The organism is Boudabousia marimammalium (assembly GCF_001936115.1).
GTDB lineage: Bacteria > Actinomycetota > Actinomycetes > Actinomycetales > Actinomycetaceae > Boudabousia > Boudabousia marimammalium.
In genome coordinates this window covers 1-57,169 of record NZ_MPDM01000010.1, presented here as the reverse complement: position 1 = coordinate 57,169, position 57,169 = coordinate 1, and the positions used below count along the sequence as shown (strand labels likewise).

At 56.6% G+C, this 57,169-nt stretch carries 61 protein-coding genes (1 of these 61 cut by a window edge); 5 read left to right on the top strand and 56 right to left on the bottom strand.

Features of this window, described 5'->3' with window-relative positions; all coding sequences use genetic code 11:
• The 8 genes from BM477_RS07890 to BM477_RS07855 form a co-directional block, all read right to left on the bottom strand.
• Positions 1-339: the 5' end (the start) of a succinate dehydrogenase/fumarate reductase iron-sulfur subunit gene (locus BM477_RS07890; protein ID WP_075362124.1), read on the bottom strand. The gene continues 423 nt to the left of window position 1, outside the view; the window shows 339 of its 762 coding nt (coding positions 1-339); it begins with the start codon at positions 337-339; its stop codon lies off the left edge, out of view.
• Entirely contained in the window at positions 336-2,309 is a 1,974-nt protein-coding gene (locus BM477_RS07885) for a fumarate reductase/succinate dehydrogenase flavoprotein subunit (protein ID WP_075362123.1), read from the bottom strand. The genes BM477_RS07890 and BM477_RS07885 overlap by 4 nt, the downstream gene beginning before the upstream one ends.
• Positions 2,309-3,037, bottom strand: a complete 729-nt coding sequence (locus tag BM477_RS07880) for a succinate dehydrogenase cytochrome b subunit (RefSeq protein WP_075362122.1) — start codon at positions 3,035-3,037, stop codon at positions 2,309-2,311. The genes BM477_RS07885 and BM477_RS07880 overlap by 1 nt, the downstream gene beginning before the upstream one ends.
• A gap of 222 nt (positions 3,038-3,259) precedes the next feature.
• On the bottom strand, positions 3,260-3,769 hold the full coding sequence (gene rimI, locus BM477_RS07875) for a ribosomal protein S18-alanine N-acetyltransferase (RefSeq protein WP_084543811.1): 510 nt from the start codon (positions 3,767-3,769) through the stop codon (positions 3,260-3,262).
• Positions 3,770-3,789: 20 nt separating this feature from the next.
• Entirely contained in the window at positions 3,790-4,467 is a 678-nt protein-coding gene (tsaB, locus tag BM477_RS07870) for a tRNA (adenosine(37)-N6)-threonylcarbamoyltransferase complex dimerization subunit type 1 TsaB (protein ID WP_075362121.1), read from the bottom strand.
• Positions 4,464-4,994 (bottom strand): tRNA (adenosine(37)-N6)-threonylcarbamoyltransferase complex ATPase subunit type 1 TsaE, encoded by a 531-nt coding sequence (gene tsaE / locus BM477_RS07865; RefSeq protein ID WP_075362129.1) that lies wholly within the window; start codon positions 4,992-4,994, stop codon positions 4,464-4,466. Before tsaE ends, tsaB begins: the two co-directional genes overlap by 4 nt.
• A gap of 50 nt (positions 4,995-5,044) precedes the next feature.
• On the bottom strand, positions 5,045-6,265 hold the full coding sequence (gene alr, locus BM477_RS07860) for an alanine racemase (RefSeq protein ID WP_075362120.1): 1,221 nt from the start codon (positions 6,263-6,265) through the stop codon (positions 5,045-5,047).
• 5 nt (positions 6,266-6,270) lie between these two features.
• Complete coding sequence (locus BM477_RS07855; RefSeq protein WP_075362119.1) at positions 6,271-7,830, bottom strand: bifunctional ADP-dependent NAD(P)H-hydrate dehydratase/NAD(P)H-hydrate epimerase; 1,560 nt, start codon at positions 7,828-7,830, stop codon at positions 6,271-6,273.
• Positions 7,831-7,907: 77 nt separating this feature from the next.
• Here BM477_RS07855 and coaA point away from each other — a divergent pair, with 77 nt between their 5' ends.
• Positions 7,908-8,924: a type I pantothenate kinase gene (coaA, locus tag BM477_RS07850; RefSeq protein ID WP_084543810.1), complete on the top strand. Its 1,017-nt coding sequence runs from the start codon at positions 7,908-7,910 to the stop codon at positions 8,922-8,924.
• Between the two features lie 82 nt (positions 8,925-9,006).
• Here coaA and BM477_RS07845 read toward each other — a convergent pair whose 3' ends face one another.
• The 43 genes from BM477_RS07845 to pepN all read right to left on the bottom strand — a co-directional run bounded on the left by BM477_RS07845 (position 9,007) and on the right by pepN (position 40,737).
• Complete coding sequence (locus BM477_RS07845; RefSeq protein WP_084543809.1) at positions 9,007-9,777, bottom strand: DedA family protein; 771 nt, start codon at positions 9,775-9,777, stop codon at positions 9,007-9,009.
• A 111-nt stretch (positions 9,778-9,888) separates the two neighbouring features.
• The gene (locus BM477_RS07840) at positions 9,889-10,482 is read right to left on the bottom strand and encodes a DedA family protein (protein ID WP_075362117.1); all 594 of its coding nucleotides are present in this window, start codon (positions 10,480-10,482) and stop codon (positions 9,889-9,891) included.
• 21 nt (positions 10,483-10,503) lie between these two features.
• A complete protein-coding gene (gene glmM, locus BM477_RS07835) occupies positions 10,504-11,868 on the bottom strand; it encodes a phosphoglucosamine mutase (RefSeq protein ID WP_075362116.1) in 1,365 nt (454 codons plus the stop codon).
• 270 nt (positions 11,869-12,138) lie between these two features.
• A complete protein-coding gene (rpsI, locus tag BM477_RS07830; RefSeq protein WP_075362115.1) occupies positions 12,139-12,633 on the bottom strand; it encodes a 30S ribosomal protein S9 in 495 nt (164 codons plus the stop codon).
• Positions 12,634-12,668: 35 nt separating this feature from the next.
• The gene (gene rplM / locus BM477_RS07825) at positions 12,669-13,115 is read right to left on the bottom strand and encodes a 50S ribosomal protein L13 (RefSeq protein ID WP_075362114.1); all 447 of its coding nucleotides are present in this window, start codon (positions 13,113-13,115) and stop codon (positions 12,669-12,671) included.
• A gap of 222 nt (positions 13,116-13,337) precedes the next feature.
• Entirely contained in the window at positions 13,338-14,237 is a 900-nt protein-coding gene (truA, locus tag BM477_RS07820; RefSeq protein WP_084543808.1) for a tRNA pseudouridine(38-40) synthase TruA, read from the bottom strand.
• A gap of 129 nt (positions 14,238-14,366) precedes the next feature.
• Positions 14,367-14,891 carry a 50S ribosomal protein L17 gene (gene rplQ / locus BM477_RS07815; protein WP_075362112.1) on the bottom strand — a complete coding sequence of 175 codons (525 nt, stop codon included), beginning with the start codon at positions 14,889-14,891 and terminating at the stop codon, positions 14,367-14,369.
• A gap of 29 nt (positions 14,892-14,920) precedes the next feature.
• Positions 14,921-15,922: a DNA-directed RNA polymerase subunit alpha gene (locus tag BM477_RS07810; RefSeq protein WP_075362111.1), complete on the bottom strand. Its 1,002-nt coding sequence runs from the start codon at positions 15,920-15,922 to the stop codon at positions 14,921-14,923.
• A 167-nt stretch (positions 15,923-16,089) separates the two neighbouring features.
• A complete protein-coding gene (gene rpsK / locus BM477_RS07805; protein ID WP_075362110.1) occupies positions 16,090-16,494 on the bottom strand; it encodes a 30S ribosomal protein S11 in 405 nt (134 codons plus the stop codon).
• A 17-nt stretch (positions 16,495-16,511) separates the two neighbouring features.
• On the bottom strand, positions 16,512-16,880 hold the full coding sequence (rpsM, locus tag BM477_RS07800) for a 30S ribosomal protein S13 (RefSeq protein ID WP_075362109.1): 369 nt from the start codon (positions 16,878-16,880) through the stop codon (positions 16,512-16,514).
• A gap of 149 nt (positions 16,881-17,029) precedes the next feature.
• Entirely contained in the window at positions 17,030-17,143 is a 114-nt protein-coding gene (gene rpmJ, locus BM477_RS07795; protein WP_075362108.1) for a 50S ribosomal protein L36, read from the bottom strand.
• Between the two features lie 42 nt (positions 17,144-17,185).
• Entirely contained in the window at positions 17,186-17,407 is a 222-nt protein-coding gene (gene infA / locus BM477_RS07790) for a translation initiation factor IF-1 (RefSeq protein WP_075362107.1), read from the bottom strand.
• A 145-nt stretch (positions 17,408-17,552) separates the two neighbouring features.
• Entirely contained in the window at positions 17,553-18,410 is an 858-nt protein-coding gene (map, locus tag BM477_RS07785) for a type I methionyl aminopeptidase (RefSeq protein WP_075362106.1), read from the bottom strand.
• Between the two features lie 64 nt (positions 18,411-18,474).
• Positions 18,475-19,044 carry an adenylate kinase gene (locus BM477_RS07780; protein WP_075362105.1) on the bottom strand — a complete coding sequence of 190 codons (570 nt, stop codon included), beginning with the start codon at positions 19,042-19,044 and terminating at the stop codon, positions 18,475-18,477.
• Positions 19,041-20,339, bottom strand: a complete 1,299-nt coding sequence (gene secY, locus BM477_RS07775) for a preprotein translocase subunit SecY (protein WP_075362104.1) — start codon at positions 20,337-20,339, stop codon at positions 19,041-19,043. The genes BM477_RS07780 and secY overlap by 4 nt, the downstream gene beginning before the upstream one ends.
• 181 nt (positions 20,340-20,520) lie before the next feature.
• Positions 20,521-21,009 (bottom strand): 50S ribosomal protein L15, encoded by a 489-nt coding sequence (gene rplO, locus BM477_RS07770; RefSeq protein WP_075362103.1) that lies wholly within the window; start codon positions 21,007-21,009, stop codon positions 20,521-20,523.
• 2 nt (positions 21,010-21,011) lie between these two features.
• Complete coding sequence (rpmD, locus tag BM477_RS07765) at positions 21,012-21,194, bottom strand: 50S ribosomal protein L30 (RefSeq protein WP_075362102.1); 183 nt, start codon at positions 21,192-21,194, stop codon at positions 21,012-21,014.
• Positions 21,194-21,883, bottom strand: a complete 690-nt coding sequence (gene rpsE, locus BM477_RS07760; protein ID WP_075362101.1) for a 30S ribosomal protein S5 — start codon at positions 21,881-21,883, stop codon at positions 21,194-21,196. Before rpsE ends, rpmD begins: the two co-directional genes overlap by 1 nt.
• Positions 21,884-21,911: 28 nt before the next feature.
• On the bottom strand, positions 21,912-22,277 hold the full coding sequence (gene rplR, locus BM477_RS07755; protein ID WP_075362100.1) for a 50S ribosomal protein L18: 366 nt from the start codon (positions 22,275-22,277) through the stop codon (positions 21,912-21,914).
• Between the two features lie 2 nt (positions 22,278-22,279).
• Complete coding sequence (gene rplF, locus BM477_RS07750) at positions 22,280-22,816, bottom strand: 50S ribosomal protein L6 (RefSeq protein WP_075362099.1); 537 nt, start codon at positions 22,814-22,816, stop codon at positions 22,280-22,282.
• 17 nt (positions 22,817-22,833) lie between these two features.
• Positions 22,834-23,232, bottom strand: a complete 399-nt coding sequence (gene rpsH / locus BM477_RS07745; RefSeq protein ID WP_075362098.1) for a 30S ribosomal protein S8 — start codon at positions 23,230-23,232, stop codon at positions 22,834-22,836.
• Between the two features lie 69 nt (positions 23,233-23,301).
• A complete protein-coding gene (locus tag BM477_RS07740; RefSeq protein ID WP_075362097.1) occupies positions 23,302-23,487 on the bottom strand; it encodes a type Z 30S ribosomal protein S14 in 186 nt (61 codons plus the stop codon).
• A 4-nt stretch (positions 23,488-23,491) separates the two neighbouring features.
• Entirely contained in the window at positions 23,492-24,046 is a 555-nt protein-coding gene (gene rplE, locus BM477_RS07735) for a 50S ribosomal protein L5 (protein WP_075362096.1), read from the bottom strand.
• Positions 24,047-24,048: 2 nt separating this feature from the next.
• Positions 24,049-24,477 carry a 50S ribosomal protein L24 gene (gene rplX / locus BM477_RS07730; RefSeq protein ID WP_075362095.1) on the bottom strand — a complete coding sequence of 143 codons (429 nt, stop codon included), beginning with the start codon at positions 24,475-24,477 and terminating at the stop codon, positions 24,049-24,051.
• The gene (gene rplN, locus BM477_RS07725) at positions 24,477-24,845 is read right to left on the bottom strand and encodes a 50S ribosomal protein L14 (protein WP_075362094.1); all 369 of its coding nucleotides are present in this window, start codon (positions 24,843-24,845) and stop codon (positions 24,477-24,479) included. The genes rplX and rplN overlap by 1 nt, the downstream gene beginning before the upstream one ends.
• Positions 24,846-24,925: 80 nt before the next feature.
• Positions 24,926-25,198, bottom strand: a complete 273-nt coding sequence (rpsQ, locus tag BM477_RS07720; protein ID WP_075362093.1) for a 30S ribosomal protein S17 — start codon at positions 25,196-25,198, stop codon at positions 24,926-24,928.
• Positions 25,199-25,206: 8 nt separating this feature from the next.
• Positions 25,207-25,446 (bottom strand): 50S ribosomal protein L29, encoded by a 240-nt coding sequence (gene rpmC, locus BM477_RS07715; RefSeq protein ID WP_425425758.1) that lies wholly within the window; start codon positions 25,444-25,446, stop codon positions 25,207-25,209.
• The gene (gene rplP, locus BM477_RS07710; protein ID WP_075362091.1) at positions 25,443-25,862 is read right to left on the bottom strand and encodes a 50S ribosomal protein L16; all 420 of its coding nucleotides are present in this window, start codon (positions 25,860-25,862) and stop codon (positions 25,443-25,445) included. Before rplP ends, rpmC begins: the two co-directional genes overlap by 4 nt.
• Positions 25,863-25,865: 3 nt before the next feature.
• Entirely contained in the window at positions 25,866-26,657 is a 792-nt protein-coding gene (gene rpsC, locus BM477_RS07705; RefSeq protein WP_075362090.1) for a 30S ribosomal protein S3, read from the bottom strand.
• A complete protein-coding gene (gene rplV, locus BM477_RS07700) occupies positions 26,657-27,028 on the bottom strand; it encodes a 50S ribosomal protein L22 (RefSeq protein WP_075362089.1) in 372 nt (123 codons plus the stop codon). The genes rpsC and rplV overlap by 1 nt, the downstream gene beginning before the upstream one ends.
• A 32-nt stretch (positions 27,029-27,060) precedes the next feature.
• A complete protein-coding gene (gene rpsS / locus BM477_RS07695) occupies positions 27,061-27,342 on the bottom strand; it encodes a 30S ribosomal protein S19 (protein WP_071163696.1) in 282 nt (93 codons plus the stop codon).
• 11 nt (positions 27,343-27,353) lie between these two features.
• Positions 27,354-28,190 (bottom strand): 50S ribosomal protein L2, encoded by an 837-nt coding sequence (gene rplB / locus BM477_RS07690; protein ID WP_075362088.1) that lies wholly within the window; start codon positions 28,188-28,190, stop codon positions 27,354-27,356.
• Between the two features lie 27 nt (positions 28,191-28,217).
• Entirely contained in the window at positions 28,218-28,520 is a 303-nt protein-coding gene (gene rplW, locus BM477_RS07685) for a 50S ribosomal protein L23 (RefSeq protein ID WP_075362087.1), read from the bottom strand.
• Positions 28,517-29,161 (bottom strand): 50S ribosomal protein L4, encoded by a 645-nt coding sequence (gene rplD, locus BM477_RS07680; RefSeq protein WP_075362086.1) that lies wholly within the window; start codon positions 29,159-29,161, stop codon positions 28,517-28,519. The genes rplW and rplD overlap by 4 nt, the downstream gene beginning before the upstream one ends.
• Before the next feature lie 2 nt (positions 29,162-29,163).
• On the bottom strand, positions 29,164-29,829 hold the full coding sequence (gene rplC, locus BM477_RS07675) for a 50S ribosomal protein L3 (protein ID WP_075362085.1): 666 nt from the start codon (positions 29,827-29,829) through the stop codon (positions 29,164-29,166).
• A gap of 10 nt (positions 29,830-29,839) precedes the next feature.
• Positions 29,840-30,148, bottom strand: a complete 309-nt coding sequence (gene rpsJ / locus BM477_RS07670; RefSeq protein WP_075362084.1) for a 30S ribosomal protein S10 — start codon at positions 30,146-30,148, stop codon at positions 29,840-29,842.
• Between the two features lie 365 nt (positions 30,149-30,513).
• Complete coding sequence (tuf, locus tag BM477_RS07665) at positions 30,514-31,704, bottom strand: elongation factor Tu (protein ID WP_075362083.1); 1,191 nt, start codon at positions 31,702-31,704, stop codon at positions 30,514-30,516.
• Positions 31,705-31,846: 142 nt separating this feature from the next.
• Positions 31,847-33,964, bottom strand: a complete 2,118-nt coding sequence (gene fusA, locus BM477_RS07660) for an elongation factor G (RefSeq protein ID WP_075362082.1) — start codon at positions 33,962-33,964, stop codon at positions 31,847-31,849.
• A gap of 24 nt (positions 33,965-33,988) precedes the next feature.
• A complete protein-coding gene (rpsG, locus tag BM477_RS07655; RefSeq protein WP_075362081.1) occupies positions 33,989-34,459 on the bottom strand; it encodes a 30S ribosomal protein S7 in 471 nt (156 codons plus the stop codon).
• Complete coding sequence (rpsL, locus tag BM477_RS07650; protein WP_075362080.1) at positions 34,459-34,833, bottom strand: 30S ribosomal protein S12; 375 nt, start codon at positions 34,831-34,833, stop codon at positions 34,459-34,461. Before rpsL ends, rpsG begins: the two co-directional genes overlap by 1 nt.
• A gap of 291 nt (positions 34,834-35,124) precedes the next feature.
• Positions 35,125-36,756, bottom strand: coding sequence for a DUF885 domain-containing protein (locus tag BM477_RS07645; protein WP_075362079.1), 1,632 nt, complete (start codon positions 36,754-36,756; stop codon positions 35,125-35,127).
• A gap of 17 nt (positions 36,757-36,773) precedes the next feature.
• Positions 36,774-38,081: a CapA family protein gene (locus tag BM477_RS07640; RefSeq protein ID WP_143230257.1), complete on the bottom strand. Its 1,308-nt coding sequence runs from the start codon at positions 38,079-38,081 to the stop codon at positions 36,774-36,776.
• A 97-nt stretch (positions 38,082-38,178) separates the two neighbouring features.
• Entirely contained in the window at positions 38,179-40,737 is a 2,559-nt protein-coding gene (gene pepN / locus BM477_RS07635; RefSeq protein ID WP_075362077.1) for an aminopeptidase N, read from the bottom strand.
• 106 nt (positions 40,738-40,843) lie between these two features.
• Between pepN and BM477_RS07630 the strand changes: the two genes are divergently transcribed.
• Both BM477_RS07630 and BM477_RS07625 read left to right on the top strand, forming a co-directional pair.
• A complete protein-coding gene (locus BM477_RS07630) occupies positions 40,844-41,896 on the top strand; it encodes a DNA adenine methylase (protein ID WP_075362076.1) in 1,053 nt (350 codons plus the stop codon).
• Between the two features lie 762 nt (positions 41,897-42,658).
• On the top strand, positions 42,659-42,913 hold the full coding sequence (locus BM477_RS07625; RefSeq protein ID WP_075362075.1) for a hypothetical protein: 255 nt from the start codon (positions 42,659-42,661) through the stop codon (positions 42,911-42,913).
• Positions 42,914-43,094: 181 nt separating this feature from the next.
• Here the strand turns inward: BM477_RS07625 and BM477_RS07620 are convergent, their stop codons facing one another.
• Both BM477_RS07620 and rpoB read right to left on the bottom strand, forming a co-directional pair.
• On the bottom strand, positions 43,095-46,994 hold the full coding sequence (locus BM477_RS07620; protein WP_075362074.1) for a DNA-directed RNA polymerase subunit beta': 3,900 nt from the start codon (positions 46,992-46,994) through the stop codon (positions 43,095-43,097).
• Positions 46,995-47,113: 119 nt separating this feature from the next.
• Complete coding sequence (gene rpoB / locus BM477_RS07615; protein ID WP_075362073.1) at positions 47,114-50,599, bottom strand: DNA-directed RNA polymerase subunit beta; 3,486 nt, start codon at positions 50,597-50,599, stop codon at positions 47,114-47,116.
• 346 nt (positions 50,600-50,945) lie between these two features.
• Between rpoB and BM477_RS07610 the strand changes: the two genes are divergently transcribed.
• Positions 50,946-52,682, top strand: coding sequence for an ABC transporter ATP-binding protein/permease (locus BM477_RS07610; RefSeq protein ID WP_075362072.1), 1,737 nt, complete (start codon positions 50,946-50,948; stop codon positions 52,680-52,682).
• Complete coding sequence (locus BM477_RS07605; protein ID WP_075362071.1) at positions 52,679-54,451, top strand: amino acid ABC transporter ATP-binding/permease protein; 1,773 nt, start codon at positions 52,679-52,681, stop codon at positions 54,449-54,451. Before BM477_RS07610 ends, BM477_RS07605 begins: the two co-directional genes overlap by 4 nt.
• Before the next feature lie 108 nt (positions 54,452-54,559).
• On the opposite strand, the gene BM477_RS07600 is transcribed toward BM477_RS07605, so the two are convergent.
• The 3 genes from BM477_RS07600 to rplJ form a co-directional block, all read right to left on the bottom strand.
• Positions 54,560-55,579, bottom strand: a complete 1,020-nt coding sequence (locus BM477_RS07600) for a hypothetical protein (protein ID WP_075362070.1) — start codon at positions 55,577-55,579, stop codon at positions 54,560-54,562.
• A 196-nt stretch (positions 55,580-55,775) separates the two neighbouring features.
• Entirely contained in the window at positions 55,776-56,159 is a 384-nt protein-coding gene (gene rplL / locus BM477_RS07595) for a 50S ribosomal protein L7/L12 (protein ID WP_075362069.1), read from the bottom strand.
• Positions 56,160-56,228: 69 nt separating this feature from the next.
• Positions 56,229-56,750, bottom strand: a complete 522-nt coding sequence (gene rplJ / locus BM477_RS07590) for a 50S ribosomal protein L10 (protein WP_075362068.1) — start codon at positions 56,748-56,750, stop codon at positions 56,229-56,231.
• Positions 56,751-57,169 lie beyond the last annotated feature (419 nt).

Sequence of the window (57,169 nt, the reverse complement as noted above, 5' to 3'; positions counted from 1 at the left end):
GGGGAATGCGGTTGAACGCCAAGGTTCAATCGTAATGGTGTCCCCGTCATTAAAGTGACGCATATGCACCTGGCAGGTGGTGGTGTTATCTTCCGCGCCGGAGCCTTCGTTGCCGTGTGCGATGCCGTTAATCACCAGACCACACTGACCACAGATGCCTTCGCGGCAGTCAGAGTCAAATGCGATTGGTTCTTCACCGCGGGCGAAGAGCTCTTCATTCAGCACATCAAGCATTTCGAGGAACGAAGAGTCCTCCGAGATACCGGTGAGCGTGTAATCGTGTAGTGCGCCTTGGTCTTCTGGTCCGTTTTGGCGCCAGACTCGCAGTGTGATGTTCACTTGTAGCTACGCTCCTTCAACTCGATGTTCTGGTAAACCAGATCTTCCTTATGCAAGATGGGCGGCTGGTCTTCTCCACCAAACTCCCATGCGGCTACATAAGTGAACTCTGCGTCGTTACGCTTCGCTTCGCCTTCCGGAGTCTGTGATTCCTCACGGAAGTGACCACCACAGGACTCACTCCGGTGAAGCGCGTCAACACACATGAGTTCTCCCAGTTCCATGAAGTCGGCAACGCGGCCGGCCTTTTCCAGAGACTGGTTGAGCTCGCCAATGGACTTACCAGGAACGCGAACGTTCTGCCAGAAGTCCTTGCGGAGTTCACGGATTAGCTTGATGGCGTGACGCAACCCCTCTTCATTACGGGACATACCACAGTATTCCCACATGATGGAGCCCAGTTCCTTGTGGAAGGAATCCACGGAACGAGTGCCGTTCACTGACATGAGGCGGTCAATGCGGTCCTGAGCTTCCTGTAGAGCAGTGACCACTTCGGGGGCATCCTCGGACAGCTTGTCGAAGGGGCCACCAGCGAGGTAATCGTTAATGGTGTTCGGCAAGACGAAGTAGCCATCGGAGAGGCCCTGCATCAGAGCGGAAGCACCCAGGCGGTTAGCGCCGTGATCAGAGAAGTTAGCTTCACCGGTCACGTACAGGCCCGGAATGGAAGACTGCAGGTCGTAGTCAACCCAGAGGCCACCCATGGTGTAGTGCACTGCCGGGTAGATACGCATCGGTACTTCGTACGGATCGTCATCGGTAATGCGCTGGTACATGTCGAAAAGGTTGCCGTACTTAGCGGAGACCACGTCCTTGCCCATACGCTCAATCGCGTCAGCAAAGTCGAGGTAAACACCGCGGGCAACACCGTCGATCTTGGGGCCTACGCCGCGGCCTTCGTCGCAAACGTTCTTGGCGTTACGAGAAGCCACGTCACGGGGAACCAGGTTGCCGAAGGAGGGGTAAATCCGCTCCAAGTAGTAATCGCGGTCCTCTTCCGGAATGTCCCGGGGGTCCTTCTCGCAGTCTTCAGCCTTCTTGGGAACCCAGATACGGCCGTCGTTACGGAGGGACTCAGACATTAGCGTCAGCTTCGACTGCTGGTCACCGTGTTGTGGGATACAGGTCGGGTGAATCTGCGTGTAGCAGGGGTTGCCGAAGTATGCACCCTTGCGGTGTGCACGCCAAATGGCGGTGCCGTTACAGCCCATCGCGTTGGTGGAAAGGAAGAAGACGTTACCGTAACCGCCAGTCGCCAAAACGACTGCGTCAGCGGTGAAGGTCTTCAGCTCACCAGTGGACATATCGCGGGCGACGATGCCGCGTGCGCGACCATCGTGAACGATCAGCTCAACCATTTCATGGCGGGCGTATTCCTTCACGGTACCGGCGTTGACCTGGCGTTCCAGAGCCTGGTAGGCACCGATCAGCAGCTGCTGACCCGTCTGACCACGAGCGTAGAAAGTACGGGAGACCTGCACGCCACCGAAGGAACGGTTGTCGAGGAGGCCACCGTATTCACGAGCAAACGGAACACCCTGAGCGACACACTGGTCGATGATGGAGGCGGAAACCTCAGCCAAACGGTAGACGTTGGACTCACGGGAACGGTAGTCGCCACCCTTTACCGTGTCGTAGAACAGACGGTACACAGAGTCGTTATCGTTGCGGTAGTTCTTCGCCGCGTTAATACCACCCTGCGCCGCAATAGAGTGCGCACGACGAGCGGAATCTTGGTAGAAAAAGCAGTGTACGTTGTAGCCCATTTCGCCCAGTGAGGCGGCGGCAGCACCACCGGCCAGACCAGAACCGACAATGATGACTGAGAGCTTACGGCGGTTAGCCGGGTTCACCAGTTTGGCGTTGAACTTACGCTGTTCCCACACCTGAGCCAAAGGCACATCGGTAGGAGCCTTGGTATCTGCAATCTTCTCACCCTCAAAGTAGAGGTCCTGAATCAGTTCAGACATTAGTGAACACCTCCGGTGAACAACAGGTAGGTAGGCGGCGCCATGAAGACGACGAATACCAGCAGGCCAACGAGGCCAGAAATGATGACGACCACGGCCTTGGTGTTCTTCCGCAACCAGCCGAAGGACTGCAGGGCAGACCAAATGCCGTGAGAAATGTGCATGCACAGGGCAGCTACACCGATGGCGTAAACCAGGACCATGTACCAGTGAGCAAAGGTAGTCTGCATCATCAGGTAGGGAGCCTGGGAAACGCCGTCGATCTCACCGGCGGCGTACGCATTGGGGTCGCCAACCTGGATGGTCTTGGTCGTGAAGTGAAGTAGGTGGAAAATGATGAAGATCAGCAAGATAACGCCGCCCCAGCGCATGGTGCGTGCAGCATAGGCGTCAGCTGCGTTGCGCTTCATCATGTATCGGGAACCGCGGGCCCGCTTGGAGCGTTTCCAAGTGACAGCAGCCGCGTAGAGGTGAACCGCTAGGAACACGATCAATCCAACACGCAGGATCCAAAGCAGGCCTTCATAGGGCAGAATCGGCATAAACATGGTGCGCAGGTGATGCGCGTACTCGTTGTATGCTTCCGGCCCACCGAAAATCTTCAGGTTTCCATACGAGTGGAACAAAATAAACACAACGAAGAACAAGCCGGACACTGCCATGGCCTGCTTGAGGAATACCGTAGTGTTCCAGCTTCGCCGTTTCTGAGAAATGTTTTTCTTAACCACACTTATACGCTACCCCAGCTTTGCTGACACATGTGTGGTCAAATCTGTTAAAACTCTAGGAGAAACTCAGAAAACTGTCATTAAGCCGCTAAAATCCGCGATTTTTGCGACCCAAGTCCTGATTAATTTGCCCTTCAGACACGACGCTTTTCTGACACTCAAACAGGCAAATAAGTAAGTTTTACGAAACACCGTGATTTCTAAAAGACGTTTGTCCCAATTCTAGGAAGCGCAATCTGTTTCCAGGCGCATGATAATCGCATCCTCGGTGGGGTTGTGATAATAGCGCGGACGCCGGTCGATTTCGACAAATCCCAGTTTCCGATAGAGAGCCTGAGCCAGGTTGGAGGATTCCCGCACTTCCAAGAAAATCTCCGGACAATCAGATTCCCGTGCAGATTCAATCAAGGTGCGAGTCAGTGCCTCACCCAGTCCCAGTCCGCGCGCATGCGCTTCCACGCCCACGGTCATAATCTCTACCGCATCTCCCATTCGCATGGCACCGCCGTAACCGACGAGGGTGTCGTCAGGATCAAATACCCCCACATAGAAGCGGTAGGGTCCAGTCAGCTCTTCTCTGAGCATTTCAGAGCTCCACGCCTCGGTCGGGAAGACCGCCCGCTCAACCGCGATCACATCCATGAGATGGTCTTCCGTTAAAGGCACCAGCCGGTACCCTTCCGGAAGCGCGATTCCGTAGCCGGACGGCAAATCAGGCTGAGTGTCAGACATAGGGGCTCCTCAAGTTCAAATTATTTTTGCCCGGCCTTGGGCATATGTACGTCAGGTCGACGCAAATACAGGGGCTCTGTTCCCAACTCCAATTCCGGGTTGGCTACCAAGCGAGCAGAGACAATCCGGGCAGCCGCCGCCACATCAAGCTGGACTTCTCCCAGCCGATGCGAAAAAGCCTCCGCATAAAGGTCGGCTCCCGGACCGGCGGCGGGCACGCCCGCTTCCTCGGCGACAGCAGCCACCTCTGTAGCCGGGGCCACCAGATAGTCTCCCAGCAAACGAATATCATCCTCACCTACGGCGGTAAGGTGAGCGGCGTAGACCTCTTTACGCCGGGCATCCGAGCACGCCATAACTTCACCCGAGGAAACGTGGCCGAGGGCGCTGCGCCCCAAAATCTCCAGTGAAGATAAACCATACAGGGCCGCTCCCGTTGCTTTCGCAAGCACGCGAGCAGTAATCAAGCCAGCCCGCAACCCAGTGTAGGGGGCGGGGCCGCGTCCAACGACAACTACATTAAAGCGTCCCAGCAGCGGGCCGTTGTCGTTGACGCCGCAGACTTTCCGGATCATGCCGGCGAGGTGCTCCGCGTGAGCGCGCGGGTCAGCTGAATAGTCGCGAGCGAGAACTTCACCGTCTTCCACTAGGGCGACCGCTGAGCCAGCCGAAGTGTCAATACATAAAAATTTAGTCATGCTTTGTCCTCCTCGGCAATAGCCTCCGCGAGCGCTCGCAGCTCTCCCTCGTCCCAGCGGTCAGAGCAAGGCGTGAAGACGAGGGTGCGTTTCCCGTCATCCATCAGTTCCACGTTAATCGGCTCAGCGCCGGTAGTTTGCGCAGCATCGGTACCGTGGGCGCGAACCACTTGAACTTCCAAGCGATCTGGGCTGAGGCCTTCGGTTTTTCCTTCACCCCATTCGATCACGGTGACAGCCTCGGAGAGGGTCGAATCCAGATCGAGGGTTTCCAAATCGTCTAGGTCAGTGATGCGGTAGGCGTCCGCATGAATCAAGACGGGTCCGTTCGGGTTGGGGTGTTCGCGGGCAATGATGAAGGTCGGGGATGATACGCGTCCCCGCACGCCCATGCCTTCACCCAGCCCTTGCGTGAAAGTAGTCTTCCCGGCACCTAAATCGCCTGAAAGCATGATTAAATCACCGGGTCGCACCAGTTTCGCTAGTGCTTGACCAATCGCCCGAGTCTCATCCGCATCAGCGGTCATGATTTCAACCGGCACAAAGCCTCCACAAGGTCTTTCCAACGTAATGCCTTCTATTGTACGCCCGCAGGCTCTAAGACGCGGGGGATGCGCGCGCCCAGCCGGGTCATCACCTCATAGTTGATGGTGTCGCACCAGGCAGCCCAATCATCGGCGGTGGGCACGCTAACTTCCGCTTGCGGGTCAGGGGCGCCCAGTAGCGTCACCCAGTCGCCGCGGCGCGCGGTAGTAACCTCACCGAGGTCAATCATGAACTGGTCCATGCAAACCCTACCGACGAGGGGGACCCGCTGATCGCCGGTCTGCGTGTGCACCACAACTTCGGCCCGGTTGGAGGCCGCCCGCGGAATTCCATCCCCGTAGCCGAGGGGCACCAACCCAATCCACCTGTCGGTGGGGGCAACCCAGGTGGCGTTATAGGAAACCGCTGCGCCGGCTTTAATCCGCTTCACTGACAGGAGCGGGGCCTCTAAGGTCATGACCGGTTGCAAGGACAAACCATTGGTGGCGTCAGGGCGCTGCGGGTTCGGACTGTACCCGTACATGCCGATGCCCCAGCGGATCATGTCGTAGTGGCTTTCGGGATGCCATAGGCCGCCCGGGGTGGCGCTCAGGTGGCGGATCACGTCAGTGAAGCCGGCTTCTGCCGCCAAAGCGACTGCAGCTTCGAAGCGCCCAATCTGCTGTTTGGTTTGCTGCATTCCGATTGGTGAAGGATCATCCGCACAGGAAAGGTGCGACCAGATACCCGCCACTTGTAAGAGTCCCTGCTGCTGGTATGCGCGGGCTGCCGCCACTCCCTCGGGCCAAAGCGCAGCGGTGAAGCCGGCGCGAGAATGCCCCACATCGATTTTCAGGTGCACGCGGGGGCTCTGCCCGACACGCTTTCCGGCGTTGACGAGGGCGTCCAGCTCGGCCAGATTGGAAGCAGAAAGATCGATCTGCGCCGCCACCGCGCGATCCAAGATGGCGGTGGACAGTGGAGAAACAATCCAGCTAAAGATCCTGACCTTGTCACGTAACTGCGCGGCGACTAGATAGTCATGGAGGCTGAGGGCTTCCCCAACTTGGGCCTGCCCCAGCCAGTTAGCTCCCGCCGCAATAGCGGCCTGCGCGACGAGGGAGGCACCGTGCCCATAAGCGTCAGCTTTGATGATTGCCATCATCTGCCCGGTGGGGGCATGCTGCCTGAGAGTGCGTAGATTAGCGGCAATAGCTGCCCCGTTGATGCGCAGGCGGGAAGGATATTCAGCCTCGGTAACTAGATGACTCATGGATATTAGTTTCCCACGTTTACCGACTCAGAGTGCAATATAGTTGCCGCCATCGCACTGAGCGCCAAGGACTCATCAGCTGCGGCAATCCCGCAGCTACCCCGAATTGCGAGGATTGCACCCAGTATTCCGCTCAGGATATCTCCGGAGCCAGCCCGCGCCAGCAGCGGCGAACCCGGCGGCGCCGTATATGCCTGCCCGGCCGGGGTTAAAGCTACCGATTGATGCCCCTTCACCAACACCACAACGCCAGCCAGCTGGGCGATGCGCGCGCCCAGTTTAACCGGATTAGGCTCCCCGACTAGGCCGAGGGCGTCACCGATTCGGCGTAGTTCTCCCAGGTGTGGAGTAATCATAGTCGGGGCTGCCGCCATCGTTGCGGGGCTATCTTGGTAGAGGCGGGCGAAGAGGTCTAATGCGGAGGCGTCTAGGACCACTGCGACGCCCTCGGTCTGAGCGAACTTTAGGATCTCTCGCAGCTGGGAATAGCGCCCCTCCCCCACCCAGCCGGGCCCGCAGACCACGGCATCTGATTTCAGTAAGGCGGCGGAAAGATCCGCGGAAACCACGGTGCGCGGATAGCTGGCCACGACCAGTTGCTGCAGCGCCGGCGGGCCCACGTAACGGACCATGCCCGGGTGGACGGCAGTTAGGGCTGCCGCCCGCAGATCTGCAGAAAACGCCGTCTGCCCGTGCGCTCCCGAGGCGGCCAGCAGGGCTGCGCCCGGATAGTTTTCGCTGCCAGCTAGGATGGTTACCACTCCTCGGTTGTATTTATGCGACCAGGCGTCCGCTGGTGGCAGCAGATCCGGTAGGTCTTCCCTCCCCACTACAATGGTGCGGGCGGGCTGACCCAAGAGGTCAAAACCGAGGTCAAGTTCTTCGACTGTGCCGCACTGTAAACTGGCGGGCGGCAGCCACAGGGGGCTGCTGGCCCCGCCCATTGCGACTGTCACGTCAGCGGGGATTATCTCGGCGGGGAGCGCTCCCCAGGTGGTCTCTGTTTCGCTGACTACCGGAATGCCGGAGGGGATATCTACAGCGATGACCGTGGGCGGCTTGGGACTGGATTCGGCTTCTTCCCGCAGCAGTTTGATGACTTGCTGGAGCCGAGGGCGAAGCTGCCCCGTTAAACCAATCCCAGTGAGCGCATCAATCCAGATACCGGCGGAGCGGGCCAGGCTCAACAACCGCGCAGTCTCCGTCTCCGTGAGCGGCCGAGCGGAATCATCCTCGGCCCCGAAAAAGTGGATTCTCACCCCGGCAGCTTGCGCCGCAGCTAAAGCCCCGGCAGGGGGCCGAGGATGTAGCACCAGCGCTTGGGCGACGGCCCCACGGCGGGCGAGATACGCCAAAGCGTAGAGCCCGTCCGCACCGTTATTGCCGCCCCCAATCAGCCCAGCAATCACTGAGCCGGGCACGAAAAAACCGTCAGCTTTCAGATCGGCAATCGCAACCGCGGCGACTTTCCGGGCTGCCTGTTTCAGCAAAGCGTCGGGAGCGCAGTTAGCTAGCGCGCGCTGCTCGGCCGCCCGTAAGGTGGCGTAGTCGTAACCAAATCTCATGTTTTCATCATGCCATGTGATGCTTCAGATAGGAAGAAAATCAGCAATCTCTAATTGCGGTATGCAATAATCTCCCTATGACTTCTAGAACAGAACTCACCGAAGCTCTCCGCGCGCTGGGAGACGCGGAATCTCAACTCTTAGAAAGCCCCGGGGAGCATTCTCCCTATGAGTCGATTCCACGGGAAACCTGGTCCGCTCTGGCTTCTGAGACGCCACTGCCGCTCACCGCTAGTGAGGTTCAGCGTCTGGCCAGTTTGGGCGACCCGATTGATCTGTCTGAAGTGGATGCAATCTACCGTCCACTTTCGCGTCTGATTGAGCTTTCAGTGGAGCAGCAGCGGGTTTTGGCACAGTCACGCAGGGACTTCCTGCATCAGCCGGCGCAGCCCCAGCCGCCCTTCATTATTGGGATTGCTGGTTCCGTCGCGGTCGGTAAGTCTTCTATCGCCCGCGTGTTGCAGAACCTACTTTCACGTTTCCCAGATACCCCGAAGGTGGATCTGGTGACCACTGACGGTTTCTTGTACCCCACCGCAGAGTTGCAGCGCCGCGGACTGATGACTCGCAAGGGTTTCCCGGAGTCTTATGATCGGGAGGCTTTGATTAGTTTCTTGGCGCGGGTTAAATCCGGTGAACCGAGGGTGGAAGCCCCCGTCTATTCTCACGTGATTTACGATATTGTCCCCGATGAGAAAATCGTGGTGGAGCGTCCCGATATTTTGATTATTGAGGGCATTAACGTGCTGCAACCGCCCCGGGTTTCCTCTGAGGTGTATCATCCGGCGGTTTCAGTTTCTGACTACTTCGATTTCTCCATTTTCATTGACGCTAACCATGCGGATGTGGAGCAGTGGTATGTGGATCGTTTCTTGAAGCTGCGTGAGACCGCTTTCTCCGATCCGACCTCATACTTTAAGGATTATGCGAAGCTCTCCGATGAGGAGGCCATCGCGATCGCCCGCGAAATTTGGGTCAGCATTAACCTGGTAAACTTTGTGCAAAATATTCGCCCGACCCGCACCCGCGCGGACCTGATTATTTCGAAGGCCTCCGACCATCGGGTGACGGAAGTTCTGCTCCGTAAACTCTAAGCCCTTAAAGTAGGTGCCCAAGCAAATAAACTGCCCAAGCAAGCCTCCCGTTCCGGGTCTTGCTTGGGCAGTTCTTTGTTGCCTATTCTGGAGTTTTATTGGCAGTCTTTCCGGAGGACCCGGTCTCACTGTGCTCTAGCGGCTGGGTTGGGCCGGCGTCTCCCTCGTCCTCGGCCCCTTCTTCATCCTGGCTGGGAGCATTCGTAATCAAGGGGCTTTCCTCCGGGTTCGCATCAACCGGCAAACCTTTTCGGTCCAGGTACAGTCCAATGAGGCGGTCCACAATGGTGCCGAGGAGGATACCCGCCCCCACGCCCAGCACCATAGCCAGAAGCGGATGGTGTCCCAAGAACTTGCCTGCGGCCAAACCAATCAGCGTGCTGAATGAGGTCCAGGTGATATCCGCGAAAATCATGGTCGGAATGTAACGGCGGCGAGCATAATGCGAGGCCCCCGCCGTCATATTCACGGCAATCCGCCCAATCGGGATGAAGCGGGCAATCAGCAAGTAGGAGGCGCCGCGCCGGTTCAACGCGAGGCGCGCCCTCTCCAAACGCTCCGGAGTGGCGAAGTTACGAATCAACGGAATCTTTTCCACCGGAAGCCACCGCCCCACATGGTAGGCGCCAATATCGCCAATGAAAGCGCCCAAGCTGGCGGCGATAATGATGCTCCACAGCGGCACGGTCCGTCCGGTGTGGGACAGCGAGGAGAGCGCAATAATCAGGCTTTCAGAAGGCAGGATCGGCAAAAAACCGTCGATTAGGCAAAATAGAGCCAGAATCGGCAGAATCCAAAAACTGCCAGACCATTGTAACACCAGTTCCATGATGTGGTGCATGACGGGACCCAAAGCACGCTCCTTTAGGTTACTAACTAAAATCTTTTCTATAGCAACTTTAGCGCAGTTAGGCTCAAGGGCGGTTCATCCTTTTGGACGAAGCTACCTGGAGGCTCTCCTTCTTTAGCTGTGGGATTTACGGAAGGCACTGGCAACGCGATCGAAGATGAGTCCCACAACGACGCCCACAGCGATGCCGACAATCATGGCAAGGACCGGCCTGTCGCTAATGATACGTCCGGTCCCCCAGCCGATGACGACGGCGAATCCAGCCCAAACGGTGGAAGCAACAAAGGATACGGGGAGAAATTTTGGATACTTGAATCCTGAAGCACCCGCCGTCATATTGACCAGCACACGACCGACCGGTACGAAGCGGGCCGCCAGCAGGTAGGATGCGCCACGAAGCTGGAGCTCTCGCCGAGCAAATTCCAGGCGCTCATCAGTAGCTACTTTACGGACCAGCGGGATTGACTCAATCGGGAGTTTGCGCCCCAGCCAGAAAGCTATCGAATCACCAACGGTCGCACCGACGACACCGGCAATCCACACGCTCCACAGCGGCACGACATGGGCGCTGGAAGATAAAGATGCCAGCGCGGTAATGAGGCTTTCGGCTGGGACGGGCGGAAAGAAGCCGTCAATACAGGCGAACAAAGCCAGGGCGGGAATCACCCACCAACTACTGGCGATGCTAAGGATGAAATCGACGACCATATTCACTTTTGCTCACTCTGCCTAGGTTAGACTGAGTCGCTTTGCGACAACATCTGCCAGTTTTTGCGCGGCAGCGTCGGCTTGCGACTGCGTAGCAGCCTCAACCATGACACGAACCAAGGGCTCAGTGCCGGAGGCGCGTAACAGGACGCGGCCGGAGTCGCCGAGGAAGGCCTCAGTCGCAGCAATAGCTGCCACTAGCTCCGGATCATCGGTTCGGTTCTTGTCCACATTCGGCACGTTAATCAAGGTTTGAGGCAGACGCTTAATGAAGTCAGTTAGTTCCGCTAGGGTCTTGCCGGAGCGAACCACGTCGCGGGCGATCATCAAAGCAGTCAAAATACCGTCACCTGTGGTTGCGTAGTGCGCATTGATGACGTGTCCGGATTGCTCACCGCCGAGGACGTGCCCGGAGTTACGAATCTCTTCCAGCACGTAGCGGTCTCCTACGCCGGTCTGGGCGATCTTAATGCCGCGTTCTTTCATGGCAAGATGCAAACCCAAGTTGGACATCACGGTGACGACGAGGGTGTCATTTGCGAGGCGCCCCTGCTTCTTTAAGCCGACCGCCAGCATCCCCATAATCTTATCCCCATCAATCAAGTTGCCTTGAGAATCCACTGCTAGGCATCGGTCCGCGTCACCGTCAAAAGCCACGCCGAACGCGGCCTTAGAGGCAACCGTTACTGCCTGGAGCTGTTCCGGATGGGTGGAGCCACAGTCGTCGTTAATATTACGGCCGTCAGGTGAAGCGTTCATAACTACCACGTCGGCGCCGGCTTCACGCAAAGCTTCGGGCGCCACATAGGAGGCGGCGCCGTTGGCACAGTCAACAGCAATCCGGATACCCTTCAGGGGTGTTCCGCAAGCCTCCACTAGGTGCTCAATGTAGGCGCGGTCAGCGGTGGCCGGGTCGGACGTAATATCACCGACACCTTCGGCGATTGGGGCGTCCCAGTCTTTGTCTTCCAGCAGTGCCTGAATCTCATCCTCGGTGGCGTCTTCGAGTTTGTAGCCGCCACGAGCAAAGAACTTGATGCCGTTATCGGGCATGGGATTGTGGGAGGCAGAAATCATGACGCCTAGGTCATAGTCACCGGTCGCCATCAGGTAGGCAACAGCAGGGGTGGGAACTACACCGATGCGGATAGCATCCATGCCCGCACTGGCAATGCCAGCGGCAATGGCGTGGGAGAGGAACTCTCCGGAGACACGGGTGTCCCGTCCAATGATGGCTTTAGGTTTGTGCTCAACATCGTATGAGCCTTCCGGCATCTGCGCGATGGTCAGACGGGCTGCCGCCTGTCCGAGCTCCAAGGCAAGTGTCGCTGTGATGTCTTTATTCGCTAAGCCGCGCACTCCATCGGTGCCGAAAATACGAGCCATATTGTCCCCTACTTATCTGAGTCGGATGTTTGGATGATGCCCCCTCGAGCATCCCATCTACTTCACCTATGCTAGTACGAAAATTACCCCGTGGCGCAGATTGCTTAGCATGGTGAGCGAGATGCCACTCTTCTCGCCGATTAGCTGCACGATAGTGCCAGAAATGGCGCATTTTCGGGCATTTTTGCGCACTCGTGAATCTGTGGGTGAAGATAAAAAGTTCCCCTCCCGTTAAACCGGGAGGGGAACCAAAGCTGCAGCGAAGCGAGATTAACGCTTCGAGAACTGCGGGGCGCGGCGGGCCTTCTTCAAACCAGCCTTCTTACGCTCAACTGCACGAGCGTCACGAGTCAAGAAACCAGCCTTCTTCAAGGCGGGTCGGTTGGCTTCGCGATCGATTTCGTTCAGGGCGCGAGCAATGCCCAAGCGCAGTGCGCCAGCCTGACCGGAGATGCCGCCGCCGTGAATACGGGCGATAACATCGAAACGTCCCTCAATGTCCAACAGGGTGAACGGGGAACGAACCAGCTGCTGGTGCAGTTTGTTCGGGAAGTAATCTTCCAGAGTGCGGCCGTTCAGCTTCCATTCGCCGGTGCCAGGCACCAGGCGAACGCGAGCAACAGCCTCTTTACGGCGACCCAGGCCTGCACCTGGAGCCGTCATGGACTGACCTTGACCGGTCGGGCCGGTCTCAGTCTCTGATGTGTATGAGCTAGGAACGTCTTCGACATCCAGCTCTTCGTTCTTGACGGTGGTCTCGGCCACTGTAATCCTCGTTTTCTCTCCGGGCTCCAAGCAGATTACTGCTGGGCCACCTGGGTGATCTCGTAAGTTTCGGGCATCTGTGCCGCGTGGGGATGCTCGGAGCCTGAGTAAACCTTGAGCTTGCGCATCTGGGCACGGCCGAGCTTGTTCTTGGGCAGCATGCCACGAACAGCCTTTTCAATGGCGCGTTCGGGGCGGGTTGCCAATAGTTCACGGTAGGACACCGCGGTGAGACCACCCGGACGACCGGAGTGGCGGTAAGCAAATTTGTTGTCAGCCTTGTTTCCGGTCAGAGCGATCTTATCGGCATTGATAACAATGACGAAGTCGCCCTGATCCATGTGAGGAGCAAAGGTTGGCTTGTGCTTCCCACGGAGCAAGACAGCGACGTGTGACGCTAAACGGCCGAGGACGACATCAGTCGCATCTACGACGTACCACTTGGGGTCCGCATCCTCAGGCTTCGGTGAATAAGTGCGCACGCTAATAGCCTTCTTTTCGTTGCTAGTAGAGTCAGATGGCGCAGAAAAATTGAAGCGTATCTGCGCTTAACCTGACTCGCTTGTCTAAAGTAAATCGGTCATGTTGTGTCTGTTATGGGACCGGGCGAGTGGGAAACGCTGGTGGTCCGATGTGACACACAACTTGTTAATACTATCCTTTGAGCGGGCCCATCGTCAAAGGATAGCCTTGTGCAAACGCTCTCATTGCGAGCCTTTTTCGCAATCACAGTCGGCCTCGTCTCGACGGCGCCGCGCCAGCTGCGCTTGTTGTGCCCAGGCGTCGGCATCTTCACCGTAGGAAACCTCGGCTAATACTAAGCCTTGCGGGGGTGCCAGAGGGGCAGCTTGTTCCCGGCTGGGATGCTTTAACAGCTCTGCCAAATAGTTTTCTGGCCGAGCTCCCCTTCCCACCAAAATCGCCGCCCCAACTAGGGATCGCACCATGGAGTGACAGAATGCATCAGCCTGCACGTCTGCTTCGATCTGGTCGTCCTCGGCCCGCGTGAAGCTGAAAGCAGTCAATGTCCGGATCGTAGTCGCACCCTCGCGTGGTTTACAGAAAGAAAGGAAATCGTGCTCCCCTAACACAGTGCGCGCGGCCTGGTTCATGGTCGGTAGGTTAAGGCCCTCCGCCGGGGCATCCACCCAGCTCACCCAGTGCCGGGTGAGTGGGTTACGTGCCGCCAAGGAGTCAGCAATCCGATAAGTGTAGCGGCGTCTAAGCGCAGAGAAGCGGGCATCGAAACTAGCGTCGACCAGACGCACCGACTTGACCTGCACGTCGGCGCTGCCGCGCGGCCCGGAAGCTTCCCGTGCCAGCATGGAGTTGAGCCGCTGCGCAAATTTCTCACTGCGCTCCCCCTCGTGCCCTAAAAGCTGCACGCAAAGGGATGCAGGCAAGTCAAGGTGCGCCACCTGCCCGGTTGCGTGCACACCAGCGTCGGTACGTCCCGCTACCGTCAGGCTCACCGCTTGGCGACAAATGGTGCCGAGGACGCGCTCTAGCTCCCCTTGCACGGTACGCTGACCCGGTTGCGCTGCCCAGCCGTGGAAGTCCGTACCGTCGTAGGCAAGGTCGAAACGAAGTCTTTGTTCAGTCACGCTCCTACTGTACCGAATCTGCAGCCTCACGCGCGAGCCTCAGTGTTATGCGGGTAAAGTAAATGCCCCCACCAGTTGGCAGGGGCATTTACTTTGAAGTTTATGAATCAGTCAGTGCGCTGAAATAGCTCACTTCTCTTCTTCAGTTGCGGTCTCTTCGACCTGAGCTTCCTCAACTGCAGGCTCTTCAACCTTTTCAGCCTTGGGTGCCTTCTCCGCAGCGGCTTCGGCGGTCTTTTCAGCGGTCTTGACGACAGCCTTCTTTTCCACCTTTTCCATCACGAGGGACAGACGGGCCATGGGAGCCTGGTCGCCCTTACGCGGGGGAAGCTTAACGATGCGGGTGTAGCCGCCTTCGCGCTCAGAGTCCATTGCCGGAACAATGACATCGAAGAGCTCGTAGGTGTAGTCGAAACGACCATCACGCTTAGCGGTATTGGTACCCAGAACGGCAATCACCTGACGACGAGCGTGCATATCTCCACGCTTTGCCTTGGTGATGAGGCGCTCCAGATGGGGCTGTACGCGCTTGGCGCGAGCGAAAGTGGTGGTAATCTCGCGGTGCTCGATTACGCTACGGCACAGGTTGGCCAGCATGCGACGCTCGTGCGCGGCGCTGCCTCCCAGGCGGGGGCCCTTTGCAGGCTTAGGCATTTTCTTTTCTCCTTGAAAACTGTGGTGGCTCAGCTAAAGTTTTCGTCGCTGAACTGAATGAATCCGGGTGTTTCAGCGTCGCTGACACTGGGCATTTGGGAGTCCTTGAGGGACATTCCAATGGCTGCCAGTTTCTCCTTGATTTCCTCAATCGACTTCGCACCGAAGTTACGAATGTCGAGGAGGTCAGCTTCGGAGCGGGCTACCAGCTCGCCAATAGTGTTGATCTCATCGCGGTGAAGCGCGTTCATGGAACGAGGCTGCAAGCCCAGGTCCTTGATCGGGCGAGCCAAATCGGCTGCCAGTGCGTTATCGGTCTGGGACTCGCCCATCTCGATACCTTCACTCTCAACGTTGAGTTCCTTGCAAAGACCAAACAAACCGACCAGTGTGGTGCCTGCCGAAGCGAGGGCGTCACGCGGGCTGATAGCCTGCTTGGTTTCAACATCAACTACTAGACGATCAAAGTCGGTGCGCTGTTCCACACGGGTTGCTTCAACCTTGTAGGTCACCTTGAGAATCGGTGAGTAGATTGAATCGATCGGGATGCGGGAAATTTCAGCGTCCGGGTTCTTGTTCTGAGCAGCTGAGATGTAGCCGCGGCCACGCTCAACAGTCAGTTCAATCTCCAAACGTCCCTTGTCATTCAGGGTTGCCAACACGAGTTCCGGGTTGTGGATTTCCACCCCGGCGGGAGGCTGGATATCACCGGCAGTGACAACACCTTCGCCAGTCTGGCGCAGGTACATTACAACCGGCTCATCATTGTCCGAAGACAAGACAATCTGCTTGATGTTAAGGATGATCTGTGCAACATCTTCTTTCACACCTTCAATGGTGCTGAACTCGTGTTGAACACCATCGATGCGAATGGAGGTTACTGCGGCACCCGGAATGGATGACAGCAGCGTCCGGCGAAGCGAGTTACCCAAGGTGTAACCGAAACCGGGCTCAAGCGGTTCCAGGGTAAAGCGCGAGCGGCGCTCATTGACGACTTCTTCAGTCAAAGTGGGTCGCTGTGCAATCAGCACGTCGAATTCCTTTCCTCATCCGGTGCCCGCCATATGACACCGGCTTTGTGGTTGTGGGGTTTCCCCCACGCAGGATGTGAGGTCAGCGGTGAATACATGGCGCGCATTCTCCGCGGATAGAAACTATTTAGCCGGATTAGCCGTCTAGTTTCTCGAGACTGATGAAATCAGACGCGACGACGCTTCGGGGGGCGAGCACCATTGTGTGCCTGCGGGGTCACGTCGTGAATCGAACCAACTTCGAGGCCGCTGGCCTGAAGGGAACGAATCGCGGTTTCACGGCCGGAGCCGGGACCCTTAACGAAGACGTCAACCTTCTTCATGCCGTGTTCCTGGGCGCGCTTTGCAGCGGCCTCAGCAGCCAGCTGAGCGGCGAACGGGGTGGACTTACGTGAACCCTTGAAGCCAACCTGGCCGGATGAGCATGAAGCGATGACAGCACCGGTCGGATCAGTGATCGACACGATGGTGTTGTTGAAGGTCGACTTAATGTGTGCCTGACCTACAGCAATATTTTTACGTTCCTTACGGCGTCCCTTACGGGCACCGGTAGCACGAGTCTTGGGGGGCATATCTTCTCCTAAAAGTCTTACTTCTTCTTACCTGCAACGGTACGCTTCGGACCCTTACGAGTACGCGCGTTCGTCTTGGTACGCTGACCACGAACTGGCAGGCCACGACGGTGGCGTACGCCCTGATAGGAGCCGATTTCAATCTTGCGACGAATGTCCGCTTGGACTTCACGACGCAAGTCGCCTTCGACCTTGTAGTTGCCCTCGATGTATTCGCGGAGCTTGACCAAGTCTTCTTCAGCCAGATCCTTGACGCGAATATCGGGCGACACACCGGTCGCCTTGAGCGTTTCAGCAGCGCGGGTACGTCCCACACCGTAAACATAAGTGAGTGCGATCTCCAGGCGCTTTTCGCGCGGGAGGTCTACACCGGCAATACGTGCCAATTTTTTCTCCTGTGTTTTCGGAGGCCGTCACGTTACCTTCCAAGCAGATTGCTTGGCCTCGGCCTCCGAACCGAGGGCTGCACCGCTTTCACGGGTGGCTGGTAACGTGCTAGTTGTTCAACCGCGGTTGCGGTTGAGCAGATCAGGGATTAGCCCTGACGCTGCTTGTGTCGAGGGTTGTCGCAAATAACCATGACATTGCCGTGGCGACGAATCACCTTGCACTTGTCGCAGATTCTTTTGACACTCGGCTTGACCTTCATGATAAACCTCCGCCGCCACTCTCAGGCGGCGCATGTCGTAGTTTACTTGTAACGGTAGACGATACGGCCTCGGCTGAGGTCGTAGGGGCTGAGCTCAACGACTACCCGATCCTCTGGGAGAATACGAATGTAGTGCTGACGCATCTTTCCCGAAATGTGCGCGAGCACGATGTGTTCGTTCTGCAGTTCAACGCGGAACATTGCATTGGGGAGTGCCTCAACGACAGTTCCCTCAACTTCAATTACACCGTCTTTGTTCGCCATATAACTCGACTACTCTCACTTTCTTGAGTTTCCTTAACGATTGTTAAAGAGCTGCGTACCTACACTTAACCTAAAGTGAAGACACCCAACGATTAAGACTATGAGCAATTTCGCCAGTTTGCAACCTTTAGGACTGTCGTATCGGTCACTGGGCTGGGATTGTAACGGGCTTTAAGCCGTAGGGGGAAAGAATCTCTTCTCCCCCGTCCCGGGCAGTCAATACCCAGACACCACCGGGCATGATTGCGACCGTGTGTTCCCACTGCGCAGCCAAGGAACCGTCCACTGTGCGGACAGTCCATTCGTCTGCATCCACCTGGTTGGCGGCAGAGCCCGAGGTGAGCATCGGTTCAATCGCGAAGACCATGCCGGGGCGGAGCTTCGTGAGCTTACCGCGCACAGAGTAGTTGTAGACGTCGGGTTCTTCATGCATGGCATTGCCAATTCCATGCCCGACGAAGTCTTCGACGATACCGATGGGCATCTCGAACTGCTCACTGTAGTGAGCAACGACTTCTTCCACACTGTCGCCCACAATATTCAGGCGATCTGCCCCCTCGGCGAGATTCACAATTGCGTTATGCAGCGCAGTCTTGGTGACTTCGTCGATGCGGTGTGCAGTTTCCCTGCCTTCGCCGCCAACAATCATGGTGAAAGCAGCGTCACCGTGCCATTGTTTCCCTTCGCGGACAACATAGGCGCCGCAGTCGAAGGTAACGAGGTCCCCGGTCTCGAGTACCCTTTCGCCCGGGATGCCGTGCACGATCTCATCGTTGACGGAGATACAGACGGTTGCGGGGAAACCATGATAGCCGAGGAAGTTCGAGTGCCCGTTGGAGTCAGCAATGACTCTGGCGCTGACTTGGTCAAGCTCTTTAGTGGTGATGCCCGGTACGCAGGCTTCACGGAGTGCGGCATGAATATCTGCAACAATCAATCCCGCTTCGCGCATATAACCGATTTGGGTGGGGGTTTTGATTTTTACTTTGTCACGGTAACGCATTGGATTCTTTCCGATAAGGCAAAGGTGGGGCAACGCTATGCGCAGCCCCACCTTAGCTAAGTTGTCACTTTGCTTCGAGGATAGCCTTGATTCGATCCGAGACCTCATCAATGCTACCGTTGCCATCGACCTTCACCAGTAGTCCAGCTTCCTCGTAGAAGCTCATCAATGGTTCAGTCAGCTCCTGGTAGACATCGAGACGGTGACGGATTACTTCCTCGGTGTCATCGGGACGATGTTCAATCTCGGCCCGTTTCAAGAGGCGCTCAACTACGGCCTCGTTATCGGCAGTAATCTGCAGTACCAAATCAAGCTTGCGTCCGCGATCAGCCAACATTTCGTCCAGCACTTTAGCTTGCGAAACTGTGCGAGGGTAGCCATCCAGAAGGAAGCCTTCGCGCGCATCGGGGTTATCCAAGCGAACCTTCACCATCGGGTTGGTTACGCTATCGGGAACGTACTCGCCCCGGCTAATATATGCTTTCGCGCTTTCACCGAGCTCAGTTTCCTGTTCCATATTCTCCCGAAAAATCTGACCGGTAGAAATATGGGGGATATTCAGTTCACGACAAATGAACGCCGCCTGGGTACCTTTGCCAGCTCCCGGGGGGCCAACTAGGATCATTCGTTTCATCGGAGGAATCCTTCGTAGTGGTGCTGACGCAACTGAGAGTTAACTTCCTTGACGGTCTGCAAACCAACACCAACAATAATCAGCAGTGTAGTGCCACCGAAAGGTAGCTGCTGGCTGGTAATTCCCATTGGGATTAGCAGCAGTGCGGGAAGCAGTGCCACAATCACCAGGTAGACAGCACCAGCAGAGGTAATACGTGTAATCACGTAGCGAAGCAGGTCAGCAGTCGGACGACCGGCACGAATACCGGGGACGAAGCCGCCATACTTCTTCATATTGTCTGCAACCTCATCCGGGTTGAAAGTAATCTGCGTGTAGAAGAAACAGAAGAAAGCAATCAGAGCCGCATCAAGCGCCAAGTAGAGAGCGCTTTGCTGCGTGAAGTTACGGTGGACGAAGATTGCCCACCCGGAGCTAGGATCGGCGAACTGCGCAGCCATCATCGGCAAAGCCAGTATCGAGGTTGCAAAGATAACCGGGATAACGCCGGACATGTTGATCTTGATGGGAATGTAGGTGGAGGACCCGCCGTAGGACCGGGAACCAACCATCCGCTTCGCGTACTGCACAGGGATGCGACGCATGGCCTGCTCCACGAAGACAATAGCTATGGTAATCGCAGCAATCATCGCGATGATGCCAAGCACCTTTAATACGCCGTTGTCAGCGGACTGGGCGATACCGAAAAGTTGCTGCGGGAGACGAGCAATGATTGACGTGAAAATCAGCAAGGACATTCCGTTACCGATACCACGGTCGGTAATCAATTCGCCGAGCCACATGATGACACCAGTACCCGCGGTCATCACAATCAGGATGAGCAGGAAGGTCCAAACCGTATCACTGGGGATAACCGGAACCGTACAGCCGGGGAACATGTTGCCCGATCGTGCCAAAGAGATGAAGCCTAGGGACTGCATGAAGGCGAGGAAGATAGTCAGCACACGAGTGTACTGCGTCAGCTTCGCCTGGCCAGACTGGCCTTCCTTGTGCAGGTCTTCAAAACGAGGTACTACTACGCGCAACAGCTGAATAATAATTGAAGCAGTAATGTACGGCATAATGCCGAGGGCAAATACAGACAGCTGCAGTAGAGCACCACCAGAGAAGAGGTTAACGAGGTCTAGAAGACCAGCGCCCTCCTGTTGGGCCATACACTGGTTAATGTTCTTAATCGATACACCCGGTGACGGGACAAAAGTTCCGGCGCGGAACAATGCCATGATCAGCAGTGTGAAGAGCAGCTTGCGCCGCAAATCAGGGGTGCGGAACGCCTGTGCGAATGCGCTAAGCACGCTACCTCCTCGGTTGAAACTTATAGATAGAAAAATGAGCCGGCCAGTCACCGGCAACGTGCGTCATTCTACCGCCTTATTGCAGTACTCAGCAATAAGATGATAGAACGATTCACGCAATTTGTGAGATTAACGCTAAAACGGGGAGCGATTCGTTGAGCAAATCGCTCCCCGTTAAAGATTAGCGGTTGGTCAAAGACCCGCCAGCTGCCTGAATCTTCTCAGCAGCAGAAGCTGACCAAGCATCGACGGTTAGGTCGAACTTGACTTCAACGCTTCCGGTTCCGAGAACCTTCACGAGCTGGTTCTTGCGAACTGCGCCGGCTGCTACCAGTTCCTCAACGCCGATGGTGCCACCCTCAGGGAAGAGAGCTGACAGCTTATCAAGGTTGACAACCTGGTATTCGGTGCGGAACGGGTTCTTGAAACCACGGAGCTTCGGTAGACGCATATGCATCGGCATCTGGCCACCTTCGAAGCCCAAGGGAACCTGGTAACGTGCCTTAGTACCCTTGGTACCGCGACCTGCAGTCTTACCCTTTGAGCCTTCACCGCGGCCAACGCGCATCTTCTTGCGCTTGGCGCCCGGTGCCGGGTGGAGATGGTGGATACGCAACACGTCGTCACGCTCTTCGTTGTTCTGTGCGACAGTCTCAGTGCTCTTAGCCATGATTAGTCGACCTCCTCAACCTTAACTAGGTGAGAGACAGCGCGAAGATAGCCGCGAAGCTGGTGGCTGTCCTCACGGACGGTGGACTGGCCAATCTTACGCAAACCCAGGGTGCGCATGGTGTCACGCTGGTTCTGCTTAGAACCTACGTCGCCACGGACGCGGGTGATTTTAACCTGTGCCATTACTCACTCACCCCCGCAGCTGCAGCTTCAGCCTCAACCTTTTCTGCAGCGGCCTTACGCTCAGCTTCACCTTCGGCACGAGCACGTAGCATGCCGGCAGGAGCAACGCGCTCCAACGGCAGACCACGACGGGCAGCAACAGCCTCAGGCTGTTCCAGCTGGCGCAGGGCCTTGACGGTGGCATGAACAATGTTGATTGCGTTGGCAGATCCCAGTGACTTGGTCAGCACATCGTGGACACCAGCGCAGTCGAGGACTGCACGCACCGGGCCGCCGGCGATAACGCCGGTACCAGGAGCAGCGGGACGAAGCAGAACGATGCCTGCAGCGTCTTCACCCTGGGTCACGTGAGTGATAGTACGGCGAATCATGGGGACGCGGAAGAAGTTCTTCTTGGCTTCTTCAACGCCCTTGGCGATTGCCGCGGGAACTTCCTTAGCTTTACCGTATCCAACGCCGACTGTGCCTTCGCCGTCACCAACTACGACAAGCGCAGTGAAGCTGAAGCGACGACCACCCTTAACGACCTTGGAGACGCGGTTGATAGTCACAACGCGCTCGATGTACTGGTTCTTTTCGTCGCGGCCTTTGTTGCCACGACGGTCTTCCCGGCGTCCTCGACGCTCGCGACGCTCTGTGTCGCGAGTCTCGTTGGACTGGCCGTTCCTGTCTTGCTGCTCTGCAGCCATCAGTATGCCCTCTTCCTTCTCTTCGCGATCACAGGCTCAACCCGCCGGAGCGGGCGCCGTCTGCGACTGCCGCGACGCGGCCATGATACTTGTTACCGCCACGGTCGAAGACCGCTGCGGAGATGCCGGCGGCTTTTGCGCGCTCGGCGACGAGTTCGCCAACCTTGTGAGCCTGCTCAGTCTTGGTGCCTGACATGAAGTCAGCTTCCATGGTTGAGGCAGCGGCCAGCGTGTGACCCACGGTGTCGTCGATCAACTGAGCCACCATGTGGCGGTTGGAACGACGGACCACCAAGCGGGGGCGTTCGGGAGTGCCGAAAACAGTTTTGCGGACGCGCTGGTGGCGGCGTTTGAGAGCTACAGCTGAGCCCTTTCCTTTGACGGAGTAAGCCATTATTACTTACCTGCCTTTCCGACCTTGCGACGTACCTGTTCGCCGGCGTAGCGAACACCCTTGCCCTTGTAGGGTTCAGGCTTACGAATCTTGCGAATGTTTGCGGCGACCTCGCCAACCTTCTGCTTGTCAATGCCAGAGACAGTCAGCTTGGTGGGGCCTTCCACGGTGAACTCAATGCCTTCCGGGGCTTCAACCACAACGGGGTGTGAGAAACCGAGAGCAAACTCCAAGTTCTTACCCTTGGCAATCACACGGTAACCGGTGCCAACGATTTCCAGTTTCTTCTGGAAGCCTTCGGTCACACCAACGACCATGTTGTTGATCAGGGTACGAGTCAGGCCGTGCAATGAGCGTGCAGTACGCTCATCGTTGGGGCGGGAAACCAGCACGGTGCCGTCCTCTACCTTCACCTCAATGGGGGTAGGGATGGTGTGCTTGAGTTCGCCCTTGGGGCCCTTAACAGTAATTACCGAGTCATCGAGCTTAATCTCGACACCCGCCGGAATTGAGACCGGAAGTCGTCCAATACGAGACATATTCTACTCCTCCGTTCTCACCAGATATAGGCGAGGACTTCCCCACCTACACCCTTATTTGCTGCCTCGCGGTCAGTCAGCAGGCCAGAAGATGTGGACAAGATTGCCACACCCAAGCCGCCCATGACGCGGGGCAGGTCAGTTGACTTGGCATACTTACGAAGACCGGGCTTGGAAACACGCTTCACGCCGGAAATGGCGCGCTCGCGGTTAGCTCCGTACTTCAGTTTCAGAGTGAGAGTTTTGCCCACGCGGGCATCCTCAATCTCCATACCAAGAATGTATCCTTCGGCTTCAAGGATCTGCGCGATGGCAGCCTTCAGCTTCGAGTGCGGCATGGAAACCGTCTCGTGCTGCGCCGAGTTAGCGTTACGCAGACGCGTTAGCATATCTGCGATTGGATCTGTCATAGACATAGTGGGCTATGCCCTTCCTCGTCGGGGTTTCCCACGGCACTTTTTGCCGGTGGACCTGCGACGTAGTTGTTACCAGCTGCTCTTTGTGACACCGGGAAGCTCACCCGCTAGGGCCAGCTCACGGAGGCAAATACGGCACAAGCCGAACTTACGATACACCGAACGCGGACGACCGCAACGGTTGCAACGTGTGTAGGCACGCACCCGGAACTTAGGTTTCCGGGAGGCCTTGACTTTGAGTGATGTCTTAGCCATTAACTCAGTTCTCCTTGAACGGGAATCCGAGGTGACGTAGCAGAGCTAGGCCTTCCTCGTTGGTCTTGGCGGACGTAACCAGCGTGATATCCATACCGCGGACACGGTCAATCGTGTCGGGATCGATTTCGTGGAACATCACCTGTTCGGTCAGACCGAAGGTGTAGTTTCCGTTACCGTCGAACTGGTTGGGGTTCAGACCACGGAAGTCACGAATACGCGGAAGCGCAGTCGAAAGCAAACGGTCTAGAAACTCCCACATTCGTGCGCCACGTAGAGTTACGTGAGCACCAATCGGCTGGCCTTCACGCAGTTTGAACTGCGCGATGGATTTGCGTGCCTTTGTGACTACCGGCTTCTGACCGGTGATCAGGGTGAGGTCGCGAACGGCCCCATCCATAACCTTGGAGTCACGGGCAGCGTCACCGACACCCATGTTGACGACGATCTTGGTCAGACCGGCGACCTCCATGGCGTTGGGGTGCTGGAACTCTTCGCGAAGCTTCGCGACGATTTCGTCCTTGTACTTTGCCTTCAGGCGGGGTGTGTTATCAGTCATGCTCAGATCTCCTTACCTGCGTTCTCGCCAGTGCGGATCACTCGCACGCGCTTGACACGCACGCGGCCTTCACGCTCGACCTCGACCTCTTTGAAGCCGACGCGAACGGGCTTCTTGGTGTCAGGATCAACCAAGGCAACATTGGAGATGTCAATCGGGGCTTCACGGTGCTCGATGCCGCCGGTGACCTGGCCCTGAGCTGACTGCCCCTGGCGGACGTGGTGCGTACGCACATTCACGCCTTCTACGATCACACGGTTAGTATCGCGCAAAACCTCGATGACAACGCCCTGCTTACCTTTATCTCCAGGAAGCAAAGGAGCCTTGCCCTTTTCTTCCCGAACCTTGTTACGCGCGTCGATTTTCTTCTGGTCGGAAGTACGACCAGTCATGACCTCAACGAGGTCACCCTTCTTAATCTTCGCTCCCATCACAACACCTCCGGTGCTAGCGAGACGATACGCATGAACTTCTTATCACGGAGCTCTCGACCCACTGGGCCGAAAATACGCGTACCGCGGGGCTCACCTTCGTTTTTCAAGATGACAGCTGCATTCTCATCAAATCGGATGTAGGAACCGTCTTTGCGGCGGCGCTCCTTGCGGGTGCGCACAATAACCGCCTTTACGACGTCTCCCTTTTTGACATTGCCGCCGGGGATAGCGTCTTTAACAGTGGCAACAATAGTGTCACCAATGCCAGCGTAACGCCGACCCGAGCCTCCGAGAACGCGGATGCAAAGGATTTCCTTCGCACCGGTGTTATCGGCGACCTTTAGTCGCGACTCTTGTTGGATCATTCTTATGACTCCTGTCGTCGTGCCGGTTCTCGGTCTCCCGAGCCTAGCCGAACGGATTATTTCAAATAGAAAACTAAGATTTACTTAGCCTTCTCAAGGATCTCGACCAAACGCCACCGCTTGGTAGCGGAGAGCGGCCGAGTTTCCATGATGCGGACAAGGTCACCTACGCGAGCAATATTGCCCTCGTCGTGTGCCTTGAGTTTTGCGGTTCGACGCACAACTTTACCGTATAAAGGGTGCTTCACGCGGTCAACGAACTCAACCACAATGGTTTTGTCCATCTTATCGCTCACGACATAGCCGCGGCGGACCTTGCGTTCATTGCGCACAGAGGCGGAATTTTCGCTCATTTTCTCGCTCACTTACTTGTCGTAGGGGCAGTACGGATGTTTAGCTCACGTTCACGAGCAATCGTGTAAATGCGAGCAATGTCACGACGGACGGTGCGGATGCGACCGACATTTTCGGTTGCGCCAGCTGCCTGCGCGAAGCGGAGGTTAAACAATTCAGTCTTAGCCTTGTCCAGCTCCTCGCGCAGACGGTCGTCATCCATCTTATCCAGCTCAGCGGCTGTCAGATCAGAAGAGTTAGCCATCAGGCTTCACCACCTTCACGGACCACGAAACGGGTCTTCATCGGGAGCTTGTGCATGGCGCGTGACATAGCCTCACGTGCCAGCGACTCCGGGACACCTCCGAGCTCGAACAGGATTCGGCCCGGCTTAACATTGGCAACCCACCATTCCACGGAGCCTTTACCTTTACCCATACGGGTTTCGGCAGGCTTCTTGGTCAGCGGACGGTCGGGGAAGATGTTAATCCACACCTTACCGCCACGCTTAATGTGACGAGTCATTGCGATACGAGCAGCTTCAATCTGTCGGTTGGTGACATAAGCCGGCTCGAGCGCTTGGATTCCGAAATCGCCGAATGCAATCTCGGTGCCGCCCTTAGCCATTCCCTTACGGGTGGGGCGGTGCTGCTTACGGAACTTTGTTCTACGAGGAATAAGCACGGCTCAGGCCTCCGATGCCTTCTCTTTGGCGGGTGCCGGCGACTCGCTCTGCTGCTGCTGAGCCTTGTTGCCTGGACGCTGGTTACGGCGTCCCCCGCGACGGTCATTGCGACGTCCACGCGGAGCGGCCTCGGCCTGCTGACGCGCGAATTCCTTTTCGGTGACATCGCCCTTGTAGATCCACACCTTGACGCCGATACGACCAAAGGTGGTATGGGCCTCGAAGAAGCCGTAATCGATATTCGCGCGCAGGGTGTGCAAGGGCACCCGACCTTCGCGGTAGAATTCCGAACGCGACATCTCCGCGCCGCCGAGACGGCCGGCGCACTGGATACGAATACCCTTGGCGCCCGCGCCCATGGCGGACTGCATGGCCTTACGCATGGCACGCCGGAACGACACGCGAGCTGCGAGCTGTTCTGCGACTCCCTGCGCAACCAGCTGAGCATCAATCTCGGGGTTCTTGACCTCGAGGATGTTCAACTGAACCTGCTTACCGGTCATCTTCTCCAGCTGACCACGCAAGCGATCTGCTTCAGCTCCGCGACGGCCAATCACGATACCCGGGCGGGCAGTGTGAAGGTCAACGCGGACACGGTCACGAGTACGCTCGATGTCGACACGAGAGATACCGGAACGCTGCAGAGTTTCGTCAAGCATGCGGCGAATCGCAACATCCTCAGCTACGTAGTCTGCGTAGGTCTGGCCCTTCTGCGTCGAATCCGAAAACCAGTGCGACCGGTGATCGGTGGTGATGCCGAGACGGAACCCAGTGGGGTTAACTTTTTGTCCCATTACTTGGTTCCCTCCTGTGGTGTGTCGACGGTACCGACGACAACGGTGATGTGGCAGGTGCGCTTGTTGATACGACCAGCGCGACCCTGTGCACGAGGACGGAATCGCTTCATCGTCGGACCCTCATCTACATAAGCTTCCTTGATGACTAGATCAGCCTCGTTGAATTGTTCTTGTGCTTCCTCGGCTGCAAACTTTGCATTATGCTTGGCGGATTCCACCAGTTTGCGAACATCAGTTGCTACAGCCTGAGGCGCGAACCTCAAAATGTCGAGGGCGTCGATAACGCGCTTACCGCGGACGACATCGACAACTCGGCGCGCCTTCATGGGCGTGACGCGCAGGTAGCGCACCTTCGCCTTGGCTTCCATATTTTGCCTCTTTCTTCCTGTTAAGACGCGCCTCAGCGGCGGCGGCCCTTACGGTCATCCTTGTCGTGCGAACGGAAGGTCCGAGTCGGAGCAAATTCGCCCAGCTTGTGACCAACCATCGATTCGGTGACGAACACCGGGACGTGCTTACGACCGTCATGAACGGCGAAAGTGTGTCCAAGGAAGTCCGGCGTAATAACGGACCGACGCGACCAGGTTTTGATTACATTCTTAGTGCCAGCTTCGTTTTGAGCGTCAACCTTTTTGTAAAGGTGCTCGTCTACGAAGGGGCCTTTCTTTAAACTACGTGCCATGGTATCCCCTATCAGCGCTTCTTGCCGGTACGACGACGACGCACAATCATCTTGTCGCTGGCCTTGTTCTTACGGCGAGTACGACCCTCAGGCTTGCCCCAGGGGCTAACCGGGTGACGACCACCGGAGGTGCGGCCTTCGCCACCACCATGCGGGTGATCAATCGGGTTCATAACCACACCACGTACGTGGGGGCGCTTGCCCTTCCAACGCATACGGCCGGCCTTACCCCAGTTGATGTTGGACTGCTCAGCATTGCCAACTTCACCGATGGTGGCGCGGCAGCGAGCGTCCACGTTGCGGATTTCGCCGGAGGGCATACGCAGCTGGGCGTAACGGCCTTCCTTAGCAACCAGCTGGACCGAAGCACCAGCGGAGCGAGCGATCTTTGCACCGCCACCGGGACGCAGTTCGACAGCGTGAATCACGGTACCCAAAGGGATGTTACGCAAAGGCAGGTTGTTACCGGGCTTGATATCAGCACCGGGCCCCTGCTCAATGAGGTCACCCTGGGCCAGCTTGGCCGGAGCCAAGATGTAACGCTTAGCACCATCTGCATAGTGCAGCAAGGCAATACGTGCGGTCCGGTTGGGGTCATACTCAATGTGAGCGACCCGTGCGGGGATGCCATCCTTGTCGTGGCGACGGAAGTCAATCACACGGTAGGCGCGCTTGTGACCGCCACCGCGGTGACGAGACGTGACGCGACCTGCGTTGTTACGACCACCGGTCTTGGACAACGGACGCACCAAGGACTTTTCGGGGGTGGAGCGAGTAATCTCCACGAAGTCCGCAACGGAGGAGCCACGGCGGCCCGGCGTTGTCGGCTTATATTTACGAATTCCCATAATCTTCCTCTATCTTTCGACGGCTTCTCAGCCGATCAGCTCGCCGAAATCGATGGTGCCTTCGCGCAGCGTAACAATCGCGCGCTTGGTGTCCTTACGCTTACCAAGACCAGTGCGAGTACGGACAACCTTCCCGGGACGGTTCATGGTGTTAACCGATTCAACCTTCACGTCGAAGATGGCCTCGATAGCAATCTTGATCTCAGTCTTGTTAGCCGAAGGAGCAACCACGAAAGTGTACTTGCCGAGGTCTTCCATCGGAGCAGACTTTTCGGTGATTACCGGCTTGATGATAATGTCACGCGGGTTGCGTGCTGGGGTGAGGCTCACTTCTTTTCCTCCTTGTGGTTACCAACGAAGGCTTCGAAAGCACCAGAGGTGAAGACTACGTCATCCTGGACCAGGACGTCGTAGGTGTTCAGCTGATCGGCCCACAACAGTGCAACCTCAGGAAGGTTACGCAGGGAGAGCTGAGTCATCTGGTCTTCACGCTCGCATACCACGAGGGCGGTACGGTCGCCTACCACGTTGTGCAACGCGGAGAGAGCAGCCTTGGTTGAAGGCTTCTCTGCATCTAGGAAACCAGTCACGACATGAACGCGGCCGGCGCGTGCACGATCGGAAAGAGCGCCACGAAGAGCAGCAGCCTTCATCTTCTTAGGGGTCCGCTGCGCGTAGGAACGCGGGGTCGGACCATGAACAATGCCACCACCGGTGTAGTGAGGTGCACGGATTGAACCCTGACGGGCGTTACCGGTACCCTTCTGGCGGTAGGGCTTACGTCCACCACCGCGAACTTCTCCGCGGGTCTTGGCCTTGTGGGTGCCCTGACGGGCAGCTGCCAACTGGGCAACGACAACCTGGTGAATCAACGGAATGTTCGTGGGAACATCGAAGATTTCAGCGGGAAGTTCGACAGTGCCGGCCTTCTTGCCGGAAACGTCTAGGATATCTACAGTCTGGCTAGCCATATTCACTCACCCTTTACAGCGGAGCGGACCACGACCACACCGTTCTTCGGGCCGGGAATGGCGCCGGTGAGCAACAAAAGGCCCTTTTCGGTGTCGACGGAGTGGACCGTCAGATTCTGGATAGTACGGCGAACGCCACCCATACGGCCTGCCATACGCAGACCCTTGAAGACGCGGCCCGGTGTCGCAGCAGCACCGATTGAGCCGGGCTTGCGATGGTTACGGTGAGAACCGTGGGAAGCAGAGACACCGGCAAAGCCGTGACGCTTCATAACGCCAGCGAAACCTTTACCCTTGGTGGTGCCCGAAACATCGACGGTAGCGCCAGCTTCGAACAGGTCTGCAGTCAGTTCCTGACCGATAGTGTATTCTTCGGCATCCGGGGTGCGGATCTCAGCCAGATGACGACGCGGCGCAACGCCGGCCTTCTCGAAGTGGCCTGCCAAAGGTTTAGTAATCTTGCGGGAGTCAATCTCGCCAAAGCCCAGCTGGACGGCGGTGTAGCCATCGGTGTCCAGGGTGCGCACCTGCGTCACGACGTTGGTGTCCACCTGCACAACCGTAATGGGGATAAGACGACCGTCTTCGTTCCACACCTGGGTCATGCCGAGCTTGCGACCAATCAGCGCCTTCACGGGCGCAGTCGCTTGCTTGGAGTTCGTAGTCATTACAGGTTCCTCAGAGCTTAATTTCGATGTTCACGTCGGCGGGCAGGTCCAGTCGCATCAACGAGTCAACTGCCTTGGGCGTGGGGTCAATAATGTCAATCAGGCGCTTATGCGTGCGCATTTCGAAATGCTCACGGCTGTCCTTATATTTGTGGGGAGAACGAACGACAACAAATACGTTCTTCTCCGTCGGCAACGGCACCGGGCCAACTACTGTGGCACCCGCGCGCTGGACTGTCTCGACGATCTTACGCGCCGAGCTGTCGATAACCTCATGGTCATACGACTTCAGCCGAATGCGGATTTTCTGTCCCGCCATGCGGTCTTACCTCTTCCTTACTTTGAGACAACGTCCCCGCACCCGCGCGTGTCGCATGCCTTTTTCGCAAGATTCCAACACTGAGAGTGGTTTCGCTATCTACTTCGTCAAAACAACCTGGGGCATTACGCCCGTTTGTGCGACATTTCTGCCACCTCGAACGAAGTTCGATGGACTCATGATCTCTCATGAGCAACTTATCTAGTTTCGCAGGTTCAGCCCGAATACGCAACCCGATTCTGTGTGACGTCCGGTACCCCCGCGGCCGCGCGTGTCGCCTCACCACCCTTGGGCAAAAATGTAGCGGCCCAATCCGACGATTGGGCCGCTACACGCGAGTCTAAACTCTAATCAGTGAAACAAAATCACTTGACGACCTTGGTTACACGACCGGAACCAACGGTACGGCCACCCTCACGGATAGCGAAGCCGAGGCCCTCTTCCATGGCGATGGGCTGAATCAGCTCAACCGAGATTTCGGTGGTGTCGCCAGGCATAACCATTTCCTTGCCTTCAGGCAGGGTGATAACACCGGTCACGTCAGTGGTACGGAAGTAGAACTGAGGACGGTAGTTAGAGTAGAAGCTCTTGTGACGTCCGCCTTCTTCCTTCTTCAGGATGTAGACCTGACCCTCGAAGTGAGTGTGCGGGGTAATGGAACCGGGCTTAGCCACAACCTGGCCACGCTCGACGTCATCACGCTTGGTGCCACGCAACAACAGACCACAGTTTTCGCCGGCCCATGCTTCGTCCATCTGCTTGTGGAACATTTCGATACCGGTAACGGTGGTCTTCTGAGCTTCGCGGATACCCAAGATCTCAACTTCAGAGTTGATGGGCAGCTTGCCACGCTCAACACGACCGGTAACCACGGTGCCGCGGCCGGTAATGGTGAAGACGTCTTCGATCGGCATCAAGAAGGGCTTGTCCATGTCACGAACGGGCTCCGGGACGTTCTCGTCCACGGCGTCCATGAGCTCTGCAACCTTGCCAACCCACTCCGGGTCGCCTTCCAGCGCCTTCAGAGCGGAAACCTGGACGACAGGAGCATTGTCACCGTCGAAGCCCTGAGAGCTCAGCAGGTCACGAACTTCTTCTTCAACCAGTTCCAGCATGTCGGGGTCATCAACCATGTCAGCCTTGTTCAGAGCGACCAACAGGTAGGGAACGCCAACCTGCTTGGCCAGCAGAACGTGCTCACGGGTCTGAGCCATCGGGCCGTCAGTAGCGGCAACCACGAGGATTGCGCCGTCCATCTGAGCAGCACCGGTGATCATGTTCTTGATGTAGTCGGCGTGACCGGGGGCGTCGACGTGTGCGTAGTGACGCTTTTCGGTCTGGTATTCAACGTGAGAAACGTTAATGGTAATACCGCGGTCGCGCTCTTCAGGAGCGTTGTCAACCTGGTCGAACGGGGTGAACTCGTTCAAATCCGGGTACTTGTCGTGCAGTACTTTGGTAATCGCAGCGGTCAACGTGGTCTTACCATGGTCAACGTGACCAATGGTACCGATGTTAACGTGCGGCTTAGTGCGTTCAAACTTGGCCTTTGCCACTTGTGTCCTCCTGGACTCGGGTAGATTTTCCTCAGCCTTCGGCAGATATTAGCTTAACACCTGCGGGCGGTGAGTGCCTACTAGATTGTTTTTCTTGTGGGTTAGAGCACCAGCCCTGTTAAAAGCTGGAACTCAATGGGACTCACTCGCCCCGGTTTTTTGCGATGATCTCTTCAGCTACGTTGCGAGGAACCTCGTCGTAGCTGTCGAACTGCATCGTGTACATCGCGCGACCCTGCGTCTTGGAACGCAAGTCGCCGACATAACCGAACATTTCCGAAAGCGGAACCTGGGCCTTGACGACCTTGGCGCCCGACACGTCTTCCATCGCAGAGATAGAGCCGCGGCGAGAGTTCAAGTCACCAATAACGTCACCCATGTACTCTTCCGGAGTACGGACCTCGACGGCCATAATCGGCTCGAGGAGGACCGGGTTGGCGCGCTTGGCGCCTTCCTTCAGTACCATGTTACCCGCAATCTTGAACGCCATTTCTGACGAGTCAACATCGTGGTATGCGCCATCAATCAAGATAGCCTTAATACCAACCAGCGGGTAGCCGGCAAGCACACCATTTTGCATGGCGTCCTGAATGCCAGCATCGACCGACGGGATGTACTCGCGAGGAATACGGCCACCAGTGACCTTGTCCTCGAACTCGTACAGCTCTTCGGCATCCATGGGAAGGGGCTCGAAAGAAACCTGCACCTTAGCGAACTGGCCAGAACCGCCAGTCTGCTTCTTGTGGGTGTAGTCAACCTTCTCAACAGCCTTGCGAATGGTTTCGCGGTAGGCCACCTGAGGCTTACCAACATTGGCCTCCACTTTGAACTCGCGACGCATACGGTCGACGAGGATGTCTAGGTGAAGTTCGCCCATGCCGCCGATAACGGTCTGGCCGGTCTCTTCGTCCAGACGGACGGTGAAGGTCGGGTCTTCTTCAGCCAGCTTCTGAATAGCAACAGAAAGCTTTTCCTGGTCAGACTTGGTCTTCGGCTCGATAGCCACGTGAATAACGGGCTCCGGGAAGGTCATCGACTCCAAGATAATCGGCTGATCTGTAGCGGCTAGGGTGTCACCGGTGGTAGTGTCCTTCAGGCCAATAACCGCGTAAATGTGTCCGGCGTGAGCCTGCTCAACCGGATTTTCTTTGTTGGAGTGCATCTGGAAAATCTTACCGATGCGCTCCTTCTTACCCTTGGTGGAGTTAACTACCTGGGCGCCGGCTTCAATGGAGCCAGAGTAAACGCGGATGAAGGTCAGCTTGCCGTAGAACGGGTGTGCAGCAATCTTGAATGCCAAAGCTGCGAAAGGCTCAGATTCTTTAGCTTCGCGCTTGAGGACCTCGCCCTCGTTACCCACAGCGTGACCTTCCACAGCGGGAATGTCGAGCGGTGAGGGCAGGAAGTCGATGACACCATCAAGTACGGGCTGGACGCCTTTGTTCTTGAAAGCGGAGCCGCAGTAAACGGGGAAGATGTCACCGGCGATGCACTGGGTACGAATACCCGCAACGATTTCTTCGTCGGTTAGTTCTTCGCCACCGAGGTACTTATCCATGAGTTCTTCTGAACCCTCAGCAGCTGCCTCAATCATTTCTTCACGGTACTGCTGTGCCTTTTCCAGCATGTCTTCCGGAATGTCTTCCAGAACCACGACGGAGCCACGAGTTTCATTACCGCTTGCGTCCTTTTCGGGGAAGCGAACGGCCTTCATCTGACGCAGATCAATCACGCCAGCGAAATCATTTTCAGCACCAATCGGCAGGGCCATTACGACAGGCTTTGCACCCAAACGGTCCTTGATGGTCTGTACTGAGAAGTAGAAGTCAGCGCCCAGCTTGTCCATCTTATTGATGAAGCAGATACGGGGGACATTGTACTTGTCAGCCTGACGCCAAACGGTTTCGGATTGCGGTTCAACGCCTTCCTTACCGTCGAACACTGCGACAGCACCATCAAGGACGCGGAGCGAACGCTCCACCTCAACAGTGAAGTCAACGTGGCCGGGGGTGTCAATGATGTTGACCTGGTTGCCCTTCCAGAAGGAGGTCACGGCAGCCGAGGTAATCGTGATGCCGCGCTCCTTTTCCTGTTCCATCCAGTCGGTGGTTGATGCACCATCGTGGGTTTCACCGATCTTGTAGTTAATACCGGTGTAGAACAGAATGCGCTCGGTTACGGTTGTCTTGCCGGCATCAATGTGAGCCATGATGCCAATATTGCGGACCTTATGTAGGTCAGTCAGCACTTCAAGTGCCACGAGGATCGCCCTTCGTTAGTTGGATTACCAGCGGTAATGAGCGAAGGCCTTGTTGGACTCCGCCATCTTGTGCATGTCTTCACGACGCTTCACAGCGGCACCAAGGCCGTTGGAGGCATCGAGAATTTCGTTCATCAGACGCTCAGTCATCGTCTTTTCGCGACGCTGACGTGAGTAGTCGACCAGCCAACGTAGCGCCAAAGTGGTGGCGCGGGAAGCGCGCACCTCAACGGGCACCTGGTAGGTGGCACCGCCAACGCGACGAGAACGGACTTCCAAAGCGGGGCGGATGTTATCCAACGCGCGCTTCAGAACAGTGACTGGATCCTGATCGGTACGCTCACGAACACCCTCGAGGGCGCCGTAAACAATTCGTTCAGCAATTGACTTCTTGCCGTCGAGCAACACGCGGTTAACCAACTGGGTGACCACAGGTGAACCGTAAACGGGGTCGACAACTAGGGGACGCTTAGGAGCGGGACCTTTACGAGGCATTACTTCTTCTCCTTCTTAGCGCCGTAGCGGGAACGAGCCTGCTGGCGGCCACGGACACCCTGGGTATCCAATGAACCGCGAACGATACGGTAACGAACACCAGGAAGGTCCTTCACACGACCACCGCGAACGAGCACGATTGAGTGCTCCTGCAGGTTGTGGCCTTCACCGGGAATGTAAGCGGTAACTTCGATGCCACTGGAAAGGCGCACACGAGCAACCTTACGCAGAGCCGAGTTCGGCTTCTTAGGGGTAGTAGTGTAAACGCGAGTGCAAACACCGCGACGCTGGGGAGACCCCTTCAACGCCGGAGTGCTTACCTTGTTGCGCTTCACGCTGCGGCCCTTACGGACCAGCTGCTGAATAGTAGGCACTATATCTCCGTCTTTTTGATTTCGGACTGATTTTCTTAACAATAATGCGCGACCGTTAGCCCCCGTCTTGCGAGCATACTGCTCCGCAGGGGGCCGGCCCGCCCTCGGGGAAAACCCGGAACGTCCGGAGCTCCGCAGAAGCAAGGAGCCCGTATGCATCAAATAGATACATAAAGACGGTAGCCCGACGGTAGCGGGCACCAGTGGCAACTATACGGCACAATCATGGGGAAAGTCAAAGCGATGAAAGGTTATTCACCTCACCCCGCTTAATCCCCCCTACAGGTATCTCTACAGACTCTGCAAAACCACGTCGCGAAGCACTCCCATAGGCAGGCTCCCCTCACGCAACGCAACCCGATGGAAATCCTTCAGATCCCCCAGTTTACGGCCCAAATACTCATCGCGGAGCTGCTCCCACAGGCGCTGCCCCACTTTGTACGAGGGAGCTTGCCCCGGCCAAGTCAAATAGCGGTCCACCTCAAAACGGAGGAAACCATCCGCCATGGCGACATTGTCCTTCATAAATGACCAGGCATAATCCGCATCCCAAACGCCCTCGCCAGAAAGCCTTGGCTTCCCTAGGTGAACGCCAATATCTAAGACCACGCGGGCGGCGCGCAAACGCTGACCATCCAGCATGCCCATGCGCACGCCAGGCTCATCAAGGTAGCCCATGTCAGCCATCAGGCGCTCCGCATACAGCGCCCAACCCTCGGCGTGGCCAGAGTTAAAGCAGAGCGAACGCCGCCAACGGTTCAATCGTTCCGCCTCGAAAGTCTGCTGCCCAATCTGCAGGTGATGGCCGGGGACGCCCTCGTGATAGACGGTGGTGAGTTCCTGCCAAGTGACGAAAGTGTCCTCACCTTCGGGAACAGACCACCACATGCGGCCCGGGCGGGTGAAATCTTCGGAAGGACCCGTGTAGTAGATGCCGCCCGTGCCGGATGGGTCAATGCAGCATTCAATGCGGCGAACCGGCTGCGGAATCTCAAAATGGGTGCCGTGCAGATTAGAGATCGCCTCATCGGCTATACCCTGCATCCATTCTCGCAAGGCTTCCTTGCCGTGTAGTTGACGGGCGGGATCCTCATTCAAGCGAGAGAGAGCCTCGGGGACGCTCACGCCCGGCCCGTAGAGCTCACGGGCGGTCGCTTCCTGCTCCGCGATGATGCGGGCCAATTCGGCTTTCCCCCATTCGTAGGTTTCATCCAGATCAATCCGGTGTCCCACATGCTGGTGACTAAAAAGCTGATAGCGTTCGCGGCCAACCGCATCCTCGGCGGATGCCTGCGGAGCGACCTCCTGCCGGAGGAAATCAGCGATCTCCCCCATGGCTCGCTTTGCGGAGGCGATTTGCTCCGAGGTAGCCCCGGCGGGCTCCCCATAAATATCGAAAACAGAGTCAGATTTCGTCAAATCCTGAGCCTGCTGCGCAGCTAATTCCACGCCGCGGGCCGAGGGTGCCAATCCCCTTTCCAGACCCAACTGGAGTGACTCACGGTAGCCTCGCAGAGCCGCCTCGACCTGCCCCAGACGGGAGGCGATAGCCGCACGCTGCGCTTCAGTTTCAGCGGGCATCAGCGCGAAAGTGCCGCGAATCTCCTGGATGGGACTGTCGATATTGTTGACGTTACGCAGCGGCTCCCCCGCTTCATGTAGGGCAAGGCTAACCCCCAAGCGGTCTTCTAGGGCCGCCCGCGTGACCGCGTCACCCTCTGATTGATCCGGCAGAGCGCGCAGGGCTCGCAGAGTATCCTTAGCGACGTCTGCTAAAGCTTCAGCACCAGCCGGAGAGTAGTCAGACCATTTGTCTTGATGCAGGTCAACTCCCAGAGAGGTACCCAGCTCTGGAATCAGCTCCAGCTGCTGCTCCACAAAGTGATTAGCTAACTGGTCAATTGTCGTGTTCTGTTCGCTCACAGTTCACCTTTCTGAAGTTATCTGGCTGGTTGCGGGTCGCGGGGAACTACTGCCGGGAGGGGACCCGAAGGAGTGGGGATCTGGGCAGTCTCATGTCCTTGCTCGCCCAGCACCTTACGGGCTTTATCAACATATCCAACTAAGGTGGCGGGCGCGGAACGAGGCGCTGGAATCTGCGCCTCGGAAGCTGACTTCTGGAGCGCATCCAGACTGTAGAGTGTAAAGCTGGGCCGATCGAATACCAGGGGTACCCAGTTGGCATCAGTTGCAGTTACCTGACCAAGACCGTTCACGTGTAGGGTAGGTAGCGCAATCACCGAGACCTGCGTGAGCACACCCATGTCGGGGCGTTGCGCGGAGATGAGGTTGCCCACTCCAAAATACACCCACATGGAGGGTTTACCGGGGCGCGGGTATTCGCGGACAGGTTGCGGTACGTGCGCATGGTGGCCGAGGACGAGGTCGATTTCCCCGGAGTCCGCAAATTTTTGTGCCCATTCGAGTTGCCCGGGCAGCGGGTCTGTCCGATATTCGGTGCCGTGATGCATGGAGACGATAACGATATCTGCGCCGTGGGCGCGGGCGTCTTTGGCTTCCGCAATGGCACGGTCGGGATCACCGAGATTCGCGATCCATGGCTTGCGCTGAATCTCTGGAATGACGCCGTGGTTTGTTCCGTAGGTGAGAGACAAATGCGCAATCGTAAGGTCCCTACCTTCTCGATGCAATTGATAAAGCTGATAGGGAGGCTGGTCGGGGGATTTGTTGGTGCCAGCCTGACCTAAGCCGGCTTGCCGCATCATATCGATGGTGTTGTTAAGCCCGGGCAGACGCTTATCCCAGAGATGATTCGAGGCGGATGAGCAGCCATCAAAACCGAGGTCACGGATATCGTCAATCCATTCGGGCGGGGCCGCGAACTCTGGATAGTTATCCATCTGTGCGCGGGTTTTCGCGAAAGGAATCTCCAGATGACAGAGCGCCAGGTCGGCGTTGGAGATAAAGGGTTGCACACCGAACATGCGATCTTTAATGTGCACGCTCCCATCAGGGCGGGTAGCCGCATTGGTGAGAGGCTGATGTGAGAGCATATCTCCGGTTGCTGCGATAGTAATCGGAATATCGATACTGGCAGGGTCCGGGGTTGGTTCAATAGTCGGCTCTGGGGTAGTCGCAGACTCTGGGGAGGCTGCCGTCAGATAAGGGTTGAGTTCGGCGAAAGGATCGGTACTTACTGCAGGGGAGGCCACGCAGCCCGCTATCACCATGGTTGCGGCAGCTACTGCCGTTAAGCGAAGCAGACGCCGTTTTCTTCTCACGTTCACCGTTCCCCCTTGCCTCTAATATGAGTCAATCTGCCGGGGATACCCCAAAATACGCTGGAGTCTCCCCGACAGATTGCTATGATATACCCTATTTTGCTCAGACTAGCTGGCAGCGGATAGCGCGCTCGGTCTCATCCAAGCGCTCCCGCATGAGGCGAATCAGGGCAGCTGAGGTATCAGCGCCTTGGTGATCTTCCAGCCAGTGCTTCGCGGCCTGCTCCGGAGCGGCCGCCGCATCCCCGGCCAAAGCGGAGGGGAACAGCATGATTGCAATTGTTTCAGCGGTGTGGTGCGTATTGGCCTTCCACATGGCTTCCACCTCAGCGAAGTACTGCTCCACAAGTTCGGTGTACAGCTCCGGCTGCAACGCAGCTTGGCTCCACAGGCCCCGCATCATGTTGATCCGGGTGTCATTGGCCAGGGACTGGTCATTCATGCAGGCGGTGAAAACTTCCTGCTTGACTGCCTTGCTGGGTACGGCGGCGCGGCATCCCGCGGCACGCTGCGCACCGGTCAGGGTGGGGTCCAGTTTCTCCATTTCAATGATTTCAGTTTCGCCGAGGGCGCCCTCAGCAACCAGCGTGTGCAACATGGACCACTTGAGTTCAATATCCACATCCAGGCCGGGCACTTCCACGGTGCCGGCGCGCACGCCCTTCACCCATTCAATCTGCTCTGGGCTGGTGGCGTACACGACTGCGGCACGGGCAAACTGCAGCTGCGCGTCTGAACCGGGCTCAGTGCTTTCAGCTAGTTTGATGAGCGCAGCGGCAGCCTCAGACATCAGGTCACGGCGCAAAGCGTGCGGCACATACTGGTGTAGTGCCTGACCTAGTTGCCGGAGCACCAGAGCCATCAGGGTGGAGTTGGTTTCTACCGGCAGTTCACGCAAAGCCAGTTTCACAAAATCAGCGGCAGCCCACTCACCATCACGGACCATATCCCATGCCGCGGTCATCAGGACGCCACGGATGAGCGGATCAGTGAACTTGTCAATCTGCTCACGGGCGGCAGCTAGTGACTGCTCATCTAGGCGCAGTTTGGAGTACGTCAAATCGCCCTCGTTCAACAACAGAACGTCGGGACGCTTTTCCCCCACGAAGGCGTCCACGCTGGTGCGTTCGCCGGTGACGTCCAGCTCACTGAAGAGGACGCGCTCCATCTCGGTGCCGGCAGCGTTGAGGCTGTAGCCGGCCACGGCCATGCGGTGCGGACGTAGGGAGGCGCCGGCGTTGAAGGATTCCTGGATGACCTCAACGGAGGTGAGTTTACCGTCTGCATCGGTCTTGATTTCGGGGCGCATCAAGTTGATGCCGGCTTCTTGGAGCCAAACCTTTGACCATTCGGAGAGGTCACGGCCGGAGGCGGCTTCCAGCTTGTCCAGCAAGTTCACCAGCTCAGTGTTAGACCAGGCGTGCTCCTTGAAGTATGCCCGCAAGCCTTCCCGGAAGGCGTCGCGTCCCACATAGGAGGCCAGCTGGCGGAGCACGGCGGCACCCTTCGCGTAGGTGATGCCGTCGAAGTTTACTTCCACGTCAGCGAGGTCACGGATTTCTGCCACAATCGGGTGGGTGGAGGGCAGCTGATCCTGGGTCATGCCCCAGACCTTGCGCAGCATGAAACCGGTCCAGGCGTCAGTCCAGCGGGTCCCCTCGGCGAGGGCGAGGTGGGACATGTACTCTGCGAAGGATTCGTTCAGCCACAGATCATTCCACCACTTCATGGTAACCAGGTCACCGAACCACATGTGGGCTAGCTCATGCAAGATCGTGTTGGCGCGGCCCTCAACTGCAGCTTCAGTAGGGGTGACACGGAACAGGTACTCATCACGGAAAGTAACGCAACCGGCGTTCTCCATGGCGCCCGCATTGTATTCAGGAACGAAAATCTGATCGTACTTACGGAAGGGGTAGGTGTGACCGTACTCGTTTTCAAAGAATTGGAAACCGGCGCGGGTAATATCCATGATTTCTTCCGCGTCCAGGTGCTCCTCCAGCGACTGACGGCAGTACACGCCGAGGGGGATGATGCGCCCATCAGCGCTAGTCAGCTCACCCGTCCGCCCCACATAAGGACCGGCCACAATAGCAGTCAGATAGGTGGAAATCTTCTCAGTTTCTGAGAACTCAAAGACGGCTTTCTCCCCTTCGATACGCGGCTGGGGCGTCGGAGAGTTAGAGAAAACCGTCCAATGCTTCGGCGTGGTGACAGTAAACGTGTAGGTCGCTTTCAGGTTCGGCTGCTCAAAGGTCGCGTAGACGCGGCGGGCGTCAGGCACTTCAAACTGAGAGTAGGTGTAGGCTTCACCATCAACCGGGTCAACGAAACGGTGCAGGCCTTCACCGGTGTGCATGTAGAGGCAGTCAGCCTCAACGGTCACGGTGTTGCTTTCAGCGAGATTCGCCAGCGCAATCCGGGAGTCTGCGTAAACCGTAGCCGGGTCAAGTTCTTCGCCATTCAAGTTGACAGAATGCACCTGATCGGCGATTAGATCAAGGAACACTTCAGCACCCGCGCTGCCGTCAAAATCAATAACTGTACGCGAGCGGAAAGTCTTATCGCCCTGAGTTAAATCTAAATCAACCCGATAGTTATTTACCTTCACCAAGTCGGAACGGCGGAGGGCCTCTTCCCGAGTCAAATTCTGTCCAGGCATGCGTGACCTTTCATCTTGTTGTGGATTTCTTCGTTTCTATCTTCGCACGGCGGCGGCACATTTTCCGGTTATAGGACATAATAGGAACGTTTGGAGGAGAAAAACGATGATCAAGTATCTGGGCTCGAAGCGGCTACTGATCCCCGTCTTGGGGAAACTCTGCGCCGCGCAACAGCCCGCTACCGCCCTCGACCTCTTTACCGGCACCACCCGGGTCGCCCAAGAGTTTTGCCGGCAGGGAGCCCACACCACTGCGGTCGATATTGCCTCCTATTCTGAGGTCCTGGCGCAATGCTACGTGGAGACAGACGCTCAGGCTGTTGATACCGATGAGATTCAGGACGCCCTCGACGCCCTCTCAGCCCTACCCCCAAAACGCGGCTATGTGACGGAAGTATTTTGCGAGAAAGCCCGCTATTTTCAGCCACAAAACGGCATGATGATTGACGCTATCCGTGACGGCATTGATGACTTGTACGCAGATTCTTGGATGCGACCGATTCTGCTGACTTCACTGATGGAAGCAGCGGACGCGGTAGATTCAACGGTGGGCGTCCATATGGCCTTTTTGAAAAAATGGGCAGCCCGAGCTAAGCGGCCTCTGACTTTGAAGGTACCTGAGTTGACCCCGGGGACCGGTCGGGCAATCCGTGGTGACGCCCTGCAGGTTGCGCAAAACCTTGCGCCAGTTGATTTAGCCTATCTGGACCCGCCCTATAATCAGCACCGCTACTACACGAACTATCATATTTGGGAAACATTGGTCCGCTGGGATGCACCAGAATACTACGGAGTTGCCTGCAAACGGATAGATTCACGGGATGAAGAAACCAAATCTGTTTTCAACCGTAAACGCGAGATGCCGGCAGCTTTGGCGGAAGTAATTAAATCCGTCTCCGCCAAAGTCGTGGTTTTGAGCTTTTCCAATGAGGGTTTTGTGCCTTTAGAGGATCTGGTGCAAATGTGCAGAGAGCGCGGGGATGATGTGCGCGTCCTCAGCTACGAGTACAACCGTTATATTGGGGCACGAATCGGGATTCACGCTCCAGATGGACGCAAAGTAGGCTCAGTTTCCCATACTAAGAATCTGGAGTACATCGTGCTTAGTGGTCCGACCGAAGAAATTGAACGAATGGCTGCGGCGATCGAAGCTAAATAGTTATCTGCTTGATACCTTCAGAAGGCTCTTGCACCATGGCCTAGCTGGGGTTAGGGACAAGTTAGCAGGTTGGGTGAAGCGCATATAATATATTCTATTTCGGCCAGCATGCTTAACCAGATAGCGCAACTGCTTTCCGTAAACTTAACCGTTCCGCGCATATTCGCTAACTGCTCATCCTCGCACCTGCGATACCCAAAATCGCCAACAGCAGCCACTCGAATGCGGAGACAGTTTAATGCCCTGCTCCTTGTCAGCTTCAGGCACTCCCCCGTCCTAGTTTCACCACTTCCTTTGCTTTACACTCACGTTCTAGCACAATTGACTGATCACAGCCACCCATTACGCATGGTCTTTAACAGGCTTATAAATCGGGATTGTTCGTTTCCCATCACTCTAGTGAAATATACAATTGCCACAAATAACAAAGTCCTTGACAAAGTCAGACAACTATGCGACACTCAACGCTGTCAATGCAACATTCTTGATTTCATGGTTGAAATGACGAAACTGTTGGAGCGACTACCCAAACGCAACGCCATATTTGCAGAAATATTGCATACCCGCATAAGCGGGAATTGACAACTCGTATCAATTTACCCGATGAAGGGTAATACTCTCTGATTTACTGGATTACCAGAAGGGCAGTTGCATGCGAGATAATATCTGGAAATCAATCATTGGAATTGCGGCTGCGGTGCGTAAGGCAGGCGGCGCTAAAAACGCTGCAATTGCTATTCACTTATTCGAGGGAGCTAAATTATGTACTTCTTAATCAGCATCATTGCAAATCTCGCCGGGGCAGTTTTTGTGGGAGTACAATTCGCTCGAATCTGCGACACCCTCCAAAGGAATGACAGGCAAGAACGCGATTTGTCTTTTCTTTTCTCCTCCGCCCTACTGGCTTTCACGATTCCTTTCTACAGCCCGGTCTCTCACAATCTTGGGGCTACCGTCGCACTGTTCATTGCGTTAAGTGCGGCCTCAACGCTGGTGACCAGTCGCCTCCTAAAGTAGGCAATAGCCACTTGCGAGTAGTCGAGCAATTCGCTACTTTCTGTGCGGGATTGTGGAAACCTACCCGCAAGTTTTTGTCCCTGCTTGATAAATAAATCTGGCGCCTCCCGCTTGGGAGGCGCCAGATTTATTTAGTCAGTGACCGACCGTTTGCCGCTCATGACGGCTCCGGTCGAGCAGCTCAGAATCCTTCAGAGAAAGCAGCCCCGAAATCAAAGCCGGCTAGGAAGTTGTCTTCCTCGATGGCTTCGGAAGGCTTCAAGTCGGCGCGGGTCAAGCCCACGGCGTCCATCGCCGCCTCAGTCGGTTCCACAATCACGTCCTGGTAGCGCTTCAGACCAGTACCAGCCGGAATCAGCTTACCGAGGATGACGTTTTCCTTCAGGCCCAGCAGCGGATCAGACTTACCGGTCATCGCAGCCTCAGTGAGGACCTTAGTGGTCTCCTGGAAGGACGCGGCCGACAGCCATGAATCCGTGGCCAGTGAAGCCTTCGTGATACCCATCAGTTCCGGACGGGCCGAAGCCGGCTTGCGGCCCTCAGCCATGACACGCTTGTTTTCACGCTTGTACATGACCTGATCGACCAGCTCACCAGGCAGCAGGTTCGTGTCACCAGAATCAATCACGGTGACGCGACGCAGCATCTGACGGACAATCACTTCAATGTGCTTGGAGTGAATATCCACGCCCTGGGAACGGTACACGTCTTGAACTTCAGCAACCAGCTGGCGCTGAGTCTCATTCTGGCCCTTAATCCGCAGCAGCTTCTTCGGGTCTACGCGACCTTCAGTGAGCTGCTCGCCAGCCTGAATATGATCGCCTTCCTTGACGCGTAGTTCCTTACGACGGGAAACCTGAATCACTACGTCCTCTTCGCCGTCATCGCGAACAATGATGACGTGGCGTGCTGCCGGGTCGTCATCATCGATCTTGATGCGGCCAGAGGCCTCAGCAATCTCAGCTTCACCCTTCGGGGTGCGGGCTTCGAAAAGCTCCTGAACACGAGGTAGACCCTGCGTAATATCGGCTGCCGAGGCGACACCACCAGTGTGGAAGGTACGCATGGTCAGCTGAGTACCGGGCTCACCAATGGACTGGGCAGCGATAATGCCGACGGCTTCACCGATGTCCACACGCTTACCAGTAGCGAGGGAGCGACCGTAACAGGATGCACAGCAACCCACTGCAGATTCACAGGTCAGCACGGAACGGACTGAAATCTGGGTGATGCCTTCACTAATCAGTTTCTCGATAAGAATGTCACCGACATCCTGGCCGGCGTGTGCCACGACCTCACCGGCAGCATTAGTGACGTCTTTCGCCAGAGTACGCGCATAGGCGGTGGTCTCAACGGTATCGAGCTCAACCACCTTGCCGTCCTTTTCTTCGCCGATGTTCATGACGAGGCCCTTGCGGGTGCCGCAGTCCTCTTCGCGAATGATGACGTCCTGGGAGACGTCAACTAGACGACGGGTCAAGTAACCGGAGTCAGCGGTACGCAAAGCGGTATCCGCTAGACCCTTACGGGCGCCGTGAGTAGCAATGAAGTACTCCAGCACGGACAGGCCTTCACGGTAGTTTGACTTAATCGGACGCTCAATCAGCTTCTGCTTCGGGTCAGACACCAGACCACGCATACCGGCGATCTGACGAATCTGATCCCAGTTACCACGGGCACCAGAGTAAACCATGCGGTAAACGGTGTTGCGCTCCGGGAAGTTCTCACGCATGGCTGCCGCAACCTCATTGGTTGCTTCGGTCCAAATGTTGACCAAGTCGACGTAACGTTCGTCGTCCTTAATCAAACCGAGCTCAAAGTCAGATTGGGTCTTAGCGGCGCGCTCTTCATACTTGGCCAGAATCTGCGGCTTGTCCTTCGGGCCGACGACGTCGGTGAAGGCAATGGTAATACCGGAGCGCGGAGCCCAGTCGTAACCAGCAGACTTCAAAGCATCCAAGGATGCGGCCACTAGTGCTTTCGGGTAACGCTCAGCCAAATCATTAACAATCTTACCGAGTTCCTTCTTAGTGACCTCATGGTTCACGAAGGGATACTCTACCGGCAGAGCGTCATTGAACAGGGTGCGCCCCAGAGAGGTTTCGAGGATGACGGGGTCGCCCTCGTTCCAGCCTTCGGGTGCAACCCAGTCACGCGGCGGTACCAAAGAATCGAACTTGATCTTGCAGGTCGCGTTTAGGTGCAGGTGTCCCGCGTCGTAAGCCATGATGGCTTCCGCAACGGAGGAGAACATCGGCAGAACCGGCTGACCATCCTTATCGACCTCAACCTCAAGGGCCGGATCGGGGTTGGAAGTCAAATGGAACAGACCAATCACCATATCCTGAGCCGGGATGGTGACCGGGCGGCCATCAGAGGGCTTCAAAATGTTGTTCGAAGACAGCATCAGGATACGGGCTTCCGCCTGAGCTTCAGCACTCAGCGGCAAGTGCACAGCCATCTGGTCGCCGTCGAAGTCGGCGTTGAAGGCGGTACAAACTAGCGGGTGCAGCTGAATAGCTTTACCTTCCACCAGTTGCGGCTCGAAAGCCTGAATGCCGAGGCGGTGCAGGGTAGGTGCACGGTTCAGCAGAACCGGGTGCTCACGGATGACCTCATCGAGGACGTCCCACACCTGCGGACGCTGGCGTTCCACCATGCGCTTAGCAGCTTTGACGTTCTGCGCATACTTGCGCTCTTCGAGGCGCTTCATTACGAAAGGCTTGAAGAGTTCCAGAGCCATCTGCTTAGGCAGACCACACTGGTGCAGTTTCAGCTGCGGGCCAACCACAATCACGGAACGACCGGAGTAGTCCACGCGCTTACCCAGTAGGTTCTGACGGAAACGACCCTGCTTGCCCTTGAGCATGTCCGAAATGGACTTCAGAGGGCGGTTGGAGGGGCCGGTCACCGGACGGCCACGACGACCATTGTCGAACAGGGCGTCAACTGATTCCTGCAGCATCCGCTTCTCATTGTCCACAATGATTTCGGGCGCGTTCAGGTCCAGCAGGCGCTTGAGACGGTTATTACGGTTGATGACGCGACGGTACAGGTCGTTCAGGTCGGAGGTCGCGAAACGGCCACCGTCCAACTGCACCATCGGACGCAAGTCCGGCGGAATCACAGGAACATAGTCAAGGACCATGCCGACGGGAGAAGTACCGGTCTGCAAGAAAGCGTTTACCACCTTCAGGCGCTTGAGCGCACGGGTGCGGCGCTGGCCGGTTCCGTTCTCAATGATTTCGCGCAGTTCAGCGGCTTCAGCTTCGAGGTCGAAGTTCTCGAGGCGCTTCTTGACCGCAGCAGCACCCTTTGAACCCTCAAAGTAGATGCCGTAACGCATCTGCATCTCACGGAAGACAGCATCCTGGCCTTCAAGGTCGCCGACCTTCAAAGACTTGAAACGCTCCCAGACCTGATCTGTAAATTCCAGATCTTCGTCGAAGCGCTTACGGATATCAGCCATATCCTTTTCAGCGGCCTTCTGCAGCTTGTCGGAGGCAGCCTTCTTGCTGCCTTCTTTTTCCAGCTCCAGCAGGTCCTTTTCCAGTTTCATGGCGCGCTCTTCGATCGCCTGATCGCGAGCAGCGGTGACCTGTTTACGCTCCAGCTCTAGTTCCTTAGCGAGGTTGGGCAGATCTTCCGCGCGGCCTTCTTCATCAACATCAGTGATCATGTAGGCAGCGAAGTAGATGACCTTTTCCAGGTCCTTCGGAGCTAGATTAAGCAGGTAACCCAGACGTGAGGGCACGCCCTTGAAGTACCAAATGTGGGTGACCGGGGCGGCCAGCTGAATGTGGCCCATGCGCTCACGGCGCACCTTGGAGCGGGTTACTTCCACTCCGCAGCGCTCACAAACGATGCCCTTGTAACGGACCCGCTTGTATTTACCACAGGCACACTCCCAGTCACGGGTGGGGCCGAAGATCCGTTCACAGAATAGGCCGCCCTTCTCTGGTTTGAGGGTACGGTAGTTGATGGTCTCAGGTTTCTTTACTTCACCGTGGGACCAGGCCAGGATATCCTCTGAGGTAGCCAGACCAATATGTAGTTTGTCGAAGACGTTGGCGTCGAGCAAGGTTACTCCTTGATGTTTTACACCGATCAGCGTTGATTTTGTCTCGATCCGTTACCGCTCGCTGAGCACGGTTCCGGTGTCCTCATCCTCGGCACGTAAATGCCGAGGATGACAACGGACTAGATCTCGTCGACGGAGCTGGCGGCTCCACCCGGGCGAACGCCCAGGTTGATGCCTAGCTCTTCGGTGGCACGCTGGCCATCCTCGTCTTCGTCTTTCAGCTCAATAGCGTTACCGTCAAAGTCTAGGGCTTCAACGTTCAGGCACAGTGACCGCATTTCCTGGATCAAAACCCGGAAGGACTCGGGGATACCCGGCTCCGGAATGTCTTCACCCTTAACGATCGCCTCATAGACCTTCACACGACCGGTGATGTCATCAGACTTAATCGTCAGCAGCTCCTGTAGCGCGTAGGCGGCACCGTATGCTTCCAGTGCCCACACTTCCATTTCACCGAAACGCTGGCCACCGAACTGGGCTTTACCACCCAAGGGCTGCTGCGTAATCATGGAGTACGGGCCGGTGGAACGTGCGTGAATCTTGTCATCCACCAAGTGGTGCAGCTTCAGCATGTACATGTAGCCGACAGAAATCGGGTACGGGTACGGTTCACCAGAACGACCATCGAACAAACGAGCCTTGCCCAGACTGTTCACCATGCGCTCACCGTCACGGTTCGGCAAAGTGTGATCAAGCATGCCCAAGAGTTCATCATCATGGACGCCATCGAAGACCGGGGTCGCAACGCGAGTGCCAGGTTCAGCCTTGTGTGCGCCCTCGGGGAGCTGCTTGGTCCACTCTTCAGCAGCCTTCACTGCTTCGGTGACATCCCATCCCTGTGCGGCAATCCAGCCGAGGTGCAGTTCCAGCACCTGACCGACGTTCATACGTCCCGGCACGCCGAGGGGGTTCAGGATAATGTCGACCGGAGTTCCGTCCTCTAGGAACGGCATATCTTCAATCGGCAGGACCTTGGAGACCACACCCTTGTTACCGTGGCGACCAGCCATCTTGTCACCAATGGTGATCTTACGACGCTGCGCGATGAACACGCGGACGCGCTGACGCACGCCGGGAGCTAGGTCATCAGCATCATCTTGTTCCTGGACACCGATAACGATGCCGGACTCACCGTGCGGGACACGCAGTGAGGTGTCGCGAACTTCGCGGGCCTTCTCACCGAAAATGGCACGCAGGAGACGCTCTTCAGAGTTGAGTTCAGTTTCACCCTTCGGGGTAACCTTACCGACGAGGATGTCACCGGCGTGAACCTCAGCACCGATACGGATGATGCCGCGCTCATCCAAGTGTGAGAGAGCTTCCTCGGACACGTTAGGAATGTCGCGAGTAATCTCTTCGTCACCCAGCTTGGTTTCGCGGGCGTCAATCTCATGCTCTTCAATGTGAATGGAGGTGAGGGTATCGTCCTGAACCATGCGACGCGACAAGATGATCGCGTCCTCGTAGTTCAAGCCTTCCCACGGCATGAAGGCAACCAGCAGGTTCTTACCCAATGCCAGTTCGCCACCATCGGTCGCGGGACCGTCAGCAATCAGGTCGCCCACCTCAACGCGCTGGTTGACATCAACGACAACGCGGTGGTTAGTGCAGTTACCCTGGTTGGAGCGTTCGAACTTCTCCATGTAGTAGTAGTCACGTTCGCCCTCGTCAGTCATGATGGTGACGTAGTCGGCGCTCACGGATTCAACCACACCGGCGTTGTAGGCGACGATAACGTCACCTGCGTCGACAGCGGCGCGGCGTTCCATGCCGGTACCTACGAGCGGAGCTTCCGGCTCCAGCAAAGGCACGGCCTGACGCTGCATGTTCGCGCCCATCAAGGCGCGGTTAGCGTCGTCGTGCTCAAGGAACGGAATCATGGCGGTACCGACGGACACCATCTGGCGGGCCGAAACATCCATGTAGTCCACTTCTTCAGCGGGGAACAGGGCGGGATCGGAGCCGGCGAGACGGCACAGCACCATGTCTTCAGCGAAGTGGAAGTCCTCGGTCAGCTGCGCAGAAGCCTGCGCAATGACCTTGCGGTCTTCCTCGGTTGCGGTCAGGTAGTGGACCTCATCGGTCACCTGGCCGTTCTTGACGACACGGTACGGGGTTTCCACGAAACCGAAGGGGTTGATGCGGGCGAAGGTGGCGAGTGAACCAATCAGACCAATGTTCGGGCCTTCCGGGGTTTCAATCGGACACATACGACCGTAGTGAGTGGGGTGGACGTCACGGACTTCCATGCCGGCGCGGTCACGGGACAGACCACCGGGGCCGAGGGCGGAAAGACGACGCTTGTGGGTCAATCCGGCCAAGGGGTTGTTCTGGTCCATGAACTGGCTCAACTGAGAGGTTCCGAAGAACTCCTTAATGGAGGCAACCACGGGACGAATGTTAATCAGGGACTGCGGAGTGATCGCTTCAGTGTCCTGCGTGGTCATGCGCTCACGCACGACACGTTCCATCCGGGCAAGGCCGGTGCGGATCTGCCCTTGGATGAGCTCACCCACGGCGCGGATACGACGGTTACCGAAGTGATCGATATCGTCAGCTTCCACGCGAACCTTGGTTTCGTTGCCATCTACGTTCACGGTCAAGAACTCTTCACCCTTGTGGAGGGCAAGGAGGTACTTGGTGGTGACGATAATGTCTTCAACCCGCAGAGTGGACTCAGTTAGTTCAGCGGCTAAGCCCAGCTTCTGGTTAATCTTGTAGCGGCCTACTTTCGCCAAGTCGTAGCGCTTGGGTGCGAAGTAGAAGTTATGGATGAGGTTGCGACCAGCTTCCACGGAGGCGGGTTCGCCGGGACGTAGCTTCTTGTACAGGTCGACGAGGGCCTCGTCCTCGCTCTTGACATTGTCATTTTCCAAGCCGGCCAGCAAGATCGGGTAGTCAGCGAACTCTTCACGAATCTGCGACTCGGTCAGGCCGAGGGCGCGCAGGAAGTGAGTGATCGGCTGCTTGCGCTTGCGGTCAACACGCACAGAGACAGCGTCACGCTTGTCGATCTCTAGCTCCAGCCAAGCACCACGGGAGGGAATAATCTTGGTGGAGAAAATGTCCTTATCGGAGGTCCGGTCTGCGCCGCGTTCGAAGTAAACGCCGGGTGAGCGGACTAGCTGTGAAACAACTACACGCTCGGTACCGTTAATAATGAAGGTGCCGCGGCTGGTCATCAATGGGAAATCTCCCATGAACACGGTCTGAGACTTAATCTCAGAGGTGTTGTAGTTGATGAACTCTGCGGTCACGTATAGCGGGGCCGAGTAGGTCTTGTCTTTGAGGCGACATTCGTCAGGGGTCAGCTTGGGGTCTTCAAAGGTGAACTCTGAAAAAGACAGCGACATGGTCTGACCGAAGTCTTCAATCGGTGAAATTTCGTCGAAGATTTCCTTTAGCCCTGAAATCTCCGGGATGGCGGAGCTGCCACCCTTTTCTTTGGCTTCTTCAACACGTGCCTGCCAGGCCTCGCGTCCCAGCAACCAATCGAAGCTTTGAATCTGTACGTCCAATAGGTTGGGAGCCTCCAACGGCTCACGCAACTTCGCGAATGAAAGACGCTCAGACTTGTTTGCGGCAGAATTACTCTGTGCAGTCAAAGGGTTTCCTTCCCTGCTAGCGGTGGTTCGCGCGCGTGCAGCAAGTCCCTATCTGATATTGCCCATCCAATGCCCTGCGCTACTTAATAGACATCTGGGTACAATCCACCTCGGACGATAGTTGCACGACTTTCCATAGTATCCTTTCTAGACAATCCTTGCAATGGGGATAAAGGTCTACAAGTTGTTATTAAGGACACGTTTCTGCCGGTATGGTTTACCTTATTAAGAACACATTTTCACTGCTAGAACAGTGTGTCACATTTATGAACGCTGGGCGCGACTTTTTTCTTCCCAACACATAATATGGCGACACAACGTCATAAAGATTATGGAGAACTCACTAATGCAGAGTCGATTCCGGCAGCAGTCCCGGCGTAAAAACAAAGAGAATACAGCTCAGCATCCGGCGATAGCAACGAAGCAGGACAAGCTTGATAACCAGATGGCTATCCTGGTGGGCGGCATTTCCGTAGTTGGCGCCGCTTGGATGCTCACGCTTCTGGGCCTAGTAATTGATACCGCCTACGCGGGCCTGCCCGTTACCCGCTCCCTAATTATTCCCCTGATAATTTCCGGCCTGATTGCCAGCACTGCCGCCGGTCTACGCGTGTGGATGTCAAACCGTTCAGCGGTTCGTGCCGAGAATCGCGTCCGCTCCGTCCTCGCTGACACTTCCATGGTAAAGCCGCTCTCCCCTCAGACCGAGGGCGAGGATCGACTGGGTTCCCAGATCAACCTGATGAATGACGGCGTGGAGCGTCTAACACTCTACCGCCAGACTTTCATTCCGCAGATTGGCGCCGCCCTCGCGATTCCGGTACTAACACTGCTCTGGATTGCAGTGGTGATTGACTGGGTGAGCGCCCTCGTTATCTTTATCTCCATCCCGCTAATCCCAATTCTGGTACGCGGCTTCATGCTGGTCCTGAAGAAAGTGTCCAGCAACTCACGGCGAGCCCGCAACGAGCTGGCTGCCGCCTACCTTGACGCGATTGAGGGCATGGACACCCTACAGCTACTGGGCGCTTCCCAGCGGGTCGGTCAAAAGCTTGCCGCACAGGGCGAAGTCAACCGCCTCTCGATCATGCGGCTACTTTCGAAAAACCAGTTAGTCCTGTTCGTGATTGATATTTCTTTCTCCATGTTTATTGTGGCGGCAGCCGCGATTATGGCGGTCATCCGCATTGACAGCGGCGCAATTACGGTGGGCGCGGGAGCGACTTTGGTACTTATGTCCATCTTCTTGATCGAACCGATTGATCAAGTTGGCGCTTTCTTCTACGTCGGCATGGGTGGGATGGCCTCCCAGCGTGCGATTAACCGCTATCTCAGCGCCGAGGAAGTTACGCCCGAGCAGCCCACAGAGTCAGAGAATATTTCGATTGATTCAGCCCCTGCGGTGGCCCTGAAAAACGTCTCTTTCAGCTACGGTGAACTAGATGTTTTAAAGCATGCTGATTTGGAGGTTAAGTCCGGTCAACATATTGCGATTGTGGGGCCCTCCGGTCAGGGTAAATCTACCCTGCTGAAACTGGTACAGGGCAGCTTGACCCCCGCCGAGGGGCAGATCTTCCTCAATGATAAGCCCCTCACCGCACAACAGCTTCGCTCACACAGTGCGGTGGTCGCACAGCGGACCTGGTTGTTCGCCGGCACGGTTGCAGACAACCTCGCCCTCGTCGCTCCCGACGCAACCGAGGAAGAAATGTGGCAGGCCCTAGACACTGCCCACGTGGGTGATGAGATTCGGAGCCTGCCGAACGGACTGGACACGGTTGTGGGTGAACGCGGCTACGGTCTTTCCGGTGGTCAAGCGCAGCGCATTTCGATTGCCCGCGCCCTGCTTTCTCGGCGCCACCTGCTGCTGATGGACGAGCCAACCTCCGCGGTTGATCTTCATTCCGAGGCCCTGATTTCCCAGGCTTTGGGTGAGATTGGAAACGATCGGACCATGATTATGGTGACGCACCGCCACGGGCTACTACCCAGCGCTGATCAGATCCTGGAAGTGAAGAAACTTCAGGTCAATACCTTGAGCACTGGCAGCGATTTCGCTGCCACTGAGGAGAATAACGCATGAGCCGCAACGAGCAAAAACCCGCCTCCATCTTCACGTTGACCGCTTGGATGCTGTCGCTGACGCGTCCCGTGGTCGCTCCCCTGGCGATCTCCAGCCTCGCCCGTATTGCCGACCAGATGCTAGGTGTCGTCATGCTGGCTTACGCCGGCTGGCAGGTTGGCTTATTCACCACCGGGCAGCCCGGACATAGCTGGCTGACTGTGCTGGGGATTATCGCCGGACTAGCCTTGGTGAAAGCCTTTTTACGTTACCTGGAGCAGTTCACCGGGCATTTCGTTGCATTCAAGGCTTTGGAGCTGTTGCGTCGCTTCGCTTACGAGAAGCTCTACCCGCAGGCGCCCGCGATTTCACGGCATGCTCGCACGGGCGATCTGCTGTCACGGCTGACCCGCGATATTGACCGGATTGAGGTCTTCTATGCCCATACTTTTGCCCCGATGATGTCAGCGATTGCGGTTCCGATTCTGTCCGCTGTGCTGGCCTGGTGGCTGGAGGCAGGTAGTTTAGCTTTGATTTTGCTGGGCATGTATGTGCTGGCCTTGGTCTTGTTGATTATTGTGGGTGGCATGAATGCGACCGCCAGCTCTGGCAGGATTTTACGGACCCGCTCTGAGATTGTGAATCAGGCTTCCGACATTATCCACGGACATGATGAGATTGCCGGATACGGCTTAACTGACATTATGCGCGGACGTCTCAATGATTTGAATAGCCGTCTGTTGGTCGATACCCGTCGCCTGCACACTCTCTATGGTGTGCGCCGGGCGATTACTTTCGGCACGATGCTGGCGATGGCTGCGGTCTTGCTGGTCGTCGGGGCCGGCCAGGTCAATGCCGGGACACTTACCATTCCTGCCCTTCTGGCCACTGTTGCGGGAGGGATGCGCGGCTGGGAGGCGGTCCGTGGCGTGGAGGATTTCTCTACTTTTATCAGCCAATCTTTTGCTTCGGCTGCACGCCTGCGCGAGCTGGCGCAGGGTGAGCCGGTCCCTCCTGCCGGCGGCGAGGAGTTGTCCGGCTCCGGCGCTGTGGCTCTCGCCGCGCAGGACGTTTCCTACGCTTATGTTGACCCCAGTGGCAGCAAGCATGAGGCTTTGCGTCACGTTTCGCTGGAGGTTCCGGCTGGCCAGTGGCATGCCTTGGTGGGCGCGACGGGTTGCGGCAAATCTACTTTGGCTACCTTATTTGCCCGCTACGAAGATCCCGCCGAGGGTGCCATTATGGTTGCGGAAAAGGATGCTTCCGGGATTGAGGTAGCTTCCTTGCGCGCCGCGGTGGTGTATCTGTCTCAGCGCACCCACATGTTTAATGACACGATTGCTAATAACCTTCGTTTGGCCGCGCCCGATGCCACTGATGAGCAGCTCTGGGAGGTCCTTGAGGTCGCACAGATTGCGGATGAGATCCGTCAGATGCCTGATGGTTTGGACACTAAGATGGGCGAGGGTGGCGAGGCTGTCTCTGGCGGTCAGCGTCAGCGCTTCGGTCTGGCACGGGCTTTGCTGCAGCATCCGCGTGCTTTAATTCTGGATGAGGCTACCGCTCACCTGAATGACACTTTGGCGCAGCAGGTTCGCCGAGCGGTACGCAATTACCTTGGGGACGCCACAATCTTGGAGATTACCCACCGGGTGAGTGAGCTGGACGGGGTCCAGAAGGTTCACGTCATGGAACGCGGCGAAGTGGTGGAGTCCGGCATACCGGCTGAGCTGGCGGGTGGCTCTGGTGCTTTTGCTAGCTTGTTGAACCGCGCCGGCGGCACTCTCTAAAGGAAGAATCAGCCTAAATCAAGAATCAGCCCACGTTGGTGGCGAGCCGCCAGGCTTCGTTTCACTAGCGTGGGCTGATTCTTGTCTACGTTTTAGGCTTTTGCCTGATTAACCTTGGTAGTTTGCGGTTAGCTTCCCGAGGCTTGAGTAGGGGCGCTTCGAGGAAGTCGCGTAGAGGTTGCGTTTGAGCTTGTCGTATAGTTCGGGTTCGAGGGCACGCTTCGCGGCCTGCAGCCAGCGGAATAAGCCGTGACCGACATACATCCGCTGCTCATCATCAGCCAGGAGAGCACGCAGAATCTGCATAACTTGCGCCTGCGACGGCAGGAAGAGTCCTTCGCTGTGCATCTTCGAAGCTAGGTCTGGCACCTGCATCGAATTGATGTAGCGGTACGGGAAAAGTTCCAAGCGTAGTACATTGTGTGCTTCAATGCCGAGGATTTTGAGCCAGCGAGCCTGAATTTTTTCCGGGTTCGTCGGATCAACGATAATGTCAGTCGGGGCGAGTTCGAGGGGGCTTTCCCATTCCAGTTGATAGTTTCCCCCAGCCTGCGCAAGACCGGCAGCGTATAGGGCCTTAAGCCGTTGCTGCTGGAGCAAGAAAGCGCGGGCGTTACGGGTCGAAGCCCCGCTTTGCAGGTCGTCTCCGAGACCTTGCTGAACACCCGGGTTAATCAGCAACAGAACCATTTTGATATCTGAATTATCCCGCAGCATCGGCATAGAGGTTTCTGGTGCACGCACGGAGAGGGATTCTGGGATGGGACGGTAGAGCAGGTGATTGCCGGGACGGAGAATATTTCCACCATCCAGCATGCCGCTGTTGTGTGCCAGCATGGAGTAGTAGGTATTCTTTATTTCCCCATCCTGACGGGTGTGAACGTAGTCTTGTAGGGTTTCCCAGTCCTGAGGGTGAACAGCCTCCACGGAGAACTCTTCTAGTTCCCCCATCAACTTGCTGTCACCGAATACTTGGGCGAGGCTCATCCGGTAGTCGGTTTTGATGGTACGGCTTTGCTGCGCGACCTCATATTGATCTCCCCCACCCCACTGAGTGGACCAGAACTGCCTGCAGGCCTGAACGGCATCCGCAGCTGAGAGGAGAGGCGTGTTTTCAAGTTGAGCCATGTCTTTAGCACCCTTCGTTATGGTGGGCGGATTCAGAGTCTAATTAGTCTTCTTATTGTAACGCCGCTAACCGGTTTGTGAGAGAGACTCGTCGCCACTCGCTGTTGCTTCCACACAGTGGATATAGCAATGGTGGGGTGCGACCAAATGTCGCACCCCACCACTTTATGCAGCTATTTGTCTAGCTGCGGCGAAATCACTTAAGGGTGACCTTGCCGCCTGCTTCTTCGATAGCAGCCTTAGCCTTTTCGGCCTCTTCCTTGGCAACGCCTTCGAGGACGGGCTTGGGTGCACCTTCAACGAGTTCCTTGGCTTCCTTCAGACCCAGTGAGGTCAGGGCGCGGACGGCCTTGATGACACCGATCTTCTTTTCGCCAGCGGATTCGAGGACGACGTCGAATTCGGTCTTTTCTTCGCCAGCTTCTTCAGCTGCGGCGGGGCCGGCAGCAACGGCAACGGCGGCCGGGGCAGCAGCCTCGACGTCGAATACCTCTTCGAATTCCTTAACGAAGTCGGATAGTTCGATGAGGGTCATTTCCTTGAAAGCTTCGATGAGCTCTTCTTTGGATAGCTTAGCCATGTTGGCAATTCCTTCCTGAATGTTTTCCTGCTTGATCAGCAGCGATTATTGGGGTTTGCGCCTGAGGTATCAGGCAGCTTTTTCCTGCTTTTCGCGCAGGGCGTCCATAGTGCGAACGGCCTTGGTAGCCGGCGCATTGAACATGTATGCAGCCTGCATCATCTTGCCCTTCATGGCGCCTGCAGCCTTGGCTAGCAGGACCTCACGGGACTCGAGATCGGCAAGCTTCTTAACGGCGTCAGCTGAGAGAGCTGCTCCGTCCATTGCACCAGACTTGACGACTAGTGCCTTGTTATCTTTGGCAAAATCACGCAGTGCCTTAGCAGCTTCAACGGGCTCACCGGTGACGAACGCTAGTGCGGTCGGTCCGGTCAGGTCCTCTGCTAGGAATTCCATCCCAGCTTCGCGAGCGGCGATGGCTGCGAGCGTGTTTTTAGCCACGGTGTATGTCGCGTTCTCGCCCAAGCTGCGGCGCAGATCTTTCATCTGGCCGACGCTTAGACCGCGGTACTCAGTGAGCAGTACTGCGCTGGAAGAACGGAATAGTTCCGTCAGCTTCTCAACTGCTGCTACTTTGTCAGGCCTCGCCATGGCCCTCCTTCCGGTCGTAGCCGCTGGTCCAACAAAAAACGCCCCATGCACAGGAAGGCACAGGGCGGTAAACGCTTGTATCTCACCTGCGCTGGTTCCATTTCTGGTTTTCTTCCCATCCGGTGATGGGAGACCAACGGTCTTTGGCTTCTCACAATTTAACAAACCTGATTTTACTTGTCACCTGATAGACACGAATACGGCAGTGACACTGCACACCATTGTGTCTGATTTTCAGCGGCAGATGCTTCTACTTTCACCTCTGCAGGGATTTGTAGTGTTGAGGCCGGTGTGGGAGGGAATCCTCTCACACCGGCCTCAACACTATCTAAAGGGAACTAGACCCTTCCTGATTTGACCTGTTTGGCTTAGCTTTCTAGACCACGCTTGCGCAGGTAGATAGCGGCAGCACCAGCCAG

What these genes read in the sequence shown, in the direction of transcription:
- BM477_RS07885 (WP_075362123.1), bottom strand. Translation starts at nt 2,309, where the DNA reads ATGTCTGAACTGATTCAGGACCTCTACTTTGAGGGTGAGAAGATTGCA.
- rimI (WP_084543811.1), bottom strand. Translation starts at nt 3,769, where the DNA reads ATGTCTGACACTCAGCCTGATTTGCCGTCCGGCTACGGAATCGCGCTT.
- tsaB (WP_075362121.1), bottom strand. Translation starts at nt 4,467, where the DNA reads ATGACTAAATTTTTATGTATTGACACTTCGGCTGGCTCAGCGGTCGCC.
- tsaE (WP_075362129.1), bottom strand. Translation starts at nt 4,994, where the DNA reads ATGACCGCTGATGCGGATGAGACTCGGGCGATTGGTCAAGCACTAGCG.
- alr (WP_075362120.1), bottom strand. Translation starts at nt 6,265, where the DNA reads ATGAGTCATCTAGTTACCGAGGCTGAATATCCTTCCCGCCTGCGCATC.
- BM477_RS07855 (WP_075362119.1), bottom strand. Translation starts at nt 7,830, where the DNA reads ATGAGATTTGGTTACGACTACGCCACCTTACGGGCGGCCGAGCAGCGC.
- coaA (WP_084543810.1), top strand. Translation starts at nt 7,908, where the DNA reads ATGACTTCTAGAACAGAACTCACCGAAGCTCTCCGCGCGCTGGGAGAC.
- BM477_RS07840 (WP_075362117.1), bottom strand. Translation starts at nt 10,482, where the DNA reads ATGGTCGTCGATTTCATCCTTAGCATCGCCAGTAGTTGGTGGGTGATT.
- glmM (WP_075362116.1), bottom strand. Translation starts at nt 11,868, where the DNA reads ATGGCTCGTATTTTCGGCACCGATGGAGTGCGCGGCTTAGCGAATAAA.
- rplQ (WP_075362112.1), bottom strand. Translation starts at nt 14,891, where the DNA reads ATGCCTAAGCCTGCAAAGGGCCCCCGCCTGGGAGGCAGCGCCGCGCAC.
- rpsK (WP_075362110.1), bottom strand. Translation starts at nt 16,494, where the DNA reads ATGCCCCCCAAGACTCGTGCTACCGGTGCCCGTAAGGGACGCCGTAAG.
- rpmJ (WP_075362108.1), bottom strand. Translation starts at nt 17,143, where the DNA reads ATGAAGGTCAAGCCGAGTGTCAAAAGAATCTGCGACAAGTGCAAGGTG.
- infA (WP_075362107.1), bottom strand. Translation starts at nt 17,407, where the DNA reads ATGGCGAACAAAGACGGTGTAATTGAAGTTGAGGGAACTGTCGTTGAG.
- map (WP_075362106.1), bottom strand. Translation starts at nt 18,410, where the DNA reads ATGCGTTACCGTGACAAAGTAAAAATCAAAACCCCCACCCAAATCGGT.
- BM477_RS07780 (WP_075362105.1), bottom strand. Translation starts at nt 19,044, where the DNA reads ATGAAACGAATGATCCTAGTTGGCCCCCCGGGAGCTGGCAAAGGTACC.
- rplO (WP_075362103.1), bottom strand. Translation starts at nt 21,009, where the DNA reads ATGGCTAAGAGCACTGAGACTGTCGCACAGAACAACGAAGAGCGTGAC.
- rpmD (WP_075362102.1), bottom strand. Translation starts at nt 21,194, where the DNA reads ATGGCACAGGTTAAAATCACCCGCGTCCGTGGCGACGTAGGTTCTAAG.
- rpsE (WP_075362101.1), bottom strand. Translation starts at nt 21,883, where the DNA reads ATGGCTGCAGAGCAGCAAGACAGGAACGGCCAGTCCAACGAGACTCGC.
- rplR (WP_075362100.1), bottom strand. Translation starts at nt 22,277, where the DNA reads ATGGCTTACTCCGTCAAAGGAAAGGGCTCAGCTGTAGCTCTCAAACGC.
- rplF (WP_075362099.1), bottom strand. Translation starts at nt 22,816, where the DNA reads ATGTCTCGTATTGGACGACTTCCGGTCTCAATTCCGGCGGGTGTCGAG.
- rpsH (WP_075362098.1), bottom strand. Translation starts at nt 23,232, where the DNA reads ATGTCTATGACAGATCCAATCGCAGATATGCTAACGCGTCTGCGTAAC.
- BM477_RS07740 (WP_075362097.1), bottom strand. Translation starts at nt 23,487, where the DNA reads ATGGCTAAGACATCACTCAAAGTCAAGGCCTCCCGGAAACCTAAGTTC.
- rplE (WP_075362096.1), bottom strand. Translation starts at nt 24,046, where the DNA reads ATGACTGATAACACACCCCGCCTGAAGGCAAAGTACAAGGACGAAATC.
- rplX (WP_075362095.1), bottom strand. Translation starts at nt 24,477, where the DNA reads ATGGGAGCGAAGATTAAGAAGGGTGACCTCGTTGAGGTCATGACTGGT.
- rplN (WP_075362094.1), bottom strand. Translation starts at nt 24,845, where the DNA reads ATGATCCAACAAGAGTCGCGACTAAAGGTCGCCGATAACACCGGTGCG.
- rpsQ (WP_075362093.1), bottom strand. Translation starts at nt 25,198, where the DNA reads ATGAGCGAAAATTCCGCCTCTGTGCGCAATGAACGCAAGGTCCGCCGC.
- rpsC (WP_075362090.1), bottom strand. Translation starts at nt 26,657, where the DNA reads ATGGGACAAAAAGTTAACCCCACTGGGTTCCGTCTCGGCATCACCACC.
- rplV (WP_075362089.1), bottom strand. Translation starts at nt 27,028, where the DNA reads ATGGAAGCCAAGGCGAAGGTGCGCTACCTGCGCGTCACGCCCATGAAG.
- rpsS (WP_071163696.1), bottom strand. Translation starts at nt 27,342, where the DNA reads ATGGCACGTAGTTTAAAGAAAGGCCCCTTCGTAGACGAGCACCTTTAC.
- rplB (WP_075362088.1), bottom strand. Translation starts at nt 28,190, where the DNA reads ATGGGAATTCGTAAATATAAGCCGACAACGCCGGGCCGCCGTGGCTCC.
- rplD (WP_075362086.1), bottom strand. Translation starts at nt 29,161, where the DNA reads ATGGCTAGCCAGACTGTAGATATCCTAGACGTTTCCGGCAAGAAGGCC.
- rplC (WP_075362085.1), bottom strand. Translation starts at nt 29,829, where the DNA reads ATGACTACGAACTCCAAGCAAGCGACTGCGCCCGTGAAGGCGCTGATT.
- rpsJ (WP_075362084.1), bottom strand. Translation starts at nt 30,148, where the DNA reads ATGGCGGGACAGAAAATCCGCATTCGGCTGAAGTCGTATGACCATGAG.
- rpsG (WP_075362081.1), bottom strand. Translation starts at nt 34,459, where the DNA reads ATGCCTCGTAAAGGTCCCGCTCCTAAGCGTCCCCTAGTTGTCGACCCC.
- pepN (WP_075362077.1), bottom strand. Translation starts at nt 40,737, where the DNA reads ATGCCTGGACAGAATTTGACTCGGGAAGAGGCCCTCCGCCGTTCCGAC.
- BM477_RS07630 (WP_075362076.1), top strand. Translation starts at nt 40,844, where the DNA reads ATGATCAAGTATCTGGGCTCGAAGCGGCTACTGATCCCCGTCTTGGGG.
- BM477_RS07625 (WP_075362075.1), top strand. Translation starts at nt 42,659, where the DNA reads ATGTACTTCTTAATCAGCATCATTGCAAATCTCGCCGGGGCAGTTTTT.
- BM477_RS07610 (WP_075362072.1), top strand. Translation starts at nt 50,946, where the DNA reads ATGCAGAGTCGATTCCGGCAGCAGTCCCGGCGTAAAAACAAAGAGAAT.
- BM477_RS07605 (WP_075362071.1), top strand. Translation starts at nt 52,679, where the DNA reads ATGAGCCGCAACGAGCAAAAACCCGCCTCCATCTTCACGTTGACCGCT.
- BM477_RS07600 (WP_075362070.1), bottom strand. Translation starts at nt 55,579, where the DNA reads ATGGCTCAACTTGAAAACACGCCTCTCCTCTCAGCTGCGGATGCCGTT.
- rplL (WP_075362069.1), bottom strand. Translation starts at nt 56,159, where the DNA reads ATGGCTAAGCTATCCAAAGAAGAGCTCATCGAAGCTTTCAAGGAAATG.
- rplJ (WP_075362068.1), bottom strand. Translation starts at nt 56,750, where the DNA reads ATGGCGAGGCCTGACAAAGTAGCAGCAGTTGAGAAGCTGACGGAACTA.